The organism is Streptococcus sp. SCPM-O-B-15304 (M98), assembly GCF_058200215.1.
Genome location: NZ_JBYQGQ010000002.1, coordinates 115,344 through 173,014, shown reverse-complemented (window position 1 = coordinate 173,014; position 57,671 = coordinate 115,344). Strand labels below are relative to the sequence as shown.

Below are 57,671 nucleotides of genomic sequence, written 5' to 3'. Positions count from 1 at the left end.
CTACGCTACCTGCTATTGCACTGCTACTTGATGAGCCATCTGATTCAATCGTACCTTTAAAGACTTCATACCACTTCTGACTGTCCTTTTCCAGCTTCTCTAGTTTTGTTTGACCGTCTGATAACAATACACCTTCATAATGTTCAGACCAATACTTGGCACTTTCAAAAGGATCAGTTGCCCTTTGCATATAATCTTTGACTTTTTTATAGCCATGATTTAATTCATAGCTCATTAGTTCTAGCTCTACTGTACTATCCAAAGTACGAGAACTTGCATTTCTCCATCTATCACCATTGATAGTATTATCCCAACCTGACCATTGGAAATATCCAGCAACTCCACCTGAAGGATTCGTTAGTTTAGGATCAAATCCACTTTCTCTTTCAGCATTTGCAAGAGATCCACTAGACCCCTCTAAAGTAAATTTCTCTTTAGATAGTTGCCAGTTAAAAATCTTAATGACATCTTCTGCACGTTCCACCGAGATATTCGCTTTTTGGGCTACTTCTTGTGCTGTTAAACGTGTTCTCTTTCCAGTCGTACTATCAGATGAACTACCTGAAGCCACACCTACAAATCCAATCATCAGAATCAAGATTAGAAATAAGGGTAGAATTGTCGCAATTATAGAACCAAAAATCTTTGCGTATTTTTTAGCTATCACTTCCTCCCCCTCTTTCTTTTGATATTTATATTCGAAAGCTCTACTTTTTTATCACTTTCCTTCTTCTTTAAACTACGAATCTTACCTCCTTTCATTTTTTTACTTTTCGGAGAATCCGTCTTTGTTTTTTTAGGTGAAACCTTGTTCAGAGGATTCACTTGATTCATTCTCTTATCTGCTTTTGCTTGAAATTCTGCTTTCTTTCTGGCCAAACGTTTTTCTCTCAAACGTTTCACCTCATTACGAGAACTATTTTTTATTTTCTCATGGTAATCTGCCTTTGTTCCAAAAGATTTTCTTTTGGAATTTAAGTCTATAAACTTATTCGATTCTTGATTTCTAAACGCATTTGTACGGACTTCATAAAGGAAAGACATCGCTCTATTTCCTTTTTCTTTCAGGGCATTAACCGTACCTGTTGTTCTATGTTTGACAGTCGCATAACCATCTCTAACTCTACTATAAGTTTCATTTTCGTTAGTATCAGATACCTGTTCTTTAGCCAATCCTTGTTTTTTATCCAGGTTATTAGTTGGCGAGCTTAAATTTTTAAGACGAGCTTGTAGACTTTCTTTCCCCATCTTCAAACCACCTTTTGCAAACTGACCACTAACTACTAATCCGTCTTTACCTGTCCTATACAATTTCTCTCGAATCTTTTTAGTTCCTTTATTCAGATTAAGTCCATTCATTCGACTAACAGGCAAACGCCCAATTCGTGAGAACATAGATAAAATCATTGCTCTATTCTTAATCATTAAAACTAACAATATCGCTTTAACAAAAATAACAACCAATACATTCTCACCAACTGCATAGCCAATAAAATCTGTCAAAGAATTATAGAAGAATACAAACAATGTTGTAGCTAATAATGTTACAGATGATAAAATCAACATAGATATAGCTTTTTTATTAAATCCATGAATCAAATGTTCCATCTTTGGAAATAGACTGATCAATAAAATAAATGGCAGTATCAAAATTAAAAAGATATAAACCATTAAAAAGAAAAATCTTGATAAACCTAAAACAAGATAAACACTACCAACTACAATTACATCAACCAGTGACGCAAAAGCATAGCTAAACTTTGCACCCCACTCATTTTTCAACATCTTATTTTCAGGATCTTTGTCTTTTGCAATATCCTTGATTTTTTTCTCACCGATAAGATGATCTCCATCACCCTGCTTATATCCAGCTAAATCTTCAAATTCCTTATCAGATAATTGAAATGAGCCATCTTCCTTTATTGGAGAGTTCATATACTTATAAGCCTTGATGATAGTATCATTAAAATAAGCATCAATCTCATTGGAACTTTCTGAAGTCAGAGTTTTTGTTATCTCACCATTAAGCGTAATTGTTGTTGTTCTGAATCCATCATATAAGTGAGTCAATAAATATTTATTTTGACCGTCCACATTGAATCTTATAAAATATAAACCAATTAGAGTATAGATCAGTACCATTTTAATAAATGACTTCATCACACTACCCTTACCAGTCGCAAACAAATACAATAGATAAACTGCCATACTAGCACCAACAACATAAATAACTTCTTTACTGAATAGAGAAGAAAATACTTTACTAGAATTGTCTATCGTATTATTCAATAAAGAAGTTATATCACTCATTCCATCAACTGCACCATAAATACCAGCAATAATCCAAAAGATAAATTTTGATACCCAAAATACAGCTTGCACAATCGAATTGAAGAAATAATTCATATTTGAATCAAATCCAAAAAATTTCTTATCAAAATAAACCTTACTAGTCAAATCAGACATTTTGGACTTATAATTTTCAAAAGTCAATTTGCTTGATTCTTCTTCTTTTTTCTTTAAGGCTTCTTGTGTTTCTTTTGCCTTTTTGGCATTATCCAGTATTTTTTTTGCATTTTCAGCAGGATCGGTTAATTTGGGAGTATTTGTATTTTTATCAAACTCAATAATATTAAAATTATTATTCGGTAAAATTGGCTCAGTAGCACTAGCTACAAAAGGAAAGAAAAATATAGACAAAATAAATCCTAATAAAATATTCCTTCTCATTTTTCCCCCTTACTGTACTGATACTAAACTAGATTCAACTGTTTCAAATAATGGTAAAAACTCAGGGAAAATTGTACCATCTACTGTAATACGTTCTTTTCGTCCGAAAGTATCGTAATAGATACATTGACCCATTGTTTGATTTTCTAACCACGCTCTTGATAATTCGTCATTTTCAACTCGTAAATGTTCCAGTATTGCTTCTGTTTCTGTATGTTCAGGGAAAGCAAAGACTGTACCAAATCCAGTTGTATCATCACTTGTTTTCAAGTCTTTTACAGATTGAGTCACCAATACCAAGAAATTGTTAAAGGAACGTCCTGTACGTTTGATACGGTTAACTACTTGTCGTCCAGCAGGAGTTGACATAATCTGCCATGCTTCATCAAGGAATAACATTGTTTCCTTATCTTTCTCACGTTCACCAAAAATCGCACAGAAATAAGTTAAAGCATACATAACGGTCAAACTTCTCAACTGAGTTTCAGTCATTTCATCTTTATTTGTACCTTTAGGCATATCAAGACCTGTAATTTCAACAATAATCACTTTATCATCTGTTTTCAAAACTTCTTGACTACCATCAGAGAAGCACAAAGATAGCAGTGAATTCTTTGAAATTCTCTTCAAGAAATAGCCAGCAGTAGCAACTTCTTCTTTTGCATTATTTTCTAATTCTGCAAATACCTGCAACATACCAACCTTTTCACCAGCATTTCTACGCTCAAATACCTTATCAATCGCATCTAACAGATAGGGTTGAATCTTGATATAAGAATCTTTATCCAATACAGAAGCTACAAGTACTGTTGCTAATTCTGTCAACTCTCCTTCATCTTCTAAAAATGAGAATGGATCAAGAACCCCTCTATTTTCCTCTTTTCGCATATCCAAAGTGATAAAACGAATAGAGTGTATAAATTTTTGAAGTGGTTTATAGGTACCAGCTTTTTCTAACTTAGCTAAAACTGACAAAAACTGTTTCTTCATTTCAGCTTTGGGATCGACATATAATACTCTAGCCTTAAATAGAGCATGAAAAACAAATAATAACTTTGTCAGGAAAGATTTTCCATTCCCAGTCGCACCAGTAATAGCTGTATGAGGATTGCTTGTTTCCTTTCCATAAATACCAATTTTATTCGCTTGTAGCAAGTTCGTAAACACAATATTGGTACTTGAATCCAAAGCACGTTTAAAATCTCCAAACCATGAAGCAATTTCTTTATCAATTCGAGCAATAGGAAAGCCAATATCTGTACCTACTTTTTTCTTTGTAAAGAAAAGATTCTCACATAATCCACGCAGACTTGAATATTGTAAATAACTTTCTCTTTTATTATCAATCAACTCTGTCAAACGACACTTATAGAATAAATAAACTTGATCTGCAACAGCCTTGACAATTTCAACTTCCATATCTTTCAATCTTGAAGCTAATACATCATACTTCACATTCAATTCTTCAATACTGTCACCAGTAATCTGTAACAAGTGAAGATACGTTACCATCAATTCCTTATTATCATGCTTCTCTTGAAAATCTTCTAACAACTCATGACTTTCCAAAACTTCAATCTTTTGAACATCATCATTTTCAGCAGTTTCATTTACTGTATTCCCAAGATTTTTACGTTTATTTCTTGCTTTTGTGCTCAAAGAATAGATGCCACTTCTTGTTGAAAAACGAACTTTCAACACACTATTGACAGGAAAACCAATATTCTTAATTTCCTCTAGTAAATGTAGATAAGAAACGTTTTTGGGATAAGCATATACAGGAATCGTTGCAACATAACTTTCTTCTTCACCATTGATTAGCTTCAAAGCATTTCCAGCACCAACTTCAATAATTGTTTCGTCCACATTCTCAATCGAATTTTCAAGCGCAACAATTTCACTTTCCTTATCATAGTATTGACCATTCAAAAAATGAATTCGATTCAATAGCTCTAAATCAGTTTTTTCAACTTCCTTAATAGTTAAAGCATGTAACTTTGTTTGAATCAATTCTTTCTGTTTATCCCAATCCTTCCACCATTCAACTTTCGCTAATTCTTCAAAGCCAATCATTTTCATAACCGTTTTTCGGAAAGTCATAATCGTCTGCTTAATCGTCACCTTAAAATCAGACGACACATTGACCGACTTTAAAGGTACAACTAAATAATCTCTTGATTCTGTTAAATATGTAACTTCTTCCTCTAGCCTTTCTTCTAGTTTTGAAATCACATAATTTCCTAATGGACTTGTACCAACATCTTGCTCAATATCCTGAGATAGTAAAGCTATCTTCTTTGCTAAATCTAAATCAAAGTTAATAGTATGAATCGCAAGATCATTGTATTCAGCAATACTCGACAAATTATTGAATACCAGGTCTTTGCTGTCCTCTTTCTCACCATCTTCAATCGTATTGATGACTTGTGGCTCTACTTCAAATACAGCCAGCACACTTCCATCTTTTAAGAGAATCAAGCTATCATCTATCGCCCAAATGTTATTCGTTAATTCCACGATAAATTCTTCTCACTTTCTCATATTTTTTTCCTTTACATAGATACATTGTTGTCCGTTCTCTATCATACTCAACCCAAAACTTGAAATAGTCCACTAGAAATCGAAACAATGTTTTTCCATCAATCTTATTCTCAGATAATATGTTTCCACACCACCAACCAGCAAACAATGAAGTTACAAAACGAAAACCCCAATCCAATAGGGGTACATACCCTAGTAAGAACCATACTAAAACAAAACTTACTAGAGTATAGACTATAGTCGACATTTTTATCGCAAATGGTAAACTAAAATCCTCATTTATCTTATGTACCCAAATAGGTTGTTTAAAAGCAGTAGTATAAACATAGAGTTTTTTATCTTCCCTCCTCATAACATTTTCCTACTTGAATAATTCAAGGGCTTTAGACCAAATAGGCTTCGTAGCATTTAATACTGTCTCAGGATTTTCAAAAAAGAAAAGAATGAATCCTGCAATCAAAACAATCACAACAAGTTTTCCTAACTGCTGCTCCTTCCATGCTTTAAGAGCCTTCATACCAGCAAAAAATGCGACTGCTGGAACACCAAGTTTTGATACTAAAAATTGAAACAATGCCATTTATTCTATTCTCCTTTTTCTTCCTTTTTATTAAAATCAGATGGAATTGTGTGTTCCATCTTTTCTACAAAATAACTATCTTTATCTTGTCGTAACTCAAAACTAAAATTTTCGCTATGAGTTGTCCCAGCAACATCAAGAGTGATTTGAGCATAAGCAAGTATTTTCCCATCTTTTTCCTTGAAATAGGTATAATCCAAACTCTTGAATGTTGCTCCACCAATAGACTTAATTCCACTAGAAATCAAATCTAAGTTTGCTTGACTAGTCGTATAATTTTTAAAGAACAATTCCATGAAAGATACCAACTTTTTACGTTTTCCTTCTTCCATTTCATCATTCGCAACTAGAGATACATGATTCTCTTTTTCTACCCCATCAGCTTTAAAATCACTTACAGGAGAAAACCAAGACAATCCAGATACATAATACTTACCATTTTTTTCACCGTAAGGAATCGAAAATTCAATCCCTACTCGCTGGCTTTTATCTCCATTTTTTGTATCATAGATCACACGGTAAACAGCAATTCCATCTTTAGCACTTAACATTCGAGCACTAACAAGATTCATTTCCTGTTTTGTCTGACCTTGATTTTTTACATCAGGAACACTTCCATAATAGTCATTCAGTTTGGAGATATTTTCATCAGATGATCCAGCTTGTGAATCATAAGTAAAATATCTACTCACATAGCCATCTAAAAACTGTTCCAAAGTTCGATCTGTTTCTTTTCTTGCTTCGAAAACAGGAGATTCAGAAAGTCTTGCTTTCATTTTTGCAGTAGTCGATAAAGAAACAAACATAGAAAAAGCTCCGAATAAGACAAAAAAAGATAAGCCAGCTAAAAAAATCAAATTCGATTTTTTCTGGCTTATTTTTTTAATCTTTAATTGTTTGTCTTTTCGTGGCTTCTTTAAAAACATATTCCTCATTAAAAAGAAACCTTTCTATAAAATCCATTAGGAGTATTCAAAACTTCTCCTTGGTTAATAAATCCTTGAAATACTGTCACCCAATTCTCACACTTAAAAAAATAATCAATAACTGATTTATAATCTAACTCTTTCGTCAATTCAAAAATTGTATCAACTTCATCTTTAGAACAAAATCTATAATAAGTCGTTGCAATTTTTGTCACAGGAATATAACGCTGTAATTGAAATTTGACAATGTATTCATCACCATCATATAATTCCAACACTGCTTTCTTCAGCAAGTAAACCTCATCTAAAGACATAATCTTATCTACTTCCCAATCAGAAATCCCACAAATAAAAAAATTATCTTTTTCAATACCTCTATCTTTCATTCTTTCTAGGATTTGATCTCGACTGTACTTCATAATATCCAATTCACAAAGAAATTCAAAATTACCTTCGTTCAGAACCCTTATATTCGCTATCATCTTGATACAAAGTAACCTTTATCAACAAAGCTACCACCTTCTTCTAAACGAACATCACGACCAAATTTTTCATAGTCTAAATAAAGAAGCAACTTTTCCTTAGATAGTTCTACACCAAGTTCCTCAACAAGATATTCACCTAAATCTCTATCAGTTGCAACTTCAGGATATAAATAACAATCATCAAAATCATAACTATCTAAGTATGATGGATCAGAAGATTCTGTTTCAATAACCGATAAAACAATATCTTCATCTACATCTTCAATATTTTCAGCAATACTATTCGCTAAATCTAAAGTTAAATCTTCACAATTCAAAGTAGGCAAACCTTCAATCGAATCAATTGTAACCTCAATTTCTTGACCTTCATATCCAAAGCGTTCAGCTACTTCTTCACTAGAGCATGGAAGCAAAACTCGTCTTGCGATTCCTTTATAAATAACTAAAGCCATTAAATCCATTTTTATTTCCCTCCTTTACTTTCTACTGCAACAAAAACCAACTATCGTCCTCATGACCTAAATAGGTATATGATTCACTCAAACGATTGATGATTTCTTCTTTATGTTCTTCTACATAAGCAAATAATCGCTCTTCATTGACTAACTGCTCATATTCTTCATGGTTTATAATTTTGGCAAAATCAATCAATGCTTCCTTCGTATCAACTTCTGTAAATGAATTGATTGCTACATTATCAGGATTACAACCTTCAAATTCTTTAAACTCCACACCATCAAAACATTCATCTAACTTAGCAATAACTTTCTCAGGTAAATCCAATAAGGTTTTCCCATGCACATAGTTTTTACATACATCAGAAAAATTATCGTAAACTACTTTAACACTCATTTAACTCTCCTTCCAAAAAATAAAAAGGAAGCCATAATTGACCTCCTTCACAATTTTCATTAAATTGAAGCTGAACGCTCAAAACTACAACCAATCGCAAATGCTCTATTTGTAACTTTATTAAGTTCCTTATTCATCGCATAATAACTAGACAGGTCTTTCTTGATACATTCAATAACTTGATACGGTAGTTGCAATTCTTCTTCATTTTTAAGAAGTGCACTCAATTCACCAGCCATAGTCCATGCTTGCTTAAATTCTTGATCCTTTAGTTTTTTTGCAAGTTCATTCGACAAATCAATAATTTGTTTATCTTTTCCAGCTAAAGCCATTTTTTATACCTCTTTCTTTTCATTTTTATCTTTTACATTTTCTAATTAGACAGGCTGGAGAACGTTTCTTAACTTTCATATTCACATCCACCCCTCTAAATGAAATCGTTCAATCAATTTTAAACACTCCATTTCTATTTCTTCTTTACTCCTTCTTAACAATCCAAACCAAAGTAACTTTCTCTTAACATCTACTTGTCCTGCTAAATATGATTCATAATCTGTAATCAATCGTTTCAATTTAACCCAATCACTTCGCTTCTTTGTCAGCTTATAGGTTTGAGATTGAAACTCAATATAGGCTTGATAATCTCTTGCTACCTTACTATCTGTCAAACCATCATAAAAATTTCTTGCAGGAATCAAATATACAATTTTTTCAATGTCTTTATATTCAATCATTCTGTCCTCCCTAACTGATTTTGAAGAAACTCTAATTCTTTTCGCTGTCTAGGTGTTAGTTCTCCTGAATCCATTATCTTTTTCATATTCTCTTGCATGAACATTCGATCAATCTCAGACACAAATAATAATGAATTAGAAACCCTTTCTACCAACCATCTAATCGTCCTTTCCACTGAATAAGGTTCAGGGCTAACTGTTAGTCTGACTGCTTCATGATTTCCGAAAAGTTGTTGCCACTTGCTATCATACTTTCTAAAACCATGTTCATCAGTACCATCATAGATTTGTATCGCTCCTTGAAAAATTGACCTCGTTAATTCTGCAATTTCAGTACCAGCTAAGACTTCTGAAACAAATGCCCTAGCTTTTCCTTGCGAAAAACGAACTTCATAACGATTCCATATCCTAAACAGTCTGACACTAGCTGATACGCTAATTCCTTCTTTCTTTGCTATCTCGTATCTCTTTTCATAAAAGTTAAAATACATTTCAGATTGACGACTACCAAGATAGATTGATAAGCCTTGCCTATTTTCTGATTCAAATGGATTTTCAAAATCAAATCCTCCGCCACCGACAAATGAAAAGCTCTTCAAATAAGGTGATACAATCTCTTGTTGATAGTATCTAGTCACTAGTGTTGACAAATCAAAATTCTCCTTCGTATCCTCCATTGCCATTTCATCAACTGCAATATCTATTCGAGTTACACTAAAATCACCTCCATAACACTTCTGAAACCTTTTTATAAAGTCAGTCCACGTTAGGTTACTATTTTCAAGATACATTTCTAATTGACGACAGCCTTGACCACTTAATTGAACCGTAATCCTATTTTTATCCTCTCCATTTTCACTAAAGCAGGAATTAAAGCCGAAAAACCAAATATCACCATAACGATACAACAGTTCATATTTCATAAATGAAGTTGTTTCAGGTCGAAGCATAACATCCAATCCAAAAAATTCTTTTGCCACAAAGTATACATCTGTTTCATTGTGAAGCGTAAATCTGAAATAGTCAATCATGTATCTTGTTAGATTAGTGTCACCGTTTTTTAAACTGAACTGATTTTTTATTTCTATGAAATCTTCCTTTTTCAATGTTCTATACCCATTTTCATAGGCTTTTAGGGTAGAAACAGGGATACCAGTCTTTAATGACAACTCTTTTCTTGTCATATTTAGTTCTATTCTAAATTTTTTTAAGTTTTTTCCTTCCATTTCTCCTTCAAAACTCCATTTTTTACCAAAAGGGACACAAAAAATCACTAAAGGGACACACCTTTATCCCTTATCGCCGTAAGCGTAAAGTGCATTTTGTAACTTTTGTTACCCACCTATTAGAATAGGTGGGTTAATTAGTATAGTCCAGCCCTCTAGTGAGCGCTAGTGAGCGCAGGCGCTCGTTGCTTCGCTTCCTCGCTTCTGCTACTAGCTACTAGAGAGCTGGACTACACCAACTACATATAAACAAAGAAAAGGGGGATCTCCCCTCTTCTCATAGTTCGTATTCATCAAATGGAAAATCTTCCAAAATATCAGACCATTTTTGAGTTCTTGTCTTTTTCAACTCAAACAAATCTCTAACCAAAAGAACCTGAGCCTGATTCATCACAATTATTCCATCTTCCCTCATAATCGTAATTTTTCCTAGTTCTTCTAGCTTCTTCAGTAAATTTTGAACAGAGGAGAAACTAACTCCAATATCCATAGATACATCACTTGCTTTAGCAAGATCCTTTTCATCTTTCTTTATTTCTTTCTTACTAGCCATCAACTCTTGCACCATTTCAGAATTAGCTTTTTTAACTTGCCCTTTTCGCAATTCTTCTTTAGCTTGCATTTCTTCCTGTAATACTTGTTTTTCTTCTTCAGACAATCCAGCACTAGGATTCTCTAAAGGATTGAAAGGATTTTCTCGTCTATCTATCTTTTCATATTCATCATAAAATGATAATTTTCTTTCAAGTAACGGTGAATAAAATTCCCTCGCTACTTCTCCATAAACACAAGCATAACCACGACCATAAACACGCTTACCAGCAAGATATTTCACATACTTAAATTCCTTGTTCCTATTGACTTCCCCAAAGGCTAGGTCATAACCTACCTCGTCCAATCGACCAACAGAAATACGGAAGTTAATATTCGCTTGCAGTTTAGATCCTAAGTCTTCTCTCGAAGGTTTCTGCATCGCTATTACTCCAAAACAACCAGCTTGTCTTCCTAAAAGTAAGAATTGCCCCATAGCATTGTCTAAACGCTGTCTTGTTTGAAAATCAAGCATAGCACACAAGGCATTATATTCATCACAAACTAAGAAATAAGGCTCTAAGCCATACTCATAGAACTTCTTCAAATCCTTATCACCATGTTCTGCACGTTCCTTGCGCATATAAGAATAACGTGCAAACATAATTTCTACTGCTCTTTCTATCATAGAAACTATATCTTCTGCTTCATAAGAGATACGACCTTCAAAAGCTCTTTGTTCTGCCATAGTCACAAAGTCAGCTTGTTTTGGATCACCTATATCCACTACACCAACTTTAGCCATTGCACGAATCAATGTTCTCAATAATACTGTTTTACCACCACCAGTACCACCAACAACCAATAAATGAGGATCATCAACAGGATTCCAATAAAGATTCTTCATCAATTGAATCCCCTTATCCGAATAGTTAACATCAGTCACCTTGATCCGATTCAAAAAAGCAGAATAGGCAAGTTTATAAGTCTTAAACTTAATATCGTCCTGAACTTCCATAAAGTCCATGAAAAAGGTTGTTTCAAGTTCACTAGCAATCTTTTTAAATTTTTCCTGAAACTTATTTCCAGCCATTTTAAAGGCTACATCTAAATCATAACGATTCTGTTTCAAGTAAACAACAGGAAACACAACTTTATCAATCGTACCTGAATCTCTTTTCACCTTTTTTGTATAAGAATATCCATTTTCTTTCAAAAAGAAAGCCAGTTTAGATAGTCTTTCCAACTTTTGAAATAGGAATATTCTTTCTTGCGAAAACCATGTTAAATAGATACTTAAAACAACAAATACAATCAATAGGATCACAGATATGACAATAGATGATATGTCCAAATTCTTGATTTTTTCAAAATTTTGATACACATAGAATCCAAGTACAGGACTGAATATCAAAAAGAAAAAAGAAAAGATAAAGTATCTAAGATTTACCATATAAGGCTTAATCTTAATTCCCCTATATGCAGGAAATAAACCCATATCTTTTCTCCTTTAGCAATTATCCTTTATGTTCTTGTTTCTGTTCTTGCTTTTGATCCTGTTTAGGTTTGACAGCAGCTTTTTTTAGCTTATCAACTACAAATACGAATCGGTGCTTATTAGGCTCAACTTGATTTCGGTCAGCCTTACGCATACCATGATATGCGACCAACAACGTATCAAAGTCAATAATTTCTTGATATCCAAGATTTAAAGCATCAATTTCTTCTTCTGATTGTTCAGTTACTTTCAAGAACACAGTGTCTTCTTGTCCTTCTGAATATACTAGAACTTCAACACCATCATAGTCACCTTCTCCTGTTTCAAGATCAATATTTACGAACTGTGCCCCTTCATTTTTAATAAATTTACAATTCCCTAAAACTTCCTTAGGATTTAACAACAAGTCATTCAAAATACGATATTTTTTTGAAAAAATTTCCACACGATTTCCAAGTTCTAGTCCGTTTTTAGCCATTATTTATTACCTCCTACACGTTTAAGTCCTTTAGCCAATACATTTGTTGAAGCAGAGAAATTCGGTCCTTCAACATAATCTTCTAGGAAAATTGGATCAATAGGTTCAACTTCCTCATTTACTTGATATGTAGCCATATCTTTTGGAGTGATAATTGAGAACATACCGTGCTTCCCATTCATCACAATATGTCGTGTCCCCTCAAAAGGTTTACCTTCAATAATAGTTGGTGCTTTTTCAGAGCGTACATAGTTAGCCTTCCCAATCGCTTCAGGATTGAATTTAAAGTTTTCAATTTTCATTTCTTATTTTCCTTTTCTATTTACATTTTTAAACAAAATAAAAGGACGATAACCCTGTTCTATTATCGCCCAACAACACAATCTTCACTAATCTTTTTTACGTTTAAGACCAGCCAAACCAAGGACAGATAAAATACTAGTACCTATCAATCCAAGAGAACTTGCATCAGTACCTGTATTTGGCAACTCTTTCAATTCTACAGATTGTTCTTGTTTAACTGATTCAACTGACTGGGATGGTTCAACTGGGTTAGATGGCTCAGTCGGTTTAACTGGCTTAGGTAGTTTAGGTAATTCAGGAGAATTAGGAACTTCAGGAGTATGAGTCACTACTTTAGCTTCCATCTCTTGACCGTTGACAATATTGACAAATGTATTTTCAACTTTCCCACTTGCGATACGTTCAACTTCGATATAGAAATCAGCATCAAACGTACCTTGTACTCCTAGAGAGTTTAGGAACTCTTTGTCAATAGTGTAAGCCCACTTACTGTCTTTTTCATTCCATGTTACTTTAACAATCTTCTTGATAAAGTCAGAGTTTGTATTTTGATCAAATTCAAATTTAAAAGCATAAGCAGAACCTTTCACAATCTGATCTCCTGCCTTAACCACTTTACCGTCAGCCAAGACGACATCATAAGGAAGAACTAAGTCTTTTTCAGCAAGGTATTCTGAACCACGAATGATTCCTGACCAATTGCCAGTATAACGATCATGTCTAACATCTAACTTATCAATGCCATCATACTGATAAAGAGTATCATGTTTTGCTGGAACAGTTACACCGTCCAAAAGATAGCGTAAATATTCCCCAATTTGAATTTCTTGACCGTCCCGAACTTTAGAATTATCTTTGTGATCCAAAGCATGTTTTTCAGGTTTCAAGTTAGGAACTTGAACCGTTACCAAGTTAGAAACATAGCCATTTCCAAAGTCAATTTGGTTGAAATCGTTCTTCACAGTTTGACCTTTTTCTACCAACAAATGAGCAGGAAGATCAATCGTGATATTCTTAGCCTGTCTTACATAATTCTTATAGAATGAAGCCGAGTCTTTCGCTACAAACATATAGAACTCACCTTTTGGATTCAAGCCTGCCTCTTTCAAAATGTTTTGAATTTCCTGTGTACGTTCTTTTTCGGAAAGAACATGATACATATTAAAAAGATCCTTAACATCTTTACCAGTAGAATCCTTCATTGTGATTTTGTTATCATCTACCATGTAAGCACCATCTTGTACATCATCTACCATTGCCCAAGTCTTACCATGAGTTTTAGAATCAGCAGTAAATGTTGAATATGGTTTGTAATCCGTTGTCAAACTGAATTTCACATTTTTATCAAATGTATTTGCTCCATCAATATTGTTTCCAAAGTTATCAGTAATAGCCTTTACAGGTTTTGGAGTGGAAGGAGTTACACGTAAACGTCTATATTTAATTTTTACAGTTGGGGCATCAGGTTTATTTGGTAAATCTTTTGGTTTTCTCAAAACAAGCTTTATTTCTTTAGTATCTTTTTTCTTCAACTCAGGTTTAACTGGTGGTTTAGAAAGAATAGTCACAGGTACTGTTGAACTTGCCTTACCAAAGATACCAACAGCCCACCCATCTTGATAAAAAATATCTTCATCTTTCAGATTACTTCCTGCCGAACCAAGCTGTCTTTTAACTTCTGCTCGTTTTGATTCAATTTCTTCTTCACCATGAACACCTACTCCATTGTGATAAGCAAAATTCAACTTAGAACCATATCCAACAGAAAGAAGCGAACCTAGAGGAATATCTGATTCATCCCCTACGTTAGCATATCCAAGATCACCTGCTTTTACTCCCAATTCAGGGACATCATGAGTCCATGGGGTTTTATATTCGCCTTTATAATATTCCTTATTATCACGGTTTACTTTCTTAACTTCTGAACCATTTGGATTTAAAACAATTCCTTCTGAACCATCTTGATAGGTAAAGCGTAATTCTTGTCCATAATCAATATCATTAAAAGTAGCAGCGATAGCCATCCCAACTTCTTTTCCTGACTTTTCATCAAAAAAGTCAATTTTGGTGTCAAATTGAACTAGATTCCCAAACAAGAAATTGATTGAACCACTACCATTGTCTTTTCTAATAAAGATCTTTGTAGCACTTAATGGCTTGCCATCCTTAACCCACTCAGCTTCCACACTATTGAAAGTAAATCGAGCAGATATTTTCTGACCTTCTTTACTTTCAGCAACATTATGGAGCGTGAATGAATCACCTACTTTTGGATTCACAATTTCAGCAAAAACAGCATCATTTTTTGAGAGCAAGTCTGTACGACTTCCACTAATAGTCGTATCTGAATGTAGTCCAATATAATCTTTAACAGCAGTTAAACCTTCTACTCCTTCAAATGAAACAGTTAGGCTTCTGTAATAGCCCACACTGCCACGTTTGCTTTCATCATAATTGCCATAAACTTTAATATGAGTATTTTCAGCCTTCAATCCTTTCTTAGTAAGTTCTTCTTTTTGATTGTTGTAAGCAGCCAGTTCCTTATTGTAGTTTTCTAGCTTCTTGTCATACTGCTCTTTTAGTTCCGTATTTTCCTTGTCAACATTCTTATTATAATCTTCTTGAGCTTTCAGGCTTTCTTTGTAGTCATCTTTTTTCTTTGCATTATCACGTTCGATACTCTCGTTTTCAGCTAAAACTGCTCGACGTTCAGCTTCGTTATTTGTTTTAGCTTTCTTATATTCATCCGTTTTCTGTTTGACTTCTGATTCATGTTTTGCATAGTCAGCTTCAATTTCTTTCTGCTTACTTACGACTGTTTCGCTTGTTGCAACTCCTTCATCCTGAACATCATCAATTTCAACATTTACCCCAGCTTCTTTAGCTTCACTCATAGCTTTGTCAAGCAATTCATGAGAAATTACAACTTCAAATTCTGCTTTCTTTTCTACAGCTACAGGGGTATTCACATTTACCTCATCAGCAGTTACAGTTGAAGAGAAAGCCATTCCCAACATTGCAAGTGCAAGGATAACTCCACAAGCACCACCAGATTTCATCTTACGAATAGAACCGTAAGCCTTAAATTCTTGATTTTTCAACATTTATTATTAATTCTCCTTTTATTGATATTTTTATTTTTTAATCTCGTCACTTTCAAGAAGGGGAACGAGATCGCTTAGTTACTACAATCATTTTTCTCCTTTTCTACAAATAAAAAAGCCAGTTCCCCAACTGACTTTAAAAATAATAATTCATTTTTGTATGCTATAGTTTGAAATATCTATTCATTGATTGTTCAAAACTATAGAATCTTGCACATAAATTTTGAATAACTCTTTATCACCTCATTTCCTGTTGTTAATTCACATAAAAGAATATAAGTATATTCTCTTGTGAAAACTAACAATAAAGCTTATTGTTAATTTTCTAATCAGTAAAGACTTTTCTCTAATGTCTTTACTGATTCCTGATTATTTATATGCTCATATCTTCGCATATTTTCAGCTTCTAAGCCTACTATCTTCGCCAAAGTCACGAATTTAAGAATAACTCAATATCCCCTCTTTCTTACCTAAAGGCATTAGCAAAAGTTAATTACTCAACTCTCACATACCGACCATACGACATATAGACTTCACTATCTCTCTCTAGCTACCTTCTACGAAGTATCATTGACTATCCCCAGCCGTCAGTTCCCTTTACTTATCTACTAAGGCGAAAGGACGAAATACCCAACGTGATCTTAATAAAAGCTTAGTAGATATTAAAACTAGAACTACTAACAGACTTGACTTTTAACCATAAATCACTTATAATAAAGTTGCAACATCAATTATTCGTGTTTGGTCAGTGTAAATCATTGCCTGACACGTTTTTTTATTAAATTTTCAAAGGTCAATCATCACAGAAAAAATGTAATCATTTGATTACATCGACTATTATATAATCAAATGATTACTTTGTCAAGACTTTTATAAAATTATTTTATTATTTCTTATTACGGTACTTATTATGGAATTTAAAGATAGATTAAAAGCAGTTCGACTGAACAATAAACTCACTCAAAAAGAGGTCGCAAACTACTTCCAAACTTCACCTCAAAGTTATGCCCAGTGGGAGAAAGGGCTAAGAAAACCATCAGCAGAAAATCTTCAAAAACTTGCAGATTTTTTCAACGTTTCAACTGACTACCTTTTAGGGAAAACTGATTTTCCTGAACCTGATTCGGATATTGATTTAGATACTGCTATTGATAATTCAGTCGCTTTCGATGGTACGCCTATCACAGATGACGACCGAGAAATCATCAAAAATTATCTGAAAGATTACTTCGCAAATAAAAAATAAGTATGAATCTAAATAAAGTTATAAAAGAGATTGAGCAATTAAACTGCCAAGTTGTCATTCTTGACAACTTATCCTGTAAGGGGAGATATGTACTTGCAAATAACAAACACTTTATTTTCCTTAGTTCCGATACAACAGATATTGAAAAAATAAATATACTTCTTCACGAAAAACACCATCTCATTAATGATGATTGTAACAACTCTTTATCTCAGATCGAGACTTTTAAAAATCATATTGAGTCTGATACTGAAAAAAGAAGAATCCTTGATTTTATGAGTCTAGTAAATAGTGAATACCCAATTGATGAAAGTTTTAATTATCAAAACTATATTTCAAATGCAGAAATTCCAGCAAAATATGAAAATTATGTTAAAGAAATAGCTAGACAATTTTACAATGATAACAAAAAAAATAACATTATCTGATGATAGTGTTATTTTTTGACTCTATAAAATTTGTAGAAATTTAATCCATCACATACTTTTCAAACACATATAAAAACGTCGTTGAATTTATTTGAAATTACAAAAGAAAGAATCACTGATTCTCTCTCGTTCTTAGCAATATATATACATTATAGTCTACTACGAATAATATTTTTTCTCACTTTATTATTCTAAAATTACAGTTGCAGATAGTTCATTATTGCAATAAATATCTAATTCATTTTCAGAATTACCACTAAACACACTACCATCTTTTTTTCTAAAGATAAACTTAACGAAATAAACTTCTAAATTGCCTTCATACTCTACATCAACTTCAAAATTAGAACCTGCTTCTATGTCTTCTATCTGAGCAGAATAATCATTTAGAAAATCTCTTGCAAAATAATTTAATTTAGGTTTTAAAAATTGTGGTACAGAATTGTAATAAATTACTTTTTTTAACTCCATTTGAGTTCTCCTTGATACAATAAACTTGCTTATTTAGATATTTTACTCAATTTTTTATTGGTTCTAAATTCAACCATATAATAATTTATCTCTTAAGTACTTAATTAGCTAAATAATTTTTTTACAATATAATGAGCTAATCTAAAGAGGAAATAAATAAAAAGGAGGATATAAAATAGATAATTTCCAATAATAAATATACCAACGATAATTACTAAAATAAACAAAAGAATAAATACTCCTATAAAAGCTATGCGTTTTAAAACTTTGAACACTTTACTTCCCAATGTAGGATTAGCCGTGAATTTAAGAAGCACTTTTTCGAAAAAAGTAATTTTATTATACTCAATTTCAGCACCTAAAAATAAGATTTCAAATATTGTTATTAACTTTTTTATTTTCTCCGTGGATATACTTATACCATTTGGAGTTTTAACGTCAATTAGACATGGAGTAGAATTTTTTGACCGTCTCTTAAAAACAAATGTATACTTCTGATTATTAAAAATAATTCCAGGAATTTCAATTCTATTTGTATTATTTTCTATATTATACACAAGTTTTTTCCCTATACTCGTAAAATTTTTAGGAAAAGTGATTTTAAACATCTCTTCTATCTTTATGATTCCAATATTTAATAAACAGATATTCTCATCAGTGAAAACGAAATCATTAGAGTTTAAATCTCCTATATTTTTGTTGTTTTTAGAGTAAGTTATCACATCTTCTATTATATGCTTCCCTTGCTTTTTTAAACTATATTTTTTTATAAAATGTCTATTATCAAGGAATAGAATAATAAAAAAGAATAAAATAGAAAATAAAATCAAAATAACCGATGCTAAAAAAAGAAATATTTGATTTAGTTTTTCCGGCTCACTTAAAATCTGACTTGGTTGTTTTAATAAATTATTAAAATTTTCTTTGCTAAAATATTCATGAATATTTTTAAAATTAGAAAGGAGTTTATCTAATTCTTGACCACCAAAAAAAGCAATAACGACTGCTATAGAATTCTTTAGATAAGATGTTTTATTTTCTGTTTTAATGTATTCTGCTAGAGTTTCTATATAAATTCCTTCTTGGTCAAATTCATATAATAGATTTCTATAAATTATTTTTAATTTTGGGTAGTATTCTAGGTCTTGAAACTTAAAAAAATATCCAGAATAATACTTGTTCATAATTTTTTCTATACTTCTAAAATTAGGATTTTTTAATTTTTCTCTATTTCTATTCCTTACATAGAAGAATAAAATTATTGTTACCATTATAGAGTTCATCAATAAAATGATTATATTTAAAGTATTATTAATGCTATCCATAATTTTACTCCTCCACTTCAAATTTAAGTAAACTATTGATTAAATTAACCGTTTGGATAGATACATTGATGATTCTCAATAGCAAATTAAAAATGTACTTTTCATCATCACTATAATCATTTGTATCATCTGTAATTCCAGATTTTTTATCAATTTTAACTTGATATTGATCCATTATCCATTCAATAGTGGATCTCCCATTTACAACATATTCATACGCTTTTTCAGGAATATTTCTAATCGTGATATCGCTGTTAAATATGATTGTTGATAGATCTCTTATCGTTTTTCCTTTTTTATCCTGCTTTTGGATGAATCTCATCTTGGTTACTTTTTAAAATAAAAACTTGTATGTAATCATAGCAGAGAAAAAATTAGAATAACTGTTATTTCGTTACTATTATACCATACTTAAAAGGTGAATTTATAATAATCAAATAAAAAATATAGAATAAAATAGACCAGTCCTGATCTACTTTATTCTATATTCATTAACTAAAAAAGAAAATCTACCTTCTCAGTAGATTTTCTCTTTTTAAAATTTATTTCCAAGCGCCACTACCATCTACATAATAGCCATCTGGTGTGCGTGTATTGCGAAGCATATTACCAGATGATGCGAGATAGTACCACTTACCACTATCTTTTACCCAACCTGTTGCCATTGAACCTGAATTCTTTAGATAATACCAAGAGCCACTATCTTTTACCCATCCTGTCGCCATTGAACCTGAATTGTCTAGGTAATACCAAGTTCCACTATCTTTAAGCCAACCTGTTGCCATTGAACCTGAATTGTCTAGGTAATACCAAGAGCCTCCATTTTTAAGCCATCCTGTTGCCATTGAACCTGAGTTCTTTAGGTAATACCAAGAACCATTATCGTACAACCAATCAGCTGAAATCATAGCTCCTGATGACTTAAAGGCATACCAGCTACCACCTTGGTATAGCCATGTTTGATTAAACATAACCCCTTCATCATCCATAAAGTACCAGCTTCCCTGATCCTTGATCCAAGAATTTTGAACTAATTCACCTTGTTTTTGATAGTACCAGTTTTGGTTTGATTTTAGCCAGCTAGCAGTTTCAAAGATTGGAGAAAGTTCTACATATGATCCACTGCTATTATATTGTCGAGCAATTTTTCCTGGTTTAATTAAATTAAGAGTTCCTTCTTCACGCCAAGCAACAACAGATTTTCCTGATGTTACAGTTGGGAGAGTTGTAACATAAGACTCATTCACAGAATCCCATGAGCTTTCTAAAATTTGGTCACCATCTAAAACAAAGTAGCCACTCTTAGCAGTATCTGAATCAACATCGTCAACTACCTTAGTAGACCAAGTCTTCACTTCAGTACCACTCTTAGCCTCAACTACAATATCCCCACGATATCCATAAGGGATATAAAAGTGTAAAAAACGTCCCTTATCTTCAGTTTTAGATACCGTTCTTTCCTCAGCTAAAAAGTTAGTATTTTGCTTTACTCCATTTAAACTAACTGTCCATTCGATTTCGCTAGTACTAGGTAAATCTAACACTTTAATATTTACTTCATATCCATTATTAATCTTGCTGACTTTTCCATTCTCGTATCGAATACCACCTTTAAATGCCCAGTCTTCTTTAAGTTCAAATGCCTTTCCTGCTTGAGGTAGAGTCAATAAAACTAAACCTGCCAAAGACAAACTAAATAGTGTAATTTTTTTTGATACTTTCATTTTATTGCCTCCTTATTTCTTAAATAACACAAATTGACTGTTGTCTGGATAAACTTCAATATGCTGGTTAGAATTTTGTTTCAAAACTTGTTCACGAGAGTATGTATACAATTCATTTAATGTGATTCTGCGATTATAATTTTGGTCTGCTGCTAAAGATACTTGTGAATTCTGTAGAGGATTCCATCCTGAACCTAAAGACCAATATTTAGTCGCTAAACTTAATGATCCACCACTAGAGTATTCTGCACCTCTTGATGAGCATAATACTAAAAATTTAGAGTCAATCATCTCACCTGATTTTTCGTTACCATTCATATTAGAAAATCCTGATACAAACTCGTCCAAATCAAAATATTCCGTAGAGGCTGCTTCATTGGATTCACCTGTATTATCTTTAGAGATAATTGTTCCAGCATGACAACAATCCAGCATAACAACAAACTTACCATTGTATTGTTTCAAAATGGACGCCAATTCCCAACCAGAAAATGCTTGACCATCACTACCAATATAGATTCTTCCGTCTCTTCCTCCATGACAAGTAAAGTAAAGATAGTTCACATCACTTTCGCTAGAAGATTCAAAAAGTTCTTGCATTTTTGCAATAATCTCGGACTTAGTTCTATCTGGGAAACGAACAACTTCACTAAAGTTTTGGTTACTAAATACCTTTTCCATTGCATTAACATCTGCTATAGGTACTGCTGGAGTAGATGTTTCACCAAGAACTAAAGCCCGACGATTGATATTTTGATTTTCCCCACTATTAGCAAAGAAATAGGTATCATCTCCGATATTATGCCAACCAACTTGCATATCACCACTACTAGATAAATAATATTGTTTACCTTCGATATTCTGTAGTCCCGTTTGCATTACACCGCTACCATTTAAATAATACCAGCTACCAGAAACCCAACACCATCCAGTTTTCATAGCACCACTATCATCTAGATAATACCAGTTTCCAGATTCTTTAATCCAGCCTGTCTTCATCCAACCTTCACTATCAAAATAGTACCAGGTACCACCTATTTTTTCCCATCCATTTGTAGTATATGAACCATCAGAATGCTTATACCACCAACGGCTATCAGATTTTAGCCAAGTTCCACTTGACTGACTATAAGTCGTTTGAGAGGAGGATTCTTGAGCAGAAACTTGATTATCTGCTGGCAAGGAGGCTACTAAGCTTAGTAAAGCAACTGTTGACAATAAAATTTTTTTCATAATATTATTGTCCTTTCTTTTTTATTTTTGTATAATAATATCAAAAATGAAAAAAAGTGTTTTATTTTTTGCAAAAATGGAAGAGGATGAAAATGGAAAATTTTGGAGCAGTTTTAAAGGATATTCGTATTTCAAAAAACTTTCGTCTTAAAGATTTATCATGTAATGAAATTAGTGAATCAACTATTTCTCGTTTCGAAAATGGCATTACAAAATTATCTATTAATCATTTTTATATTCTGTTAAATCGTCTTGGAATATCATTTTCAGAATTTGAAGAATTAGTTCATTGTTATTATTCCAAAAAAGAATGTCTTTTTGAAGAATTAGAACATGCTGTAAATTCTTCAGATATATTTTTACTTCAAGAATTAGTGGATAAAATAGAGTTAAAACAAAAGCAAGAAAAAATTTTATGCAATTATCACATAAAATTGATTGCTGAACAACAGATTAATCGTCTTGCAAACCTTCCTTATAATTCATCTAAATGTAATGAATTAATAAAATATCTGCTTTCTGTAGATACTTGGATGGAGTATGAACTAAAACTTTTCTATAATTCAGTGTTTTTTATGAATACTAAAACCATTAGCTTACTATATAGAATAGTAATCAAGAAAACACGACATTTTTTAAAAACGGATACCGGAACACATAAAGTAATTCCTCTATATTTATTTAACCTAGAAATGTTATTAAAAAATAATTTGTTAGATAGCGCTCAATTTTTTATAGATGATTTAGAAAATTTACTTACTAGACAAGGATATTATTTTGAAAAGAATTATTTGCTCTTTCTAAGAGGTATTTATCTTATAAAAACTAATCAAATAGAGCTAGGTAAAAAAGAATGTTCTAAAGCTATGAGAATATTTAAGGAATATAATGATAGTGACACAATAAATAAATTAAACCAGAGATTTAAGCTCGATCTAACAATTTAATTGTTAAATGATATCGTTTAGAGATATAATTCCTAAAAAATAGACAAATAATTTATCTATAAGATTTGGTTCTGCATTACACTGAACTAAATCTTTTTATTTTTAATACATTTGTTATTATATAGGCTTTTGTTGATTTATTTCTTGTTTTAATTCAGTGGAATAGTAACGATTCTTCCCTTTTTTAACGCTCTCTGTTCAATAACTATCAATTCACCTTGTCACATACCATAGCCAGAAATATCCATACCAAATCTTTTTGAAAGCTGATTAAAGCTTTGTACTTTCTTTCTGAGTTCATAGAACTGAATCTTAACCTCATTTGTCATTTCCATAATAAAAATAAGGACATTCCAATAAAGGAAGTCCTTTTTAACACTACTATAAATCAAAGACATTTTCATGATCCATTTTATTCTATAATCATTGACCAAAATATAATTTTTGGTCAAAATTTGGTCAAAATTTGGTCAAAAAAACAAAAAATACTAATTTATTTTTAAAAATGAATTTGTGATGATTGCCTTTAAATAAACACTTTGCATATTCTTTGTCTTTCTTTACATTACTAAAAATGCCGATTGCAGGGATCGAACCTGTGACCTACGCGTTACGAGTGCGGTGCTCTACCAACTGAGCTAAATCGGCGAATCCACTTATAGTATAGCACTATAAGGAAGGATGTCAAGGGATTCTTAATCTATCTTTTTAATTAAAATCTGACAAGGATTTTGGGGTCCCCATAGTTGCGGAAAAATCTCTAATTTTTTAAAACCAAGACTGCGATAAAAGACATTTGTTCGGTCATAATCTTTATTAGAGCCTTCTGCTACTGTTTTCACTTGTAAATAATCAACGTTTTTACGTGCTTCACTTTCTAAAGTAGCAAGTAACTGACTACCAATTCCTCTACCTTGATAAGCTTTTTTTACTCCGAGACAGTCAATCTCTGCACAATCTTCACTAGAATATGATAAGCTTACAAATCCAGCCAAATCACTCTCCTGATAGGCAGCCCACACTTGCAAGTCCTTGGCTCCTTCGATATAGGCTTGCGTACTTTCTGGTATTCCAAACCATTCTGGCAAATTCTTTAAAACTTCAGCGACAACTGCCATTTTTTGATTGGCATCTTTCACTTCTTCAATTACAAACATCATAAAATCCTTTCATGATTTGGTCCAATTTTTGCTATTAAGAACCTGCACTTTCGTAAGCGTCTAATCCCCTATCCCAGAGTTTCAGAGAGATGCAAAAGAAGATGAGAGAAATCAGAATCAAACCACCAATATTAAAGAGTCCATCCTTGCCCTGCAAGAAATAGCTGGCAGGATAGTAGGCCGTAAAGGCAAAAGGCACAATAAAGCTAATTAACCAACGAAGGAGCGAATTGTAAATGGAAATCGGGTACTTGGCAAAATCATTAAACATATAGAAAATGTAAATCATGGCACCTGACTGCTTGGTCCAAAAAGCGATGCTGGCTGTTGCAATTTTCAAGGAAGTATAAATCAAGGTCGCAAAAGGAATACAAACTAGAAAAATCAGGAATTTGGGAAGAGTCCAAGCAATGCTAGTCGCCGTTGTCGCTAGTAAAATTCCACCGACCAAAAGTTCACCCAAGGCATCAATCTGAAAGGTCTCAACGAGGATGTGAAAGAGAGGATTGATAGGACGAGTCAGATACTTGTCAAACTCCCCTTTTCGAACTAGTCGTTGACCTAAAGCCCAGAGATTGTCAAAAAAGAGATGATCTAATCCCTTTGGAATTGAGGAAAATCCATAGATAAAGGCAATCTCTTGAAAGGTCCAACCTTCTAGCGAGGGGATGTGTTGAAAGATGACATTGAGAAACAAGAGGTTCAGGCCTTGAGTCAGAAAGACTCCCAACACACCAACCACAAAATCTACCTTGTATTCCATGATTTGCTTGATGTACTGTCTGATAAAAATCAGATGCATGCGTTGATATTTTTTCATACTAACCTCCCTGAATGGTGATAAATGACTGGACTCGCTTCCAAATCAACTGAGACAAGCCCACCATCACTATAAGCCAGAAAAGCTGAAGCAAAAGTGCCTGAAGAATCTGACTGGTATCGTATTTCCCAAGAATGATCATGACCGGAGTGTAAATCAAGGATGAGAAAGGTAAGAAGGAGAGAATATCTGAAACCACCTTTGGAAAAAAAGCCAAAGGAATCAAACTTCCTGACATAAAGGATACTAGTGAAGCCTTAAATACTTGAGAACCCCATAAATTTTTAAACACAAATGCTGAAAAACCAAAACAGATATTAAAGAAAAAGTTAATCAGATAAGCCAGCGTTAAGCTAAAGAGATAAAGAATGGTTAATCCCAGCACTTCCATAACCCCTTGCCCAGATAAAATTTTCATCAAGACAATAACACTTAAAAACGGCAGGCCAACAGAGATGAAAATCAACCACTTTGACCCAAGCTCAGTGAAAAGATAAGAGGCCGCAAAATGGACTGGTCTTAATAAGCGCATGATAATAGAGCCATCTTTTACCTCATCACCGATCATAAAGGAGCTATCTGACTCAGTTAATAAATTAGTCACAAAACTCATGATGATATAGAGGGTGATATCCGCCATACTGAAGCCCTGAATCAAAGGCTCTTGCGAGGAATCAAAGACAGCCTTCCAGAGATAAAATTCCACAAAAGCCCCCATGACATCGCCAATCCGATAAAGAAGAAAGTTTACTCGATAGGTAATCAACTCCTGAATCCCCGCATTGATAAAGGGTTTATAACGTCTCCACAATTTGACCATCTTAGAGCTCCTTTCGATAGAAGCGACGGATAATATCTTCAATATCCGTATCTACCATCTTCAAATCACGGACTTCAAAATCAGATAAGGTTTGCTTGATAATATCAGCTGATTGGTAGCGGGAACTATCAAATTCAATAGTCAGGTTATTTCCTTGTCTATCAATGGATATATCAGGTAAGCCTTCATAATGAGAGACGAGATGACTTTGACCTGGCGTCAGATCGAAGGAGAGAGTCTTCATCTTGCCAAATGTCTCCTTGAGCTGGCTCACCGTCCCATCAAAAATCTCCTGCCCCTTGTCAATCATAAAAATCCGATCACAGAGTTGCTCAATATCGCTCAAGTCGTGAGTGGTCAAGAGAATAGTTGTCTCTTCCTCCTGATTAATCTGGGTGATAGCACGTCGAATGTTATCCTTGACCGACACATCCAAACCAATAGTCGGCTCATCTAAAAAGAGAACTTTGGGATTGTGAAGCAAGGAAGCCGCAATGTCCGCCCGCATCCGTTGACCCAATGAAAGAGTCCGCACAGGATCCTTGATAAATTCCTTCAAATCCAAAACTTCATTCAAAAAGTCCATACGCTTATGGAAAAGCGAGTCTGGCACATCGTAAATCTCCTTCAAAACCGTGTAGGTCTCTTGCAGTGCCAAATCCCACCATAGCTGGGTACGTTGTCCGAAAACGACTCCAATATCCTTGACATAATCTTGGCGATTATCCTGGGGAATCTTGCCGTTAATCCGACAAAAACCAGATGTTGGTTTCAAAATCCCTGTTAGCATTTTGATGGTTGTCGACTTCCCAGCACCATTAGCTCCGATAAAGCCTAGAATCTGCCCTTTTGGAACTTCAAAGGTTAAATCCTTGACCGCTTCAAAGGTCTGCTTTTCAGGATGAATAAAGGAGCGCAAGGCTCCCTTCAAGCCCGGTTCCTTAACAGTCTTCACAAAATTTTTCTGAAGATGTTCCACTTCTATCATTGCCATATCTATCTCCCTTTAGTAAGAAATCGTTAAATCAAGCTCCTGAACATTCAAACACGACTTCTTATCTCCAAAAATCTGCCTTCTTTTTCAACATAAGGAAAGAAAGCCCTAATAACACCCTATTATAGTGCAAATGTCTAAGGAAAACAAGTGTTAATTCATATCGAAAATTTTTATCCCTAAGAAAAGATAAAAAGGTGATGCTACATCACCTCCCTCTACCAAGTTAAGTCTTCAATCATGCTTCTTACTTGTGAATCAAGAGTCTTATCCTTCTTAAGTTCTCCAACCAAAGCCTGAATCTGCCAGACTAGATTTGGATCATTGTCATTACAACATCGATGAAGCATCCAAATATTATGCAAGGTTGGCTTTTTACCAACTACTTCCATCAATAAATCCTCATAGCCTTGATGATAAAATCTCTCCACAAAGTGAACCAAGTAACCTGGAGAACCAAAATCTACTTCTGGATGCTCGGAAATAAATTCTAAAATGGGGGCAACCAAATCAAAGGGTTGATCATAAAGCTCCATAACATCCATAATCTCATCTGCCAACTCAAATTCTTGGTATTCAGTAATTGCATCTTGCAAAGCAACTAAAATCTCATCTCTAGTAAGCATCTGATTCTCCTTTTTCACTTTTCCATATCATATTTGTCTTTGAACTTTTTCTTCACTCATCAAACCTTGTTCGTAAGTAGTTTTCCAACTCTTTTTGGGATAAAACACTAGGAAGCTCCAACACATACTCATATCCTTCATCACAAAAGAAAACCTTCTCTTCAGCTGGAAACCATTTCCGAAGCCAGATGATGTAGGAGGCATAATCTTGTAATCTGTTCGTTGAATCAAAGTAATCAATCACAAAAACATTTTTATTGCTACTCAGTGAACTTTCCAAGGTAAGCTGAGGACTTTGATAATCCCAAGAAAGCGAGTAAGCTTTTTCGGGATTAGTTCTTTCTCTAACCATAATACCTGGGAATCTTTCTCTCAAAGCACGACAAAAGGCTTGTAAATCAAGGAATACGGGTTCTTTAGTCTCTACAAAGACAAAATCAGCAGTACTCATCAGTCTCTCCCCTTCTTTTTAAAACTGAAAACAGACCTTAACCATCAATGGCAAAATTCTTTAGAATTTCAAAGTCTTGCCCCTGATAATCAAAAGAAAAGATATGAATATCATCAAAAGTTTGATCACAGAAAGTAACGGTTTGTCTTTCTGGCTCGATGATGGGTTTACCCAATTTTTCAGTAGCTTCTTCATCTGTGAAATGACCATAAAATTCTTGTAAATGAGGCAGTATAAATGCAAGAATACGGGAAAGATTTTTATGGTAATTGGCTGCAAGCAACTGAGCTTCCATCTCAAAATTTCCACTTGGTTTTTCTTCCCAAGCTACAAGAACATCATCTACTTCATGTATGTAAGCTTGCAAGGACTGATCGAATATCATGGCTATTTTTCCTTTCAAAGGTTGATTTAAAAACTAGTTTTACCAAAAAATCCACTAAATGATTCGTTCCATCTTCATTATATCACTTTTTAAATAAGATTGAGAAGAGTTGGAAAATGAAAAACCCACCCTTACGGGCAGGTTTCTGTTATGTTTTGTTCAGCTAGATTAAGCTTTACCTTCTGAACCGAATACGTCGATACGTTCTTCAACTGATGCTTGGATAGCTTTTACACCGTCAGCCAAGAATTTACGTGGGTCGAAGAGTTTTTTCTTGTCGTATTCTGCTTCGTTTGCTTCGTAGTCACGAGCAAATTTACGAGTTGCGTTAGCGAATGCGATTTGGCATTCAGTGTTAACGTTAACTTTAGCAACACCAAGTTTGATAGCTGCTTGGATTTGGTCATCAGGAATACCTGAACCACCGTGCAATACGATTGGGAATCCTGGTACAGCTTCAGTCAATTTTTGCAAGTGGTCAAGGTGAAGACCTTTCCAGTTTGCTGGGTAAGGACCGTGGATGTTACCGATACCAGCTGCCAAGAAGTCAATACCAGTTGCAACCATTGCTTTAGCGTCTTCAATTGGAGCCAATTCACCGTCACCGATGATTCCGTCTTCTTCACCACCGATAGTTCCAACTTCAGCTTCTACTGATACACCATTTGCGTGAGCAAATTCTACAACTTTACGAGCTTTTTCAAGGTTTTCTTCAACTGGAAGGTGTGAACCGTCAAACATAACTGAAGTATAACCAACTTGAATACACTCAAGTGCATCTTCGTAGTGACCGTGGTCAAGGTGGATAGCTACTGGTACAGTGATACCCATTGATTCAACAAGGTTAGCGATCAAGTTGCGAGCAACTTTGTAACCACCCATGTATTTAGCAGCACCCATTGAAGTTTGGATCAAAACTGGAGCTTTTTTAGCTTCTGCTGCGCGCAAGATAGCTTGAGTCCACTCAAGGTTGTTTGTGTTAAATCCACCAACTGCATAACCGTTGTCACGAGCTGCTTGGACAAATTTTTCTGCTGAAACGATTGCCATTTTATCAGGCCTCCTGTATATTTTTATGGGACATCCCATTTACATTGTTCATTTTATCACTTTTTAGCAAAAAAAGCTAGTTTTTCCCATACTTTAGATTGAATTTCTTCCAATTAGATAGATGTAAACCCTTTCTTAATCACTTTCCAACTCGGTCTGAGGTAGCTTCATGAAAAATACTAGGTGATCTTCAGCTCTTTCAAAATGATAGTTAATTTCTTCATTTTCTAATAAACTTTTGACCACGAAAAGTCCCAAGCCAGCTCCCTTACTTTGTCGACTAGAAGCCGTAAAGGATTGTTCAAACTTATCTTGCTCCTCAGGTGTACAGGCGTTCTCAATGAAAACCCAACCATCTTTTGCTCCAATTTTTAGATAGCCTCCTTGAACAGAGTGTTTCACAGCATTACTGATAAGATTGGAAAGAATAAGCTTGAGTACAGAAGGATTTAGATAAGTTTGTTGGTTAGTCAGTTGATTGTCTACAGTGATTTCTCTCTCTTTGGCTAATAAGTCATAGTCCTTCAATAGAAGATTGGTCATATCCAAAAGATTGATTTCTTCCTTCTTATCTCGCAATTCCTGTACCGAAGAAAGGGATAGAATTTGCTGGACATGGTGACTTAAATCATCCACAATTCCTAGAGAAACTCCAAGGTAATGGTCTCTATCTTTATAACGTCCGATATTGGCTTGCATATTTTCCAGAAGAATCTTCAGACTAGCAAGAGGTGTCTTGAGCTCATGGGAAGCACCTCTCAAAAACTCTACCTTCATTTTTTCTAGTTGGAGGATTGCCTCATTTTTCTCATGCAAGTCTGCAATAACGGTCAAGAGATGCTGATAGAGACTATTAATCTGGTCTTTGAGATCACCAATCTCATCCTTGGAATCCACGCGCAAGCGTACTTGAGCATCCAAGTCCATCATCCGTCGAGTCACTCGTTTGATTTCCAAAATCGGAGCTACAATGGTTTTCGCATAGATAAAGGCGATGAGGAGCGAAATGATGAAAGACGCTAATAAAGTATAAGGCAGAAATTGAAGACTGATGTCTTCTGCTTCTTTCTGCAAATCCATAGAGGCTAAAAACTGCAAGGTCATAGTCTGACCATCCTTGGTTTGAACTTCTCTTTCCTCAATGACCAAGGAGGCTGTTTGTCGTTCTTTATCAATGGGAAGATTGTCCTTGACCTCCAACTTATCTTGGGTCATCTCTCCCTTGATAGATCCCTTAATATCACTACTTTGAGAATAGAGTTCAAGGACTTCCTGGATAGTTTGACTGTCCTTTCCTTGGAGGGATTGTGCAATTTCGGTAGCCTTGAGGCCTATGCTCTCCTGACGGTGACTGAGATAGGTCGATGGAAAGAGGAAATAGATGGCCAAATGCAAACAAATGACCAAGGTAGAAAATACCGAGAAGGTATAGATAAAAATTTTTTTAAATAAACCTGAACGTCTCATTTTCTCTCCAATTTATAACCAACGTTGCGCACGGTAAGAATACAGTCTAAATCCAATTTTTTCCGTAGTTCCTTGATATAGACATCGATCACTCTGTCAAAAGGGATCTCATCTGTCATCTTCCATACAGCATCGATAATCTGCGACCGTGTTAAGGCTCGACCTTCATTTTTAACCAGATAGTCTAAAATTTCCAGTTCTTTTGCATTCACTGCAACCTCTTGGCCAGCCACTTTGGCGCTATAACTGTCAAAGTCTACCTCGGTGTCTCTATAGGTAAAAATACGACCAGTATCATAATAACGTTTAAAGATGGCATCCACTCGTACTTTTAACAAAGATAGAGAAAAAGGCTTTTCCAAATAACCATCTGCTAATGCAGCAAAGGCACTCATCTTATACTCCTCGTCTTGAAAAGCTGTCAACATCAAAACAGGAACTTGACTGGTCTTGCGGATTTCTGATAAGACCTCTAAACCATTGAGTTTAGGCATTTGAATATCTAGGAGAACCAAGGCAACCTGATGATGAGAAAATTGTTCTAAGGCCTCAAGGCCATCTGCTGCCTGAAGGGTTTCATAGCCACAATCCGCCAAGTAATCACTAATTCCCTCACGGATCATGTCTTCATCTTCTACAATTAGAATTTTCATATAAATCCTTTTCTAACAAAAATGCTACCTATATTATATCTCATTTGAGTGAGAATAGGTAGCAGATTTTTTTATTCACTATCCAACAAGAGTTCTTTTGGTTGTTTAAAGAGGAGATTGCTGGAAGCAAGTGCCATAACTAGTACTACTAGAACCAAGCCAAGTACAAAGATGATGGCAAAGTCTGAAGGTTGAATAGAAATATCCAAACTTGAAAGAGTCTTGCTAAAGCCGTCAACTTCTGCACCACCACCGAGATTGGAAGCTTGGGCTGCCTTACTTGCCTGCTTAGCCACATCTGATGTGACATTGGCTAGTACTGTATTTCCAATAGCACGAGCTGTATAATTAGCTAGGAAGTAGGCTGAAATGAGAGCTGGAATAGCAATCATAACTGCTTCTGTGATAAATTGACCTAGAATACTTGCTTGTTTAAGACCAATTGAAAGGAGAATTCCAACCTCTTTACGACGGGCGTTAATCCAAAGTGTGAGTAAGAGAGCAAGTAGTAGAACAGAAAAGCTCAAGCTACCCCAGAAAAGCAGATTAGCCATCTTGTACATGCCGGAGATGGATTGTTCAAGGGCAGGATAGTTAGATGAACTCTTAATCAAGCTATACATTTTCCAGTTGATGCCGTTTATTGACCCTAGTTCTTGCATGACACTATCTAGGTTCTTATCTCCAGCTACAAAGAAGGTAGCATCGCCATAGATAGCTGTATCTTCAGTATAACCATAGAGCTGGGCAGCTGTGTGAATATCTGTGATAGCTGTATTCTCATAAAGTTCTTGTGAGTAGGTCACAGCAGATTTGTTATGTCCATCAAAGAGTCCTTTGATCGTTACTTCTACTGTTTCCTTGGCTCCTTTTTCATTATCGGCATCGTAAATATTGGAGTTCAGTTTGACCTTATCTCCTACCTTCCAGCCATGTTTAGCAGCCAAGTCTTTGTGCATGAGAATCTGGTATTTGTCATCGTTTGTTAAATGCTCACCTTCAACTAGTTTGTAAGAGCCTGATACAAACTTGTCTTCTTTAGAAGAGTCATTAACACCTGTTATCATCAAACTACTTCCAAAACGTTGAGCTCGATCTGGCGTTAGATTTTTCTTGGTTTCAGGTGTCTCAATCAATTCGTAGCCTGTTAAATCACCGATAGCATTGATACGTTTGATGTAAGATTCGATGGCCTTATTTTCAGTAATTTTTTTAATATCTTCACCCTTGATATTCCCTGCACCACGTGGAGTTCCTTGGTTAACTCTACGATTGATTTGCATAGAAAAACTATTGGTGATATTCTTAAAGGTTTCTTGAGAAGCCTTGGCTGTCGCACCCTTGATAGACAAGCCGATCAAACTCAAACTAGCCATCAAGAGAATGATGAGAAAGATCACAAGCGACTTAAAAAATTTTCTTGTGACATAGGCAAATGCGTTGTGTAACATAAGATTCCTTTCTAGATTTACTTCGCTTATATATTTAAAAGTTTTAGTTACTATTTCTTCTTGTTTCTGTCAGCTTTTTATCCTTCAATTCCAGTGTAATATCTGACGCCTGTGCTACTTCCTTACTGTGGGTCACAACGATCACACACTTGCCTGTTTTCTCAGCAAGAGATTTGAGCAGGTCAATGATATCCCCAGCTGTCTTAGGATCTAGGTTTCCTGTTGGTTCATCCGCTAAAATCACTGGTGCTTCCGATACAAGGCTACGAGCAATGGCCACCCGTTGTTGCTGCCCTCCTGATAATTGGAGAACATTCCGCTTGATTTGACTTTCATCTAAACCAAGTTCAAGAAGGATATCCTTGCTAGCTTTTTTATTAACCAAGCGGATATTTTCCAATGGAGAAAGATAATCAATCAAGTTATAGTTTTGGAAAACCAAAGAGATATGGTGCATGCGATGATAAGAATAACCTTGTTCACGAATATCCTTGCCTTCGAATAAGATAGCTCCTTCGACTGGGCTATCAAGTCCTGCTAATAGAGATAAGAGTGTTGACTTCCCAGCTCCTGAGTCTCCGATAATACTATAAAACTTGCCTGGTTCAAAATCGTAATTGATTTTATATAATACTGCTTCTGCAGTGTTCTTGTAACGATAAGTAAGATCTTGTAATTGTAGTAAAGTCATGATTTCTCCTTTATTAACTGATGGATGATAAAATTTCTTTCGGTGATTTTCTAAATAAAAAGATAAAACAAAGTGCAACTGACAAGGAGCTAATCACAAGGAGAAAGACATAAGATTCTCCAAATGAAAGAAGACTTGTTGAAAGATTAGTCGCTTTGGCCAGTGTATCTTGTAATGCGACTTGATCGCCACTTGCTAGTACAGTTTTTAAAAGATAGGAAGTAATGGCATTTCCTGCAAGAAATGCTGGTAAAATTGCTGCCAATGAAACCAGGATAACTTCCAGGCAGAATTGACTAAAGATTGCTATTTTTCCTTTTCCTAGCGCCAATAAAATACCAACCTCGTAGACTCGCTCTCGTAACCAAAGTGACAAGACCAAGACCAGAGCTCCTACACCAGCAATCATAATACCATAGAGGAAAATTTGTAGGAAGGTTTGGAAGGTCGAAACTGAATCCTTGATTTGTTCAAAGGCCTTATTTTCCTTTTCCACTTGAAAGCCTTGATTTTCAAGAGATAACTTTTCAACCTCTTGAATGATGTCATCCATATCTTTGGGATTTTCAAGATAGAAACGGGCTGCAGTGATTTGATCTTCCTTATTTCCAAGAAGAGTTTGGCTACTTTCGAAGTCTGTATAGACCGTGTTTTCACTAAAATCTGAGCTAAGACCAGTGAATTTTTCTTGCTTCTTACCTGAGAAAATACCTACGATTTCATAGTCTAGCCTTTGTCCACTATTTCCTTCCACTTGAGCAGGATTTAAGCTAATCTTATCCCCAAGTTTTAAGTTATTCTTCTTAGCTAATTCTTCATGGACTAAGATTTTTTTACTGTCCCCTTTTTCGAGATGTCTTCCTTCTTTAAGGGTAAAGGCAGAGCTTGTAAAGGAGACATCCTTAGAAGAATCTTCTAAAGCAATCAAAGTGATAAGATTTTTTTCAGCCTCTGTCAAATCATCCCTTTGGATACTTTGTTCTCCAGTAATGACTTCTTTGTCAGTTAACTTGGCTATTGTTTCAAGCTCAGGTGAAATCTTCTCAAGGCCCTTTATCTTTTTAAGGTCATCTAGTTGAGACAGTTGAAAAGTCTGATCTGCTTCTATTCTTTTAATAGAAAAAGATGTATTCAATGAACGATAGAGATTATTTTCTACTGTTTGGTTGGACTTCATAAGCGTCAAACAAGCCGATATTCCTGCCAATAAAACAAATAGAATCAAGAATAATATGAGACTTCTCAGTCGTTTTCTGCTGATGTAAGCCCAAGCTCTTTGAGTGGGATTCATATAGCACCTCCATGTTTCTAAGTCTATTATAATATCCAAATATGAAATGTTTATGAAATCACAAAAAAAGAGCAAAATCTTTGCCCTTGTTTATATAAAAATAAAGAGCTAGCTGAAGCTAACTCTTTTCCTATGCGGAAAGAGGGACTTGAACCCTCACGACCTAAAGCGGTCACAGGATCCTTAGTCCTGCGCGTCTGCCAATTCCGCCATCCCCGCGTCGATTACTTTACTAGTATATCAACTTTCACAAACTTTGTCAACACTTTTTTCAGATTTTTTTCATTTTTTTTGAATACATTATTCTTTGATTTCAACTAGGTTTTCATCAAGGAGTTTCGCTCCTAATGTATTCTTAAAATGTCCAAGTGCAAACTGGTGGTTTTCAGGCCAAATAGATGCGACTGCTGGCTTAACAACTTCTATCTGATAACCCAGATTATAGGCATCGATAGCCGTATGCAATACACAGATATCTGTCAGAACACCTGTTAAAATGACTGTATCCACGCGACGCTCTCTCAGACGGATATCCAAATCTGTGCCAGAAAAAGCCGAATAGTGACGTTTGTCCATCCAGAAAACACGACTATCGCCAGCATATTCCTGATAGAACTCGGCTAACTTACCATATAGATTACGCCCGCTAGTCCCAATCAGATTATGAGGGGGAAATAGTTTACTTTCTGGATGAAAGACATCATTTTCCTCATGAGCATCAATGGTAAAGAAAATATAATCTCCACGGTCAAATGCTAATCTAGTCACCTGATTGATCGCTTCTGATATAGCTTGAGCAGGAGCTCCAGCTGTCAATTTTCCATGATCCGCTACAAAATCTTCTGTATAGTCAATCGAAATTAAAGCCTTAGTCATTAATAATCCCTCTTTTTCACTTCTTCAAAGATATCTGGGATCAAGACCTTAAGATAAGTTCCCTTCATCCCCAGTGAACGACTTTCAATAATTCCTGCAGATTCGAGTTTTCGAAGGGCATTGACAATCACAGAACGCGTAATACCGATACGGTCTGCAATGACTGACGCAGTTAATTGTCCTTCATTGCCATTCAATTCACCCAAAATAGCTGACACTGCTCGTAACTCAGAGTAAGAAAGAGTGTTGACTGCCATAGTTACGGCTGTACGACGACGGATATTTTTCTCGTCTTCTTCACGTTGGAAGTTCAAAAGCTGAATACCAACCACCGTACTAGCTATCTCAACAAGAATCAAATCCTCATCTTCGAATTTCTTATCATTACGCCAGATAATCAAAGATCCCAAACGAATCCCAGAAACATGGATTGGAGCAATTGTTGTCAAACCTTCTGAGAAATCTGCACGACTCTCAACTGGAAAGATGCTTAATTCGTGATCTACAGTCAGATTTGCTTCTGTATCGTAAATCATGTTTGCACCTTGAATATAGTCCTCAGGAAAAATTTTTGATTGGAAAAATTGCTCTACACGATCATTATTAGTCTTGTAACGCATGAAGTATCCCAAAAGACGTCCCTTACTATTTAGGATACAAGCGTTGCAATCAATAATATCCGCTAATTGGCGTGTGATGGCATTATATGGAAGATCATCTTGTAATTTCTCCTCCGCACGCTTCAGGATAGACGTAATTTTTCTCGTTTTTTCTAATAAATGTGCCATTTTTCACCTCGTATTTAATCGCTTCCATTATATCATAAATTGATCATTATTTCAATAATTATCTGAAAATTGTTTATTGAATTGCAATTCATGACTGTTCGAAAATTTTTACTAGTTTTTTCTAATTTTCTTGTTGACAGGTTCCTAAATTTTTGATAATATAATATTACAAGATAGCAAATATATAAATCTATTTTCTCGTATTAAACTTTTATTAACTCTCGGTCTCCTTATATATAAAAGCGATCCACCTCAGTGAACCGCTTTTTTTATTATTTATCACCCTTGTTACGGATTACAAAACCAGTTTTCTTCTCACTTGAAGTATTACGTGGTTTTTTATTATCCTTACGGTAACGTTTTTCCTTCTCAAAGCGGTCGTTTTTGCGACTGCCTTTTTTGAAATCATCTCGACGTTCACCACGACGATTGTCGCGACGGCGATCACGATCTCGACGATCCTCACCACGACGTCCTCCCTTGCCTTTACCACCGAAGCCATTACCTGATGGTTTAAATGGCAGTGGTTTCTCACGCGCAATTTCAACTTCTGGAAGACTATCTGGATCCTGAACTGTCAAACTTAGGATGTACATTGCCAATTCTTCTGGGCTGAATTCAGCTGCAAGTTTACGGGCATCTTTTGCGAATTTGTCAAAGTTTCCACGAACAGTCTCTTCAGCAAAGTCACGTTCAATTTTCTTCAACGCAACATGCTTTTTAGCTTGGAAGGCTTCTTCTGCTGTCGCTGGTTTCAACCCCTTCATGCGTTTCTTGGTCAAGTTTTCGATGATTTGAAGATAGCCCATCTCATTTGGTGCTACGAAAGTAATCGATTGACCTGACTTACCAGCACGACCTGTACGACCAATACGGTGAACATAGCTTTCAGGATCTTGTGGGATGTCATAGTTGTAGACATGTGTTACACCAGAGATATCCAAACCACGAGCTGCTACGTCAGTTGCTACGAGGACATCCAGGTTACCATTTTTGAAATCACGAAGGACACGAAGACGTTTGTTTTGGTCAAGGTCTCCATGAATCCCTTCAGCACGGAAGCCACGGATTTTCAGACCACGAGTCAACTCATCCACACGGCGTTTTGTCCGTCCAAATACGATTGCCAGTTCTGGTTGCTCTACGTCCATGAGACGAGTCATAGTGTCGAATTTTTCTTGTTCCTTAACACGGATATAGTACTGGTCAACTAGTTCTGTGGTCAACTCTTTAGCCGCAATCTTCACATGCTCAGGTTCTTTCATGAACTGAACCCCGATACGTTTGATAGCTTCTGGCATAGTTGCTGAAAAGAGTAAAGTTTGACGATTTTCTGGGACACGTGAGATGATGGCTTCAATATCCTCAAGGAAGCCCATGTTGAGCATTTCGTCTGCTTCATCAAGGATTAGAGTTTCAATATCTTGCAATTTCAATGCCTTGCGTTTGATCAAATCTAGGAGACGACCTGGTGTTCCCACCACGATATGGGCACCAGATTTAAGAGCCTTAATTTGTTTTTCAATGCTTGAACCACCATAAACAGAACGGACTTTTACACCCTTGCTTCGACCAAAACGGAAGAGTTCTTCCTGACTTTGCACAGCTAGTTCACGTGTTGGTGCAATGACCAAAGCTTGAATGGTTGCTTCTTCTGTACGAATCTTTTCAAGGGTTGGCAAGCCAAAGGCTGCGGTTTTTCCTGTACCTGTTTGAGCTTGTCCGATAACATCTTTTCCTTCAAGAGCCAGAGGAATGGTTTGCTCTTGGATAGGACTTGCTTCTACAAATCCTGCTTTTTCAATTTCTGCTAATAAATCAGCAGAAAGGTTAAATTCATTAAATTTCACGTTATTCTTCTTTCTAAAGATGGTGCGAAGCCATCCTATAGCGCTTAGTTTATACTTTTCTTGTCATGACGTACTTTCATATCTTTTATGAAAGACCGTGTTGCTTCTTTTCCACTAAAGAAAAGTACTGCTTTTTTGCAACCTATCTAGTATAACACAAGAGAGGGTCAAAAGATAGTCTAACCTCCTGATTAAATCATGTAAACGATTTTTCTATCGATTTTCTTCACTCAAAAAGTATTTGTTAGAGCATTCGGTTCCTGAAACTATTTTCCGTAGCAGATTTGTGCAAAAGTTTTTTTCTTGTGCTAGAATGAAAATCGAACAGGAGGAATAAAAATGTTAACATACGATTTAATTGTAATAGGATTTGGTAAGGCAGGTAAAACGCTTGCTGGAAAACTAGCTTCAGCTGGTAAAAAGGTTGCCCTTATCGAACGTAGTAAGGCGATGTACGGTGGAACTTGTATCAATATCGGTTGCATCCCAACTAAAACCTTGCTAGTTGCTGCTGAGAAAGACTTGTCTTTTGAGGAAGTCATGGCTACTAAAAATACGGTTACTACACGCCTCAATGGAAAAAATTATGCTACTGTAGCTGGTACAGGTGTAGATATCTTTGATGCTGAAGCACACTTTGTCTCAAACAAGGTTATTGAAATTCAAGCTGGTGATGAAAAACAAGAACTAACAGCTGAAACTATCGTCATCAACACTGGTGCTGTTTCAAATGTATTACCAATCCCAGGTCTTGCTACAAGTAAGAACGTCTTTGACTCAACAGGAATCCAAAACTTGGAACAATTGCCTGAAAAACTTGGAATTCTTGGTGGTGGAAACATTGGTCTTGAATTTGCTGGTCTTTACAACAAACTCGGAAGCAAGGTAACAGTCTTAGATGCAATGGACACTTTCTTACCTCGTGCAGAACCTTCCATCGCAGCTCTTGCTAAACAATACATGGAAGAAGACGGCATCGAATTGTTTCAAAACATCCATACTACTGAAATCAAAAACGATGGTGACCAAGTTCTTGTTGTGACTGAAAATGAAACCTATCGTTTCGATGCCCTTCTCTATGCAACAGGACGTAAACCAAATGTTGAACCTCTACAACTTGAAAATACAGATATTGAACTAACTGAACGTGGTGCTATCAAGGTGGACAAACATTGTCAAACAAACGTTCCTGGTGTCTTTGCAGTTGGAGATGTCAACGGCGGCCTTCAATTCACTTACATTTCACTTGATGACTTCCGTGTTGTATACAGCTACCTTGCTGGTGATGGCAGCTACACCCTTGAAGACCGTCTCAATGTACCAAATACTATGTTCATCACACCTGCACTTTCACAAGTTGGTTTGACTGAAAGCCAAGCTGCTGAATTGAAGCTTCCATACGCTGTTAAGGAAATCCCTGTTGCAGCTATGCCTCGTGGACATGTAAATGGTGACCTTCGTGGTGCCTTCAAAGCTGTTGTCAATACTGAAACAAAAGAAATTCTTGGCGCAACTATCTTCTCTGAAGGTTCACAAGAAATCATCAACATCATCACTGTTGCAATGGACAACAAGATTCCATACACTTACTTCACAAAACAAATCTTCACTCACCCAACCTTGGCTGAGAACTTGAATGACTTGTTTGCGATTTAATAGATTTAATAATAGAAAGCAGCCCTCCTTGGGCTGTTTTTCTTTTTCTAAAATCTCAAATCTGTCTTTTTCAGCATTTATGATATAATAGAAACATGAAATTAAAAACTACTTTGGGCCTTCTTGCTGGGCGTTCTTCTCACTTTATTTTGAGTCGTCTTGGACGTGGAAGTACGCTGCCTGGAAAACTTGCCCTTCAATTTGATAAAGATATTTTACAACATTTAGCGAAGAACTATGAGATTGTTGTGGTAACTGGTACCAATGGAAAAACCTTGACAACCGCTCTCACTGTCGGTATCCTTAAGGAAATTTATGGTCAAGTTTTAACTAATCCAAGTGGTGCCAACATGATCACAGGGATTACAACGACTTTCTTGACTGCAAAATCTTCAAAAACTGGAAAAAATATTGCGGTTCTTGAAATCGATGAAGCTAGTCTCTCACACATCTGTGACTATATCCAGCCTAGTCTTTTCGTCATTACCAATATCTTCCGTGACCAAATGGACCGCTACGGTGAGATTTATACGACCTACAACATGATTTTGGATGCTATTCGAAAAGTTCCTACTGCTACTGTTCTGCTGAATGGTGACAGTCCTCTTTTCTACAAGCCTGCTATTCCAAATCCTGTTCAGTATTTTGGCTTTGATATGGAAAAAGGTCCAGCAAAGCTTGCTCACTACAATACTGAAGGTATTCTCTGCCCAGACTGTCAAAGTATTTTGAAATATGAGCTTAATACTTATGCCAACTTAGGAGCTTATATCTGCGAAAACTGTGGATGTAAACGCCCTGACTTGGATTACCGTCTGACAGAATTGGTTGAGTTAACCAACAATCGCTCTCGCTTTGTTATTGACGGACAGGAATACGGTATTCAAATCGGTGGACTCTACAATATCTACAATGCTCTGGCTGCGGTTGCTATTGCGCGTTACCTTGGTGCTGATTCTCAACTGATTAAGCAAGGATTTGATAAGAGTCGAGCTGTTTTTGGACGCCAAGAAACCTTCCAAATCGGTGACAAGGAATGCACACTGGTTCTCATCAAGAATCCTGTTGGTGCTACCCAAGCTATTGAAATGATAAAACTCGCTCCTTATCCATTTAGTCTATCTGTTCTCCTCAATGCGAATTATGCAGACGGGATTGATACCAGTTGGATTTGGGATGCTGATTTTGAACAAATTACTGAGATGGATATCCCAGAAATCAACGCCGGTGGCGTTCGTCATTCTGAAATCGCTCGTCGTCTTCGAGTAACTGGTTATCCAGCTGATAAAATCACTGAAACAAGTAGTCTGGAACAAGTTCTTAAAACGATTGAAGTCCAAGACTGCAAACATGCTTATATCCTTGCGACTTATACTGCTATGCTGGAATTCCGAGAATTACTGGCCAATCGTCAGCTTGTTAGAAAGGAGATGAACTAATGGTTTATACTTCACTTTCCTCAAAAGACGGCAACTATCCTTACCAGCTAAATATCGCCCACCTCTATGGCAATCTCATGAATACCTACGGGGATAATGGGAATATCCTCATGCTCAAGTATGTGGCTGAAAAGCTAGGTGCTCACGTAACAGTTGACATCGTTTCTCTCCACGATGACTTTGACGAAAATCACTATGATATCGCCTTTTTCGGTGGTGGTCAAGACTTTGAACAAAGTATCATTGCTGGTGATTTGCCTGCTAAAAAAGTAAGCATCGATAACTTTATCCAAAATGATGGTGTTGTTCTAGCTATCTGTGGTGGCTTCCAACTATTGGGTCAATACTATATCGAAGCTTCTGGAAGACGTATCGAAGGTCTCGGTGTTATGGGACACTATACACTCAACCAAACCAACAACCGCTTCATCGGTGATATTAAAATTCATAACGAAGAATTCGATGAAACCTACTTTGGCTTTGAGAACCACCAAGGCCGTACCTTCCTCTCAGATGACCAAAAACCACTCGGTCAGGTCGTATACGGAAACGGAAATAATGAAGAGAAAATTGGCGAAGGCGTTCACTATAAAAATGTCTTTGGTTCTTATTTCCACGGACCTATTTTATCCCGTAATGCAAACTTAGCCTATCGCTTGGTCACTACTGCCCTCAAGAAAAAGTATGGTCAGGACATCGTCCTTCCAGCTTATGAGGACATTCTCAGTCAAGAAGTTGCTGAAGAATACAGCGATGTGAAAAGCAAGGCAGATTTTAACTAAACTTCCTATTTCCAGCATGCCATAGGCTGTTGGAATTTTTTTAAGCTCTTTTCCCCTTCTCTCTTGCATTTTCTACTATTTTTTGCAAAAATAGAGGGGTAGAAAGAAGGTAACATATGTCTAAATTACAACAAATTGTAACATATCTTGAATCAGAAAAGCTAGACGTCGCTGTCGTATCTGACCCCGTCACTATCAATTACCTCACTGGTTTTTACAGTGATCCACACGAACGCCAAATGTTCCTCTTTGTCCTTAGAGATCAGGAACCACTTCTCTTTGTTCCAGCTCTTGAAGTTGAGCGCGCAACAAGCACTGTCTCTTTCCCAGTTGTTGGTTATGTAGACTCTGAAAACCCTTGGAAAAAAATCCAAAATGCCTTGCCACAACTTGATTTCAAACGTGTCGCAGTTGAGTTTGATAACCTCATCTTGACTAAATACCACGGTTTAAAATCTGTCTTTGAAACTGCTGAATTTGAAAACTTAACTCCACTAATCCAGCGTATGCGCTTAATTAAGTCAGCTGACGAAGTACAAAAGATGATGGTAGCAGGTGTCTATGCAGACAAGTCTGTCAAAGTTGGTTTTGACAATATCTCTCTTGACAATACTGAAACTGATATTATCGCACAGATTGATTTTGCCATGAAACGCGAAGGCTATGAAATGAGCTTTGATACTATGGTCTTGACAGGTGATAACGCTGCAAATCCACACGGTATTCCTGGAGCCAACAAGGTTGAAAACAATGCCCTTCTCCTTTTTGACCTCGGTGTAATGGTCAATGGTTATGCATCAGATATGACTCGTACAGTCGCTGTTGGTAAACCTGACCAATTCAAGAAAGACATTTACAACTTGACTCTTGAAGCCCAACAAGCTGCCCTTGACTTTATCAAACCTGGTGTCACTGCGCATGAAGTAGACCGTGCTGCCCGTGAAGTTATCGAAAAAGCAGGTTATGGTGAGTACTTCAACCACCGTCTCGGTCATGGTATCGGTATGGATGTCCACGAATTCCCTTCAATTATGGAAGGAAACGATATGGTTATCGAAGAAGGCATGTGCTTCTCTGTTGAACCTGGTATCTACATCCCTGGTAAAGTCGGTGTCCGCATCGAAGACTGTGGTGTTGTGACAAAAGACGGCTTTGACCTCTTTACAAGTACCAGCAAAGATTTGCTTTATTTTGATTAAAAAGTATATTATAAAAAAAAAATAAGATGGAAAAGCTTAACTTTCCATCTTATTTTTTGATTTGATAATAAATTTTATCAGCTCTATAACCTTTTCGTTCAACTGCATTTGGAATCGTCTTCCAAAAAGTCATACCCGCCTTTTCCATAACACGACCAGATGCTGGGTTTAGACTTACATAGCAAGCATCAACCTCTTCAAATCCAATCTCATCTAGACAGTATGATAAAACTGCCTTCAAGGCTTCTGTCATGAGTCCTCGTCCCCAGTAGTCCATCCCTAAGATATATCCAATCTCACAGCTAGAGTTTTCTTCATCCACACTAACAAGACTGATATCTCCAATGGTATGGTCTGAATTTTCTTTAAGACAAATGGCCCATTTGTAGTAATTTGGATCGTCATAGGATTTTACCCAATTGCCAATAGAATTTTGAGTCTGTTCAACATTCAGGTGTGGATTCCAAGTCACATAAGTCAGATTTTCTGAGCGTGAAGCCCAATTATCAAACATGGCTTGAGCATCACCTTCCACAAATCTCCTCAGTATCAAACGTTCTGTCTTAATAGTTTGTGTCCCTAGTGCTTTCATAATGGTAACTCTCTTTCTATTTGAATGTTCAAGCTAAAAAGGTCCACTGGACCTTCTTAGCTTTCTTATTTCTAGGCTCGGGGTAAAAACACTACACTCATAAACATTGAGAAAACAACAGTTTCCTCTAATTTCATGACGCAGTCGCTGTCTGGCTTGAAATGCACTTTAGCAAGTTTTTTCAAGCCTAGTCAGCCTTGCGGGGGTGAGACAAGGAAAATCGAACTCTTCGAGTTACCGACCTGCCTCGTTTCCCTATTCCTAGATTCGGGGTAAAAACCTCCACTGGAGGTTATTCTTGCTTTCTAATTTCTAGGCTCAAGGTAAAAAGGTCCCCCGGACTTACTCTCACTTTCTTATTTCTAGGTGAGAGGGTAAAAACCTCCACTGGAGGTTTTTACTCCCAAAACTTATCAAATACGGTGATTGGTAAGTGGCGTTTGTGTTGGCCTTTGTACCACCATTTTTCAATGGTGGCTTGGGCTTCTGGGCTGACTTGCTTTCCTTCGAGGTAATCATCAATTTCATTGTAAGTGACTCCCAAGGCTACTTCATCTGCAATGCCTGGTTTTTCTTCTTCCAAATCTGCTGTTGGGATTTTTTCATAGAGGGCTGGATCAGCTCCAAGTTCCTTCAAAAGCTGTTTTCCTTGGCGTTTATTGAGGCGATAGAGTGGGAGAATATCTGCACCACCGTCACCAAACTTGGTAAAGAAACCTGTGATATTTTCCGCAGCATGGTCTGTCCCGATAACAGCTCCGCTATGAGCACCTGCAAGGGCATATTGGGCAATCATTCGGCTACGAGCCTTGATATTTCCTTTGTTAAAATCGGAAACAGGACTGCCTGTTGCTTCCACTGCTGTTGTCATAGCATCAGCAGAGTCCTTGATATTCACTACCAGGCTCACATCTGGCTGGATAAAAGCTAGGGCTTTTTGGGCATCTGCTTCATCAGCTTGCACTCCATAAGGCAAACGAACAGCGATAAATTTATAGCTGTCGTCACCTGTTTCTGATCGCATTTCTTCCATGGCTAATTGAGCCAAGCGTCCTGCCAAGGTCGAGTCCTGTCCCCCAGAAATTCCTAAGACAAATGTCTTTAAAAAAGGATGTTTTTTCAAGTATCTTTTCAAAAAGTCAATCGAACGACGGATTTCTTCCTGGGCATCAATCACTGGTTTAACCCCCAGTTCTTGGATAATGGTCTCTTGCAAACTCATTCTTCTTCTCCTTCACCTAGAGCTTCCTTACGCATTTTATCAATCAAGTCCATCTTGTCCTGCCATACATCACGAGCCAAGTCGACAGGGTAATGTTGTGGGTTAAGAACGCGTTTGTATTCGTCCCAGAGCTTGTCAAATTCCTTACGAGCATAGGCTTGAATTTCAGGTAAACTTGGTAAATCATAGACTAGCTTACCTTCCTTGAAAATGTCTACCAAGAGAGGAACAGCATCAAAATTACGAACAGTTTTCTTGATATAAGTATAGGTTGGATGGAACATTTTGATTTCAGTCATGCTAGCAACATCGACACCATCATAGGTAATGTAATCACCTTCTGACTTGCCTTTTTCACGACTGGTGATGCGCCAAACTTGTTTCTTACCTGGTGTTGAAACTTTCTCTGCATTGTTTGAAAGTTTAATGGTATTGCGCATATGACCGTTCTCATCTTCGATGGCAACAACCTTGTAGACTGCTCCAAGTGCCGGTTGGTCATAAGCAGTGATGAGCTTAGTTCCTACACCCCAAACATCAATCTTAGCTTTTTGCATTTTGAGGTTGAGGATAGTATTTTCATCAAGATCATTGGATGCATAGATTTTGGCATCCGTAAATCCTGCCTCGTCTAGTTGCTGACGAACTTTTTTAGAAATATAGGCAATATCTCCAGAGTCAATGCGGACACCAAGGAAATTAATCTTATCACCAAGTTCACGCGCAACCTGAATTGCTGCTGGAACACCGATCCGAAGAGTATCGTAGGTATCCACTAGGAAAACACAGTTTTTGTGCGTTGTGGCATAAGCCTTGAAAGCCTGATAATCATTGCCATAGACTTGTACCAAGGCGTGAGCATGAGTCCCTAGAACAGGAATACCGAAGAGCTTACCTGCACGTACATTACTAGTTCCATTGGCACCACCAATAACAGCCGCACGAGTCCCCCAGATAGCTGCATCCATTTCTTGAGCACGACGTGTACCGAACTCCATCAAAGGCTCATCATCAATGACTGAACGAATACGAGCTGCCTTGGTCGCAATCAATGTTTGAAAGTTGACGATATTCAAGAGAGCTGTTTCAACCAATTGACACTGAGCCAAAGGACCTTCCACTTGAACAATCGGTTCATTGGCAAATACCAAGTCCCCTTCTTGAGCAGAACGTACAGTCAATTCCAACTTGAGATTACGGAGATATTCTAAGAAAGCACCATGATAACCAAGTGATTCCAAATAAGCAATATCGCTATCTGAGAAACGCAAATTTTCAAGATATTTCACAATTCGTTCCAAACCTGCAAATACAGCATAACCGTTTTTGAAAGGTTGTTGGCGGAAATAAACTTCAAAAACTGCTTTCTTGTTATGAATGTCTTGGTCAAAGTAAACTTGCATCATGTTAATCTGATACAAATCTGTGTGCAAAGTTAAACTGTCATCTGGGTACATATACTATCCTTCTTCCCTATTTGTAAAAAGATGAAAACGTTTCTTCTTTTCTCATAATTTAGTACTATTATAACACAATTTATCGATATTGATAAAAAGCTAACAAGCTATTCCATGCTCTCGAGCTCATCCATATCTTTTTCATACTTTTTCTGAGCCCATTCACCATAACTTTTTAATCCTAAGTTTCCAATAAAGACCCAAGGAAGATAAAGGAGATATGTAATGACCCATGCATAAATATACTTAATATGTAGAGGGTTGTGCTGATAAATTTCGATATTGAACTGGTAGTTCTGTAGCATCAAGGTAGCTGTAATCACTAGAGTTAATAATAGGCAACCTAAAATTGTAAAATGAAAACGACTATAGTAGGTCACACCGAGATTGCGAGCACGGGTGAAAAAGTAAAATGTCCCTATGATGATAATTACGAGAAGCATGCTTGGATTAAAAAGGCTTGGTGCTAACACTGCTATGAAATAAGCTAGAAACAACAATCCGATAGAGATATGAAAACTCTCTGCACCAGCTTTATGAAGTTGTTGCTCTTCTCTTTCATCTAATAATTGATAATAATAAAATCTATTTTTCATCTTCTTCCTCCCAAAATAATTGATCTAACGTTTTGCCTAAGCATCTGCAAATAGACTGGCAAAGGGAGAGACTAGGATTATATTTCCCAGCTTCTATCAAGCCGATAGTCTGTCTAGTCACACCTACAGCTTCTGCCAAGTCACCTTGTGTCATATCAAGCTCTACTCGAGCAAGTTTTAATTTTAAATTCTTAGCCACTTCTTACCTCCTTTATAATTTTAAAAAGTTGCGCTTCTTTCTAAGTTCATTATATCATATATTTTACATTATGCAATGTATATCTGTCATTTTGTGCGATTTTTTTAACAAAAACTCTCTACCAGCTAAATGATAGAGAGTTTTCTGCTTATTCAAATTTTTTCAAAATATCTACAACGTCACTTCTCTGTTTGACTTGATAGGCTTTGATGCCTAAACTTTCAGCCATGTTAGTGTTGTCTGCTATATCATCAAGAAAGACACAATTTGCTGGATTCAACTCGTATTTACGGAGGATTTCTTCAAACATTTTTCGATCAGGTTTGATGACCTTAATATCACAGGAAAGAACAAACCCATCTAAAATCTTTTCTAGAGGTGCTAATTGATCTTTCAATAATTCATAAAAAACTGGTGAGGTATTAGATAGAACAAAAATACGATGGCCATTTTCCTTTAAACGTGCAAGAAGCGGAAAGACTTCCGTGTAAATATCGATATAGGCAGGCCAGTTCCAAATGACTTCTTCAACCTTTTTCTGATAGCAATCTCCTAATAGGGAAAGAACCTTATCAACCAATTCTTCTCGAGTCAAGGTCCCCAGGTCCAATCTTTCCCAGAGTCCCGACTGGAAAATCGCCTTGTCTAAAATTAGATAATCTTTTTGTGTTTTAGCTACAGCATTCAAAATCTTATCCTTGTTCCATTCCAATAGAACATTTCCCATATCTAGTATGATATCCATTAACTCTCCTCCATTATGAAGTGCCACTCTCTTCAATCGTTCATTTTCCGTTTACAACTCTTTTTGATAATAGTGCCTTTGTCCAGTATAGGGATAGTCTTTCATAGTAAAAACTTCCTTGTAACCATACTTCTGATAAAAGGCTGGCGCTTGAAATTGATAAGTATTTACAAAAGCAAAGCGACAGTTTCTCTTTTTTGCTTCACTCTCTGCTTGCTGCAATAGTTGGGAGCCGATTCCTTGTCCTCGCAACTCCTCTTTCACAAATAAATACTCGATTTCTAGCCAATTTCCAAAGGTCTCTGCTACTAAGCCAGCCAGGAGTCGGCCATGTTCATCTTCGATATACAGATTAAGTGGCTCACTTTCAGCAGTTTCTCTTTTGGAACGATTATAGGAGCGAATCAAATCCCCTATCTCCTGCGCTTTCTGAGACTCTGTATTCTCCAATCTAATGTGCATCAAAACCTCCTCAAAGACACTTACGCCTTGATTATATTCCTATTTTGAAGAACTGTCAAACTTAAAAAAACTCACCAACCTGAGTTGATGAGAATATAACTTATTTTCTAAATTTCCATTGGCTGTAAATACCAAATGCAACAATCCAGATAGCTGAACCTCTAGCTCCCATTACAGTTGACTCTTGTAAAAAGAGTGTTCCAAATACAAAGATAAAGAAGAGCATTGTTAAAGGATTTAGCAAGCGATATTGAGGCATGAGATAGCCATCTGACATAAAGTCTTTAGACTTACGATATTTGAGATGGGCTACCATGATCAAGATGTAGATGGCGATATAAACACCTGATGAAGAAGCTGTAATCAAAGCAAAGGCATCTGATACTCCTGGAAGGACATTGATGAAAGCTGCAAAACCAATCAATACCGCAGAAGCAATGATAGCATTCTGAGGAACGTTGTGACGTGAGAGTGTATCTGCCTTAATAGCTTTCAAGAAACGATTTGGTGAATCATGGGCAATTTGGTACAAATGACGACCTGTTGAGTAAAGGGTTGAATTCAAGGCTGATGCAGCTGAAGTCAAAACTACAAAGTTAATTAAAGCTGCCGCCCACTTAAGACCAACAAGTTCAAACACCGTTACAAATGGTGAATCTGCTGCAGAAAGCTCACGCCAAGGAATAATAGACATGATGGCTAAAAGAGCTCCACCATAGAAAAAGATAATTCGCAAGGGAATTTCCTTAACAGCCTTAGGCAAGACTTTTCTTGGATCCTTAGTTTCAGATGTAGTAACACCGATAAATTCAATCATCAAGTAAGCAAAGAAAACCATCTGGAAGGCCATGACAAAGTTCATCCCACCATTTGGGAAAAGTGAGAAGTGTTCACTAATATTAGCAAGACTTGCTGAACCATAAGGCGTTTCAAAGCCGGTCAAAACCATAAAAATACCTGTCGCAATCATAGCAAGAATAGCCACAATTTTAATCATGGCAAACCAAAATTCTACTTCACCAAAGATTTTAACGGCAATCAAGTTCACTAAGCCGAGTATTGTCAGAAATACAACCTGAATCAACCAAGATGGCCAGGATGGAAACCAAAACTGAACATAGTGAGAGATAGCCGTAATCTCGGCCATTCCGATAAAGACTACTGAGAGCCAGTAAGACCAGACTGAGAAGTAACCCCAACCCTGACCTAGATAACGGGTAATAAAATTGATAAAGGTATGTTGCTCCGGATCCTGGTACAACATTTCCCCGATAGCACGCATCATAAGATACATAAAGCCACCCGTAATCATATAGACCAAGACGATTGACGGACCTGTCAAACTAATGGAACGTCCAGCTCCTAGAAAAAGTCCTGTTCCAATTGTTCCTGCAATGGCCATAACCTGAACATGGCGATTTGTTAACCCACGTTCCATTTTATTTTTCTTTTTGTGCTTATTTTCTGAATTCATATAGTCTCCTCTAGTTTTTAGAATTAAGAAAAGGAGTAATGGGAAGCGCTTTCCCTGCATCTACTCCTTCTTTTCATTCCTATTAAACTGTTTTTTCTACTTTTAAGATTTTAACATCATAGCTTCCTACAGGTGTTTCGATCGTAGCAGTATCACCTGTTTTCTTACCAATCAAGGCTTGCCCAATTGGGCTTTCATTTGATACTTTACCTGCAAAGGCATCTGCACCCGCTGATCCCACGATGATATATACTTCTTCGTCGTCTTCACCAATTTCTTGGATAGTGACTGTTTTCCCGATAGCAACTTCATCTTGAGCAACTGCATCGCTATTGACAATCTCAGCATAACGGATTTTTATTTCCAAGCTAGAGATTTGTCCTTCAACGAAGGCTTGCTCGTCCTTAGCTGCTTCATACTCACTATTTTCTGACAAGTCACCGTATGAACGCGCAATCTTGATGCGTTCTACAACTTCTGGACGACGAACTAGTTTCAACTCTTCTAATTCTTTTTCGAGTTTTTCTTTTTCTTCAAGGGTCATTGGATATGTTTTTTCTGCCATTTTTCTCAACTTTCTTTTGATTAAATTTAAATTTCTTTAGGTAGTAAAGCAAAATTATGTGGTAAACCACATAATTTTACAATGAAGACAAAGTCTTTTTAAAGCTTTCCTTAAATGATTTTGGTTAGTAGCGACCTTTTAAAATCTGTGCCTAAACCTAATGATTCTATCACTTCTAGACTCAGGTTCAAATAAGAGGTAAGTTTTTACTTTCGTAATTTCCGAACGCCTAAAACTTGTGAATTTCAGGCGTTTCTAATCATAGCGGAAAGACTTGTGTGACTTGCTATTCCCGTAAAAATTAGAGATTCTTTTCTACATTCACGGATGTAATAGCAAATCTTGTTCTAAGAGTTAGTTTGAACTACTTGATTGTGTCAATTTACTGTTAACATGCTCTGCAACGTTTCGATCATGTTCCTCTCGTGTCGTTGCAAAGTAAACCTTACCATCTTGTACATTGGCTACAAAGTAGAGATAGTCGCTCTTAGTTTGATTGATACTTGCTTCAATTGCATCCAGACTTGGACTGTCTACTGGACCAGGCATTAAGCCAAGGTTTGTATAAACATTATATGGTGAATTGATTGTTGTATCAATTGCTGCATCATCTGCCAAGCTAATATTTTGTCCTAGTTTACCTTCTGCATAGAGAATAGCAATATTACTTTGGAGCGGCATGCCAAGGTTCAAACGATTATAGAAAACTCCAGCGATCAGTTTGCGATCGTCAGTTTTCAAACCTTCTTTTTCCACAAGTGATGCGATGGTGAGGAGTTCATTCACTGTCAAGTTCTTTTCTTTGATTGCAGTATAATGTGCTGACAAGTTTTTGTCCATAGCTGCCACCATTTCATCAATCAAGCTTTCAATAGTTGTGCTTTCTTTGATAGCATAAGTTGCTGGGAATAGGTATCCTTCTAGACGATAACGAACACCACTTTCTTTAGTTGGTAGGCTTTCGAGAAGGGTTGGGTACTTAGCAACTAATTGAGAGATGAAGGTTTCATCTTGCACTTTTGCCAAGAAGGCATCAGCAGTCAAAGGTTCTTTAAAGTCTCCTTGAAGCTGACCAACTGTTTGTGCGATTTGATCAAGGGTATAACCTTCCGGGATTGTAAGATTTGCAAGTGCAACTTCTTGAGGTTGAGGCGTTCCACCCTTTTGCAATTCTTTGATGATATCATCTGTACTCATGCTCTTTTGCAAATTATAGTAACCAGATTTCAAATCATTGTAGTCTTTATACTTAGCATAAAGGCTAAAGATAAAACCGTGTTTTACCAATCCAGAGTTTTCTAAGGTATCACCAATTTGCTGAAGATTGGCCCCTTCTGGAATCTGAACTGTGACATACTGTTTTGAATTTGCATCAACCGGTTGGAGTGCAGATTCGACATAACGGTAACCAAAGAATCCACCCACACCTAGTAAAATCAATAAAACAAATACTGTTACGAAAAATCCTTTCAAGCGTGATTTTTTCTTTTTCTTGATTGGTTTCACTGATTCTTTACGACTTCTTCTAGGAAGTTCAGTTCTAGTTTCAACTGGAGCAACTGGCTCTTGACTTGGAGTTTCTTTTGCAAGAACTGTTGGTTTCGGTTGAGGTTTAATATTCTTTCTAGCAGGACTTGGTTTAGCCTGATTCGTACGATAAGAAACTGGAATCCTTGTCGAAATAGCATTGAACTCTTTCTCTTCTTCCGCTGGTTGAGCAGGTTCAAGAGGCTTGACGGGTTCAACAGCTTCCGTTGATGGTAGAGGATCTGGAGCTACAGCTGGCTCTGAAGCTACAGTTGGCTCTGAAGCTACAACTGGTTCTGAAGCTACAGAAGTTTCAACTGAATCATCTTGTAAAACTGGACGTGGTGGAACTGCTGGAGCATTAGCAAGTAATTCATCCACTAGAGAAACAGAATTGGCCATCAAGTCTTCTACCGAAGGTTCTTCCGCTGCTTTTTCCGCTTCTGAACTTTTACTTAAATTTGAAAACAAATCATCGTTGCTACTTTTCGTATTCGCGATGCCGTCTTCTCTTTTTAATCTTTCTAAATCTCTTAAAATTTGTTCTTTAAAGCTTAACTTTTCTTCTTCTCGAGAATTTTCGCTCAAAGGTGTTACCTCCTTGTTGATAATCCATAATATTATATCTTAAAAACTAAAGAAAAGCAACCATAGATGCCTTTCTGATGCCTAATTCGTGTTTTCCCAGACCATGTCATACCATTCTTCACCAGCAAAAGTCGACTTTGATTTTCCTTCATTCACAAAACCATGTTTCTCATAATAGCCAATGAGATAGTCATGGCAGGTTAGATTGATTCCCTCACGCTCATGCTCAAGAGCGAGATCTTTTAAAGCGGTCAATAATTTTCGTCCGACACCTAAAGCTTGAGCTTTCTTAGCAATGGATAGACAAGTCACAGAGATATAGCCACCTTTTTGATGGCTATCATCTTTAATGTCTTCTGTAAAGGACTGGTCTTGCAAATGTCGATGAGGGACTACTGGTCCCTCAATATAGCCTAGTATTTCCCCCTCTTTTTCAGCCACTAAAAAACTGGTCTTAATTTCCTTCAGATGAGCTTCAAAAACAGGACGAGGAATGGCTTCTTCAATTGAAAAATTTTCTAGTTCAATTTCAAAGATACGATCTAAATCTGTCAATCTAGCTTGTCTAATAATCATATTTTCTCCTGATAATAGGGATTCTGCCAACGCATGAGAAAGGCAACTCCACTGCTCCTTTCTCCATCTACGATCCTTTGTTCCACAAATCCATTCATTTCAAAGTAGGCCAGCAACTCATCCTCACAAAGCAGATAAATACCTGGTCTATTTTGCTGACGGGTAACTTCCTTCAAAGCTGCTAGCAACAAGGTTCCAAAGCCTTGCCCCTGAAAATCGGGATCAACAGCTAAATCTTCAAGGATGATTGCGTTCTCACTAATGAATTCCTCATCTCCGATCTCAAGCATCCATTTTCTTAAAGAGGGAATAGGAGGTGTCGTCGCAGTGATATAGGCAATTCCTTGATCATCCAGTCTAGCTAAGAGAAACGTACCCGCATGGTTGCGGATACGTTCTTCTATCATTTCTCTATTCAATACTTCTAGGGAGTTTGAAATACTTTCTTGTATCAAGCAAATCTGATTTATATCTGATTGCTGTGCTTCCCTGATATTAATTGGAAATTCCATGATCTTCCTTACTGAACATTGCTTGTCAAATTAGACAAGAGACGTTCGAATGAATATTCATAAGTTTGGATATCACCAGCTCCCATGAAAACATAGACAGCATTGTCATGGTCTAGGAGTGGAGAAACATTTTCAACTGTGATAACTTGATGTTTCTTGTTGATTTTATTGGCAAGGTCTTCTACTTTGACATCACCATGGTCCACCTCACGAGCAGATCCATAGATTTGTGCGAGGTAAACTGCATCAGCCTGATTCAAGGCCTGAGCAAAATCATCCAACAAGGCAATTGTACGAGTAAAGGTATGTGGTTGGAAAATTGCCACGATTTCCTTGCTTGGGTATTTTTGACGTGCAGCATCAAGAGTCGCAATGATCTCTGTTGGATGGTGGGCAAAATCATCAATGATAACCGTATTATTAACAACCTTTTCTGTAAAGCGCCGTTTCACTCCACCAAAAGTCTTCAAGTGTTCACGCACTAAATTCAAATCAAAGCCAGCAGTATAAAGCAAACCAATCACTGCTGTTGCATTCATGATATTGTGGCGACCGAAAGTTGGAATGTGGAATTGACCCAACTCTTGACCACGGAAGTGAACGGTAAAGGTTGAACCTGTTGTAGAACGAAGCAAGTCACTTGCTACGAAGTCATTACCTTCTGCTTCAAAACCATAGTAGTAAATCGGAGCATTAGCCGTAATCTTACGCAACTCAGCATCTTCACCGTAAACGAACAAGCCTTTAGTAATTTGTTTGGCATAATCGTTGAAGGCGTTAAAGACGTCCTCTAAGCTTGTGAAATAGTCAGGGTGGTCAAAATCGATGTTAGTGATGATAGAGTACTCTGGGTGATATGGCATGAAATGGCGCTCATACTCGTCTGATTCAAAGACAAAATACTTGGCATTTTCAGAACCACGACCTGTACCATCTCCAATCAAGTAGCTAGTGTCAGTAATGTGTGACAAGACGTGAGAAAGCATCCCAGTCGTTGAAGTCTTACCGTGTGCACCAGCAACTCCCATGCTGATAAAGTCACGCATAAAGCTACCAAGAAACTCATGATAACGTTTATAGCTGATACCATTTTGGTCCGCGTAAGCAATTTCAACATTGTTATCTGGACGGAAGGCATTACCAGCGATAATTTCTAAATCTCCTTGAAGATTTTTTTCATCAAAAGGTAAAATTGTAATTCCTGCTTGTTCTAGTCCACGTTGTGTAAAGTAGTACTTTTCAACGTCAGAACCTTGCACCTTGTGCCCCATTTGATGCAACATCAAAGCCAAGGCACTCATACCTGATCCTTTGATTCCGATAAAATGATAGGTTTTTGCCATTTTCTTCCCCTCTATTCGCTCATTCTAGTCAAGTTGAGCTCTTGGGCCACTTGACGTTCTTGTTCTTTTTGTTTACTTTTTTTGTTATAAATTTGGCTTTTCTTTAAAAAGTCATAATTGTTTTTCTTGGAATGACTTGTTTCACCATCTGAAATTGGATGTTCCACTTGAGAAACTGTTTCTGCCAAAATATAGTGAGATTGACCTAACTTCTGACTATATTTCGCAAATTCTCCTGGATTTTCCTTTTGAAAAGGTGCTGTCGGTTGATTTGATGGACGCACATGGCTTGGTTTCGTTTGACGTCTCGTATGACTCACATCCTGAGTCAAATATCGAGCCGAGCGCTTCTTTTTCAAATCCGCGCGCGCTTCTTCACGCGCTAATTCAGCATAGGATTTTTCTTTTTTCTCAATCGGTTTTACAAGAGGCTTGGCTTCCTCTTGTTTTTTGTCTTCAGTGATTGGAGACCATTCTAAGTAGTTTTTGTCTTGGTAATCACCTTTTATATTACTGATGAAATCAGACTCATCGTAGAGATTCATAACTGGCATTTCTGTCAACATGACTTCATCATCTGCCACTATTGGAAATCGTTTTTGTGTCATATTTATTTCCTTTCAATACTCCATTATAGCGTAATGTCTTGATTTTTCAAGTATAGTCTCATGAAATCCCTAAAATTTCTCGTATTTCAGCTAGACTCAGACTGCCACGAAACTCTGTTCCATCCAAGATTTCAGAAACAAGATTTTTCTTTTTCTCTTGTAATTCTTGAATCTTTTCTTCAATTGTACCTCGAGTTACTAGTCGATAAACTTCAACAGCTTGCTCTTGCCCCATACGATGGGCGCGACCGATAGCCTGCGATTCAACTGCAGGATTCCACCATAAGTCTACTAAAATGACTGTATCGGCACCAGTGAGATTGAGACCGACCCCGCCAGCCTTTAGGGAAATTAAAAATACATCGCGCTCTCCTTGGTTAAAGGCCTTGGTCATTTCCTGACGTTCTTGCGCAGGTGTTGAACCCGTAATTTTAAAGGAAGTCAAGCCTAAGTCAGGCAGCTCTTGTTCAATCCGATCCAGCATACCTCTAAATTGTGAGAAAATAAGTACACGATGCCCACCTTCAGCAATCTGAACTAGCAAATCTCGTAAACTATCCAGCTTGCCGCTCTCTCCTTGGTAGTCCTCCATAAAGAGCGCAGGCGTATCACAAATCTGACGCAGACGCATGAGTCCAGTCAAAATTTCGACGCGATTTCGTTGAAATTCCGAATCGCTTACCTGTCCCAAACGTTCCTGCATCTGTTGCAGTTGAGCAAGATAGATAGCTTTTTGTTGATCCTCCAGTTCATTCTTATAGACAACTTCAATCAAGTCAGGCAACTCTGTCAAAACCTCTTCTTTCTTACGTCTCATGACAAAGGGTTTGATAAATTGAGCCACTCTCTCAGTTGATAGTTTCATAAAATCCTTCTTAGCAGGTAAGAGACCTGGTAAGACAATCTGAAAAATCGACCAGAGTTCTCCCAGATGATTTTCAATCGGTGTTCCTGATAGTGCAAAGACAGATGGAACCACAAATCGTCGCAAACTTTGAGCAATCTTCGTTTGTGCATTTTTCATGACTTGAGCTTCATCTAGAAAAAGAAAATCAAAAGATAAGTCTCGATAAATTTCACTATCTTGACGGAAAGTAGCATAGCTTGTCACATAAATCTGATGATTTTCTGCCAAAATTGACTCTCGATGAGATTTTAAGCCATGCACGACCACGACATCCAAATCTGGAGCAAACTTTTGAAATTCATCAGTCCAGTTATAGATTAAGCCAGACGGAGCAAGGATTAGGACACTAGTATCTGCTTGAACATGACTACTTAAAAAGGCGATGGTTTGCAAGGTCTTCCCAAGTCCCATATCATCTGCTAAAATCCCACCAAAGCCATAATGGTGAAGCATCTGAAGCCACTGAATTCCCTTTTTCTGATAGTCT

Annotated in this window: 58 protein-coding genes, 2 tRNA genes and 1 pseudogene (2 of these 61 cut by a window edge); 7 read left to right on the top strand and 54 right to left on the bottom strand. The window is 36.5% G+C overall.

Annotation, left to right across the window (positions count from 1 at the left end):
- The 16 genes from AC3E7H_RS02010 to AC3E7H_RS01935 all read right to left on the bottom strand — a co-directional run.
- Nucleotides 1-664: the 5' portion of a phage tail tip lysozyme gene (locus tag AC3E7H_RS02010; protein ID WP_490676031.1), read on the bottom strand. It extends 431 nt beyond the left edge of the window; 664 of the gene's 1,095 nt are visible here — the first part of the coding sequence; the start codon lies at nucleotides 662-664; its stop codon lies beyond the left edge, outside the window.
- A complete protein-coding gene (locus tag AC3E7H_RS02005) occupies nucleotides 664-2,730 on the bottom strand; it encodes a hypothetical protein (RefSeq protein WP_490676006.1) in 2,067 nt (688 codons plus the stop codon). Before AC3E7H_RS02005 ends, AC3E7H_RS02010 begins: the two co-directional genes overlap by 1 nt.
- Before the next feature lie 9 nt (nucleotides 2,731-2,739).
- Nucleotides 2,740-5,247: an ATP-binding protein gene (locus tag AC3E7H_RS02000; protein WP_490676005.1), complete on the bottom strand. Its 2,508-nt coding sequence runs from the start codon at nucleotides 5,245-5,247 to the stop codon at nucleotides 2,740-2,742.
- Nucleotides 5,231-5,623, bottom strand: coding sequence for a TcpE family conjugal transfer membrane protein (locus AC3E7H_RS01995; RefSeq protein ID WP_049504189.1), 393 nt, complete (start codon nucleotides 5,621-5,623; stop codon nucleotides 5,231-5,233). Before AC3E7H_RS01995 ends, AC3E7H_RS02000 begins: the two co-directional genes overlap by 17 nt.
- A 9-nt stretch (nucleotides 5,624-5,632) precedes the next feature.
- A complete protein-coding gene (locus tag AC3E7H_RS01990) occupies nucleotides 5,633-5,851 on the bottom strand; it encodes a TcpD family membrane protein (RefSeq protein WP_490676004.1) in 219 nt (72 codons plus the stop codon).
- A 5-nt stretch (nucleotides 5,852-5,856) separates the two neighbouring features.
- Nucleotides 5,857-6,777, bottom strand: a complete 921-nt coding sequence (locus AC3E7H_RS01985) for a conjugal transfer protein (protein ID WP_414267200.1) — start codon at nucleotides 6,775-6,777, stop codon at nucleotides 5,857-5,859.
- Nucleotides 6,778-6,785: 8 nt separating this feature from the next.
- Nucleotides 6,786-7,259 (bottom strand): hypothetical protein, encoded by a 474-nt coding sequence (locus AC3E7H_RS01980; RefSeq protein WP_414267199.1) that lies wholly within the window; start codon nucleotides 7,257-7,259, stop codon nucleotides 6,786-6,788.
- Nucleotides 7,256-7,723, bottom strand: coding sequence for an antirestriction protein ArdA (locus tag AC3E7H_RS01975; RefSeq protein ID WP_490676003.1), 468 nt, complete (start codon nucleotides 7,721-7,723; stop codon nucleotides 7,256-7,258). Before AC3E7H_RS01975 ends, AC3E7H_RS01980 begins: the two co-directional genes overlap by 4 nt.
- Nucleotides 7,724-7,745: 22 nt before the next feature.
- A complete protein-coding gene (locus AC3E7H_RS01970; protein WP_373114286.1) occupies nucleotides 7,746-8,114 on the bottom strand; it encodes a hypothetical protein in 369 nt (122 codons plus the stop codon).
- Nucleotides 8,115-8,173: 59 nt separating this feature from the next.
- Nucleotides 8,174-8,446, bottom strand: a complete 273-nt coding sequence (locus tag AC3E7H_RS01965) for a hypothetical protein (protein WP_001152051.1) — start codon at nucleotides 8,444-8,446, stop codon at nucleotides 8,174-8,176.
- An 81-nt stretch (nucleotides 8,447-8,527) separates the two neighbouring features.
- Complete coding sequence (locus AC3E7H_RS01960; protein WP_490676002.1) at nucleotides 8,528-8,848, bottom strand: hypothetical protein; 321 nt, start codon at nucleotides 8,846-8,848, stop codon at nucleotides 8,528-8,530.
- Entirely contained in the window at nucleotides 8,845-10,074 is a 1,230-nt protein-coding gene (locus tag AC3E7H_RS01955) for a replication initiation factor domain-containing protein (protein ID WP_414267195.1), read from the bottom strand. Before AC3E7H_RS01955 ends, AC3E7H_RS01960 begins: the two co-directional genes overlap by 4 nt.
- Before the next feature lie 277 nt (nucleotides 10,075-10,351).
- Nucleotides 10,352-12,103, bottom strand: coding sequence for an FtsK/SpoIIIE domain-containing protein (locus AC3E7H_RS01950; RefSeq protein WP_490676001.1), 1,752 nt, complete (start codon nucleotides 12,101-12,103; stop codon nucleotides 10,352-10,354).
- A gap of 19 nt (nucleotides 12,104-12,122) precedes the next feature.
- Complete coding sequence (locus AC3E7H_RS01945; RefSeq protein WP_490676000.1) at nucleotides 12,123-12,581, bottom strand: hypothetical protein; 459 nt, start codon at nucleotides 12,579-12,581, stop codon at nucleotides 12,123-12,125.
- Complete coding sequence (locus AC3E7H_RS01940) at nucleotides 12,581-12,883, bottom strand: hypothetical protein (protein ID WP_373114293.1); 303 nt, start codon at nucleotides 12,881-12,883, stop codon at nucleotides 12,581-12,583. Before AC3E7H_RS01940 ends, AC3E7H_RS01945 begins: the two co-directional genes overlap by 1 nt.
- Nucleotides 12,884-12,970: 87 nt before the next feature.
- Nucleotides 12,971-15,988: an SspB-related isopeptide-forming adhesin gene (locus AC3E7H_RS01935; protein ID WP_490675999.1), complete on the bottom strand. Its 3,018-nt coding sequence runs from the start codon at nucleotides 15,986-15,988 to the stop codon at nucleotides 12,971-12,973.
- A 910-nt stretch (nucleotides 15,989-16,898) separates the two neighbouring features.
- Here AC3E7H_RS01935 and AC3E7H_RS01930 point away from each other — a divergent pair.
- Nucleotides 16,899-17,234, top strand: coding sequence for a helix-turn-helix domain-containing protein (locus AC3E7H_RS01930; RefSeq protein WP_490675998.1), 336 nt, complete (start codon nucleotides 16,899-16,901; stop codon nucleotides 17,232-17,234).
- Between the two features lie 2 nt (nucleotides 17,235-17,236).
- Nucleotides 17,237-17,662 carry an ImmA/IrrE family metallo-endopeptidase gene (locus AC3E7H_RS01925; protein ID WP_049504169.1) on the top strand — a complete coding sequence of 142 codons (426 nt, stop codon included), beginning with the start codon at nucleotides 17,237-17,239 and terminating at the stop codon, nucleotides 17,660-17,662.
- A 186-nt stretch (nucleotides 17,663-17,848) separates the two neighbouring features.
- Here the strand turns inward: AC3E7H_RS01925 and AC3E7H_RS01920 are convergent, their stop codons facing one another.
- The 5 genes and pseudogenes from AC3E7H_RS01920 to AC3E7H_RS01900 form a co-directional block, all read right to left on the bottom strand.
- Nucleotides 17,849-18,133: a hypothetical protein gene (locus tag AC3E7H_RS01920; protein ID WP_490675997.1), complete on the bottom strand. Its 285-nt coding sequence runs from the start codon at nucleotides 18,131-18,133 to the stop codon at nucleotides 17,849-17,851.
- A gap of 104 nt (nucleotides 18,134-18,237) precedes the next feature.
- Complete coding sequence (locus tag AC3E7H_RS01915) at nucleotides 18,238-19,458, bottom strand: hypothetical protein (RefSeq protein ID WP_049504165.1); 1,221 nt, start codon at nucleotides 19,456-19,458, stop codon at nucleotides 18,238-18,240.
- A gap of 4 nt (nucleotides 19,459-19,462) precedes the next feature.
- Nucleotides 19,463-19,792 (bottom strand): annotated as a pseudogene (locus tag AC3E7H_RS01910) (type ISP restriction/modification enzyme); the annotation flags it as partial.
- A gap of 208 nt (nucleotides 19,793-20,000) precedes the next feature.
- A complete protein-coding gene (locus AC3E7H_RS01905) occupies nucleotides 20,001-21,182 on the bottom strand; it encodes an N-acetylmuramoyl-L-alanine amidase family protein (RefSeq protein WP_490675996.1) in 1,182 nt (393 codons plus the stop codon).
- A 12-nt stretch (nucleotides 21,183-21,194) separates the two neighbouring features.
- A complete protein-coding gene (locus AC3E7H_RS01900) occupies nucleotides 21,195-22,415 on the bottom strand; it encodes a caspase family protein (protein WP_490675995.1) in 1,221 nt (406 codons plus the stop codon).
- 92 nt (nucleotides 22,416-22,507) lie between these two features.
- Between AC3E7H_RS01900 and AC3E7H_RS01895 the strand changes: the two genes are divergently transcribed.
- Entirely contained in the window at nucleotides 22,508-23,362 is an 855-nt protein-coding gene (locus tag AC3E7H_RS01895; protein WP_490675994.1) for a helix-turn-helix domain-containing protein, read from the top strand.
- Nucleotides 23,363-23,937: 575 nt separating this feature from the next.
- Here the strand turns inward: AC3E7H_RS01895 and AC3E7H_RS01890 are convergent.
- The 18 genes from AC3E7H_RS01890 to cshA all read right to left on the bottom strand — a co-directional run bounded on the left by AC3E7H_RS01890 (nucleotide 23,938) and on the right by cshA (nucleotide 38,735).
- A tRNA-Thr gene (locus tag AC3E7H_RS01890) sits at nucleotides 23,938-24,010 on the bottom strand.
- Between the two features lie 47 nt (nucleotides 24,011-24,057).
- On the bottom strand, nucleotides 24,058-24,519 hold the full coding sequence (locus tag AC3E7H_RS01885) for a GNAT family N-acetyltransferase (protein ID WP_007554548.1): 462 nt from the start codon (nucleotides 24,517-24,519) through the stop codon (nucleotides 24,058-24,060).
- 37 nt (nucleotides 24,520-24,556) lie between these two features.
- On the bottom strand, nucleotides 24,557-25,342 hold the full coding sequence (locus AC3E7H_RS01880) for an ABC transporter permease (protein ID WP_000760746.1): 786 nt from the start codon (nucleotides 25,340-25,342) through the stop codon (nucleotides 24,557-24,559).
- A 1-nt stretch (nucleotide 25,343) separates the two neighbouring features.
- On the bottom strand, nucleotides 25,344-26,162 hold the full coding sequence (locus AC3E7H_RS01875) for an ABC transporter permease (protein ID WP_000240155.1): 819 nt from the start codon (nucleotides 26,160-26,162) through the stop codon (nucleotides 25,344-25,346).
- A gap of 1 nt (nucleotide 26,163) precedes the next feature.
- Nucleotides 26,164-27,156 (bottom strand): ABC transporter ATP-binding protein, encoded by a 993-nt coding sequence (locus AC3E7H_RS01870; RefSeq protein WP_001240803.1) that lies wholly within the window; start codon nucleotides 27,154-27,156, stop codon nucleotides 26,164-26,166.
- Between the two features lie 218 nt (nucleotides 27,157-27,374).
- Complete coding sequence (locus tag AC3E7H_RS01865; RefSeq protein ID WP_000957736.1) at nucleotides 27,375-27,782, bottom strand: hypothetical protein; 408 nt, start codon at nucleotides 27,780-27,782, stop codon at nucleotides 27,375-27,377.
- A gap of 52 nt (nucleotides 27,783-27,834) precedes the next feature.
- Nucleotides 27,835-28,233, bottom strand: a complete 399-nt coding sequence (locus AC3E7H_RS01860; protein WP_000100681.1) for a hypothetical protein — start codon at nucleotides 28,231-28,233, stop codon at nucleotides 27,835-27,837.
- A gap of 37 nt (nucleotides 28,234-28,270) precedes the next feature.
- The gene (locus AC3E7H_RS01855; protein WP_000575572.1) at nucleotides 28,271-28,618 is read right to left on the bottom strand and encodes a hypothetical protein; all 348 of its coding nucleotides are present in this window, start codon (nucleotides 28,616-28,618) and stop codon (nucleotides 28,271-28,273) included.
- A gap of 168 nt (nucleotides 28,619-28,786) precedes the next feature.
- Nucleotides 28,787-29,668 (bottom strand): class II fructose-bisphosphate aldolase, encoded by an 882-nt coding sequence (locus AC3E7H_RS01850; protein ID WP_001019005.1) that lies wholly within the window; start codon nucleotides 29,666-29,668, stop codon nucleotides 28,787-28,789.
- A 135-nt stretch (nucleotides 29,669-29,803) separates the two neighbouring features.
- Nucleotides 29,804-31,135 (bottom strand): sensor histidine kinase VncS, encoded by a 1,332-nt coding sequence (vncS, locus tag AC3E7H_RS01845; protein ID WP_001254600.1) that lies wholly within the window; start codon nucleotides 31,133-31,135, stop codon nucleotides 29,804-29,806.
- Entirely contained in the window at nucleotides 31,132-31,788 is a 657-nt protein-coding gene (gene vncR, locus AC3E7H_RS01840; protein ID WP_000697930.1) for a response regulator transcription factor VncR, read from the bottom strand. Before vncR ends, vncS begins: the two co-directional genes overlap by 4 nt.
- Nucleotides 31,789-31,859: 71 nt before the next feature.
- Nucleotides 31,860-33,239, bottom strand: a complete 1,380-nt coding sequence (gene vex3 / locus AC3E7H_RS01835; protein WP_000903010.1) for an ABC transporter permease subunit Vex3 — start codon at nucleotides 33,237-33,239, stop codon at nucleotides 31,860-31,862.
- Between the two features lie 43 nt (nucleotides 33,240-33,282).
- Nucleotides 33,283-33,930, bottom strand: a complete 648-nt coding sequence (gene vex2, locus AC3E7H_RS01830) for an ABC transporter ATP-binding subunit Vex2 (protein WP_000173721.1) — start codon at nucleotides 33,928-33,930, stop codon at nucleotides 33,283-33,285.
- 13 nt (nucleotides 33,931-33,943) lie between these two features.
- The gene (locus AC3E7H_RS01825; RefSeq protein ID WP_007554556.1) at nucleotides 33,944-35,221 is read right to left on the bottom strand and encodes an ABC transporter permease; all 1,278 of its coding nucleotides are present in this window, start codon (nucleotides 35,219-35,221) and stop codon (nucleotides 33,944-33,946) included.
- A gap of 133 nt (nucleotides 35,222-35,354) precedes the next feature.
- A tRNA-Leu gene (locus AC3E7H_RS01820) sits at nucleotides 35,355-35,440 on the bottom strand.
- Nucleotides 35,441-35,521: 81 nt separating this feature from the next.
- A complete protein-coding gene (locus tag AC3E7H_RS01815; RefSeq protein ID WP_000158714.1) occupies nucleotides 35,522-36,097 on the bottom strand; it encodes a cysteine hydrolase family protein in 576 nt (191 codons plus the stop codon).
- Nucleotides 36,097-36,885: a GTP-sensing pleiotropic transcriptional regulator CodY gene (gene codY / locus AC3E7H_RS01810; protein ID WP_000940720.1), complete on the bottom strand. Its 789-nt coding sequence runs from the start codon at nucleotides 36,883-36,885 to the stop codon at nucleotides 36,097-36,099. The genes AC3E7H_RS01815 and codY overlap by 1 nt, the downstream gene beginning before the upstream one ends.
- Before the next feature lie 272 nt (nucleotides 36,886-37,157).
- Nucleotides 37,158-38,735, bottom strand: coding sequence for a degradosome RNA helicase CshA (gene cshA / locus AC3E7H_RS01805; protein ID WP_000671070.1), 1,578 nt, complete (start codon nucleotides 38,733-38,735; stop codon nucleotides 37,158-37,160).
- Nucleotides 38,736-39,074: 339 nt separating this feature from the next.
- Here cshA and AC3E7H_RS01800 point away from each other — a divergent pair, with 339 nt between their 5' ends.
- From AC3E7H_RS01800 to AC3E7H_RS01785, 4 genes are all read left to right on the top strand, one after another.
- Entirely contained in the window at nucleotides 39,075-40,391 is a 1,317-nt protein-coding gene (locus tag AC3E7H_RS01800; protein ID WP_000958915.1) for an FAD-containing oxidoreductase, read from the top strand.
- 95 nt (nucleotides 40,392-40,486) lie between these two features.
- A complete protein-coding gene (gene murT / locus AC3E7H_RS01795; RefSeq protein WP_000770010.1) occupies nucleotides 40,487-41,830 on the top strand; it encodes a lipid II isoglutaminyl synthase subunit MurT in 1,344 nt (447 codons plus the stop codon).
- The gene (gene gatD, locus AC3E7H_RS01790) at nucleotides 41,830-42,612 is read left to right on the top strand and encodes a lipid II isoglutaminyl synthase subunit GatD (RefSeq protein WP_000263198.1); all 783 of its coding nucleotides are present in this window, start codon (nucleotides 41,830-41,832) and stop codon (nucleotides 42,610-42,612) included. The genes murT and gatD overlap by 1 nt, the downstream gene beginning before the upstream one ends.
- Nucleotides 42,613-42,728: 116 nt before the next feature.
- On the top strand, nucleotides 42,729-43,811 hold the full coding sequence (locus AC3E7H_RS01785) for a M24 family metallopeptidase (protein WP_000040944.1): 1,083 nt from the start codon (nucleotides 42,729-42,731) through the stop codon (nucleotides 43,809-43,811).
- A 49-nt stretch (nucleotides 43,812-43,860) separates the two neighbouring features.
- On the opposite strand, the gene AC3E7H_RS01780 is transcribed toward AC3E7H_RS01785, so the two are convergent.
- From AC3E7H_RS01780 to AC3E7H_RS01710, 15 genes are all read right to left on the bottom strand, one after another.
- Entirely contained in the window at nucleotides 43,861-44,403 is a 543-nt protein-coding gene (locus AC3E7H_RS01780; protein ID WP_000645370.1) for a GNAT family N-acetyltransferase, read from the bottom strand.
- Between the two features lie 397 nt (nucleotides 44,404-44,800).
- Entirely contained in the window at nucleotides 44,801-45,625 is an 825-nt protein-coding gene (nadE, locus tag AC3E7H_RS01775) for an NAD(+) synthase (RefSeq protein ID WP_490675993.1), read from the bottom strand.
- Nucleotides 45,622-47,082, bottom strand: coding sequence for a nicotinate phosphoribosyltransferase (locus AC3E7H_RS01770; protein WP_000283106.1), 1,461 nt, complete (start codon nucleotides 47,080-47,082; stop codon nucleotides 45,622-45,624). Before AC3E7H_RS01770 ends, nadE begins: the two co-directional genes overlap by 4 nt.
- A gap of 107 nt (nucleotides 47,083-47,189) precedes the next feature.
- On the bottom strand, nucleotides 47,190-47,678 hold the full coding sequence (locus AC3E7H_RS01765; protein ID WP_000797190.1) for a DUF6773 family protein: 489 nt from the start codon (nucleotides 47,676-47,678) through the stop codon (nucleotides 47,190-47,192).
- Complete coding sequence (locus AC3E7H_RS01760) at nucleotides 47,668-47,877, bottom strand: helix-turn-helix transcriptional regulator (protein WP_001107501.1); 210 nt, start codon at nucleotides 47,875-47,877, stop codon at nucleotides 47,668-47,670. Before AC3E7H_RS01760 ends, AC3E7H_RS01765 begins: the two co-directional genes overlap by 11 nt.
- A 148-nt stretch (nucleotides 47,878-48,025) precedes the next feature.
- On the bottom strand, nucleotides 48,026-48,622 hold the full coding sequence (locus AC3E7H_RS01755; RefSeq protein ID WP_000351387.1) for an HAD family hydrolase: 597 nt from the start codon (nucleotides 48,620-48,622) through the stop codon (nucleotides 48,026-48,028).
- Nucleotides 48,623-48,673: 51 nt separating this feature from the next.
- The gene (locus AC3E7H_RS01750; RefSeq protein WP_000548101.1) at nucleotides 48,674-49,084 is read right to left on the bottom strand and encodes a GNAT family N-acetyltransferase; all 411 of its coding nucleotides are present in this window, start codon (nucleotides 49,082-49,084) and stop codon (nucleotides 48,674-48,676) included.
- A 100-nt stretch (nucleotides 49,085-49,184) separates the two neighbouring features.
- Nucleotides 49,185-50,558 carry an amino acid permease gene (locus AC3E7H_RS01745; protein WP_001083660.1) on the bottom strand — a complete coding sequence of 458 codons (1,374 nt, stop codon included), beginning with the start codon at nucleotides 50,556-50,558 and terminating at the stop codon, nucleotides 49,185-49,187.
- An 82-nt stretch (nucleotides 50,559-50,640) separates the two neighbouring features.
- On the bottom strand, nucleotides 50,641-51,123 hold the full coding sequence (gene greA / locus AC3E7H_RS01740) for a transcription elongation factor GreA (RefSeq protein WP_000818751.1): 483 nt from the start codon (nucleotides 51,121-51,123) through the stop codon (nucleotides 50,641-50,643).
- A 354-nt stretch (nucleotides 51,124-51,477) separates the two neighbouring features.
- Nucleotides 51,478-53,238: an endolytic transglycosylase MltG gene (gene mltG, locus AC3E7H_RS01735; RefSeq protein ID WP_490675992.1), complete on the bottom strand. Its 1,761-nt coding sequence runs from the start codon at nucleotides 53,236-53,238 to the stop codon at nucleotides 51,478-51,480.
- An 81-nt stretch (nucleotides 53,239-53,319) separates the two neighbouring features.
- Nucleotides 53,320-53,814: a GNAT family N-acetyltransferase gene (locus AC3E7H_RS01730; protein ID WP_316108234.1), complete on the bottom strand. Its 495-nt coding sequence runs from the start codon at nucleotides 53,812-53,814 to the stop codon at nucleotides 53,320-53,322.
- Nucleotides 53,811-54,326 carry a GNAT family N-acetyltransferase gene (locus AC3E7H_RS01725; protein ID WP_373114507.1) on the bottom strand — a complete coding sequence of 172 codons (516 nt, stop codon included), beginning with the start codon at nucleotides 54,324-54,326 and terminating at the stop codon, nucleotides 53,811-53,813. Before AC3E7H_RS01725 ends, AC3E7H_RS01730 begins: the two co-directional genes overlap by 4 nt.
- 8 nt (nucleotides 54,327-54,334) lie before the next feature.
- Nucleotides 54,335-55,669, bottom strand: coding sequence for a UDP-N-acetylmuramate--L-alanine ligase (gene murC, locus AC3E7H_RS01720; protein WP_049528576.1), 1,335 nt, complete (start codon nucleotides 55,667-55,669; stop codon nucleotides 54,335-54,337).
- 11 nt (nucleotides 55,670-55,680) lie between these two features.
- Entirely contained in the window at nucleotides 55,681-56,277 is a 597-nt protein-coding gene (gene zapJ, locus AC3E7H_RS01715; RefSeq protein ID WP_373114509.1) for a divisome accessory protein ZapJ, read from the bottom strand.
- A 58-nt stretch (nucleotides 56,278-56,335) separates the two neighbouring features.
- Nucleotides 56,336-57,671: the 3' end of a pilus expression-regulating Snf2 family helicase gene (locus tag AC3E7H_RS01710; RefSeq protein WP_490675991.1), read on the bottom strand. Its footprint extends 1,751 nt past the window's final position; only the last 1,336 of its 3,087 coding nucleotides appear in the window; its start codon lies beyond the right edge, outside the window — the gene reads right to left on this strand; the stop codon is at nucleotides 56,336-56,338.

Bases quoted from the DNA above. Each gene is read 5' to 3' on its own strand.
- AC3E7H_RS01985 (WP_414267200.1), bottom strand. From the start codon at position 6,777: ATGTTTTTAAAGAAGCCACGAAAAGACAAACAATTAAAGATTAAAAAA.
- AC3E7H_RS01995 (WP_049504189.1), bottom strand. From the start codon at position 5,623: ATGAGGAGGGAAGATAAAAAACTCTATGTTTATACTACTGCTTTTAAA.
- greA (WP_000818751.1), bottom strand. From the start codon at position 51,123: ATGGCAGAAAAAACATATCCAATGACCCTTGAAGAAAAAGAAAAACTC.
- AC3E7H_RS01800 (WP_000958915.1), top strand. From the start codon at position 39,075: ATGTTAACATACGATTTAATTGTAATAGGATTTGGTAAGGCAGGTAAA.
- AC3E7H_RS01785 (WP_000040944.1), top strand. From the start codon at position 42,729: ATGTCTAAATTACAACAAATTGTAACATATCTTGAATCAGAAAAGCTA.
- AC3E7H_RS01730 (WP_316108234.1), bottom strand. From the start codon at position 53,814: ATGATTATTAGACAAGCTAGATTGACAGATTTAGATCGTATCTTTGAA.
- AC3E7H_RS01915 (WP_049504165.1), bottom strand. From the start codon at position 19,458: ATGGATAGCATTAATAATACTTTAAATATAATCATTTTATTGATGAAC.
- AC3E7H_RS01935 (WP_490675999.1), bottom strand. From the start codon at position 15,988: ATGTTGAAAAATCAAGAATTTAAGGCTTACGGTTCTATTCGTAAGATG.
- AC3E7H_RS01955 (WP_414267195.1), bottom strand. From the start codon at position 10,074: ATGGAAGGAAAAAACTTAAAAAAATTTAGAATAGAACTAAATATGACA.
- AC3E7H_RS01875 (WP_000240155.1), bottom strand. From the start codon at position 26,162: ATGGTCAAATTGTGGAGACGTTATAAACCCTTTATCAATGCGGGGATT.
- AC3E7H_RS01880 (WP_000760746.1), bottom strand. From the start codon at position 25,342: ATGAAAAAATATCAACGCATGCATCTGATTTTTATCAGACAGTACATC.
- AC3E7H_RS01860 (WP_000100681.1), bottom strand. From the start codon at position 28,233: ATGAGTACTGCTGATTTTGTCTTTGTAGAGACTAAAGAACCCGTATTC.
- AC3E7H_RS01855 (WP_000575572.1), bottom strand. From the start codon at position 28,618: ATGATATTCGATCAGTCCTTGCAAGCTTACATACATGAAGTAGATGAT.
- AC3E7H_RS01930 (WP_490675998.1), top strand. From the start codon at position 16,899: ATGGAATTTAAAGATAGATTAAAAGCAGTTCGACTGAACAATAAACTC.
- AC3E7H_RS01765 (WP_000797190.1), bottom strand. From the start codon at position 47,678: ATGAAAAATAGATTTTATTATTATCAATTATTAGATGAAAGAGAAGAG.
- murT (WP_000770010.1), top strand. From the start codon at position 40,487: ATGAAATTAAAAACTACTTTGGGCCTTCTTGCTGGGCGTTCTTCTCAC.
- AC3E7H_RS01745 (WP_001083660.1), bottom strand. From the start codon at position 50,558: ATGAATTCAGAAAATAAGCACAAAAAGAAAAATAAAATGGAACGTGGG.
- AC3E7H_RS01895 (WP_490675994.1), top strand. From the start codon at position 22,508: ATGGAAAATTTTGGAGCAGTTTTAAAGGATATTCGTATTTCAAAAAAC.
- AC3E7H_RS01750 (WP_000548101.1), bottom strand. From the start codon at position 49,084: ATGCACATTAGATTGGAGAATACAGAGTCTCAGAAAGCGCAGGAGATA.
- AC3E7H_RS01945 (WP_490676000.1), bottom strand. From the start codon at position 12,581: ATGGCTAAAAACGGACTAGAACTTGGAAATCGTGTGGAAATTTTTTCA.
- AC3E7H_RS01920 (WP_490675997.1), bottom strand. From the start codon at position 18,133: ATGGAGTTAAAAAAAGTAATTTATTACAATTCTGTACCACAATTTTTA.
- zapJ (WP_373114509.1), bottom strand. From the start codon at position 56,277: ATGACACAAAAACGATTTCCAATAGTGGCAGATGATGAAGTCATGTTG.
- AC3E7H_RS01960 (WP_490676002.1), bottom strand. From the start codon at position 8,848: ATGATTGAATATAAAGACATTGAAAAAATTGTATATTTGATTCCTGCA.
- AC3E7H_RS02005 (WP_490676006.1), bottom strand. From the start codon at position 2,730: ATGAGAAGGAATATTTTATTAGGATTTATTTTGTCTATATTTTTCTTT.
- AC3E7H_RS01975 (WP_490676003.1), bottom strand. From the start codon at position 7,723: ATGGATTTAATGGCTTTAGTTATTTATAAAGGAATCGCAAGACGAGTT.
- AC3E7H_RS01815 (WP_000158714.1), bottom strand. From the start codon at position 36,097: ATGACTAAGGCTTTAATTTCGATTGACTATACAGAAGATTTTGTAGCG.
- AC3E7H_RS01725 (WP_373114507.1), bottom strand. From the start codon at position 54,326: ATGGAATTTCCAATTAATATCAGGGAAGCACAGCAATCAGATATAAAT.
- AC3E7H_RS01780 (WP_000645370.1), bottom strand. From the start codon at position 44,403: ATGAAAGCACTAGGGACACAAACTATTAAGACAGAACGTTTGATACTG.
- AC3E7H_RS01980 (WP_414267199.1), bottom strand. From the start codon at position 7,259: ATGATAGCGAATATAAGGGTTCTGAACGAAGGTAATTTTGAATTTCTT.
- gatD (WP_000263198.1), top strand. From the start codon at position 41,830: ATGGTTTATACTTCACTTTCCTCAAAAGACGGCAACTATCCTTACCAG.
- AC3E7H_RS01970 (WP_373114286.1), bottom strand. From the start codon at position 8,114: ATGAGTGTTAAAGTAGTTTACGATAATTTTTCTGATGTATGTAAAAAC.
- AC3E7H_RS01905 (WP_490675996.1), bottom strand. From the start codon at position 21,182: ATGAAAGTATCAAAAAAAATTACACTATTTAGTTTGTCTTTGGCAGGT.
- AC3E7H_RS01965 (WP_001152051.1), bottom strand. From the start codon at position 8,446: ATGGCTTTAGCTGGAAAAGATAAACAAATTATTGATTTGTCGAATGAA.
- vex3 (WP_000903010.1), bottom strand. From the start codon at position 33,239: ATGTTACACAACGCATTTGCCTATGTCACAAGAAAATTTTTTAAGTCG.
- codY (WP_000940720.1), bottom strand. From the start codon at position 36,885: ATGGCACATTTATTAGAAAAAACGAGAAAAATTACGTCTATCCTGAAG.
- AC3E7H_RS01885 (WP_007554548.1), bottom strand. From the start codon at position 24,519: ATGTTTGTAATTGAAGAAGTGAAAGATGCCAATCAAAAAATGGCAGTT.
- AC3E7H_RS01770 (WP_000283106.1), bottom strand. From the start codon at position 47,082: ATGTACCCAGATGACAGTTTAACTTTGCACACAGATTTGTATCAGATT.
- AC3E7H_RS01865 (WP_000957736.1), bottom strand. From the start codon at position 27,782: ATGCTTACTAGAGATGAGATTTTAGTTGCTTTGCAAGATGCAATTACT.
- AC3E7H_RS01825 (WP_007554556.1), bottom strand. From the start codon at position 35,221: ATGAATCCCACTCAAAGAGCTTGGGCTTACATCAGCAGAAAACGACTG.
- nadE (WP_490675993.1), bottom strand. From the start codon at position 45,625: ATGAGTTTGCAAGAGACCATTATCCAAGAACTGGGGGTTAAACCAGTG.
- AC3E7H_RS01990 (WP_490676004.1), bottom strand. From the start codon at position 5,851: ATGGCATTGTTTCAATTTTTAGTATCAAAACTTGGTGTTCCAGCAGTC.
- AC3E7H_RS01940 (WP_373114293.1), bottom strand. From the start codon at position 12,883: ATGAAAATTGAAAACTTTAAATTCAATCCTGAAGCGATTGGGAAGGCT.
- AC3E7H_RS01925 (WP_049504169.1), top strand. From the start codon at position 17,237: ATGAATCTAAATAAAGTTATAAAAGAGATTGAGCAATTAAACTGCCAA.
- AC3E7H_RS01850 (WP_001019005.1), bottom strand. From the start codon at position 29,668: ATGGCAATCGTTTCAGCAGAAAAATTTGTCCAAGCAGCTCGTGACAAC.
- AC3E7H_RS01755 (WP_000351387.1), bottom strand. From the start codon at position 48,622: ATGGATATCATACTAGATATGGGAAATGTTCTATTGGAATGGAACAAG.
- vncS (WP_001254600.1), bottom strand. From the start codon at position 31,135: ATGAGACGTTCAGGTTTATTTAAAAAAATTTTTATCTATACCTTCTCG.
- AC3E7H_RS01900 (WP_490675995.1), bottom strand. From the start codon at position 22,415: ATGAAAAAAATTTTATTGTCAACAGTTGCTTTACTAAGCTTAGTAGCC.
- AC3E7H_RS01950 (WP_490676001.1), bottom strand. From the start codon at position 12,103: ATGGGTTTATTTCCTGCATATAGGGGAATTAAGATTAAGCCTTATATG.
- vncR (WP_000697930.1), bottom strand. From the start codon at position 31,788: ATGAAAATTCTAATTGTAGAAGATGAAGACATGATCCGTGAGGGAATT.
- murC (WP_049528576.1), bottom strand. From the start codon at position 55,669: ATGGCAAAAACCTATCATTTTATCGGAATCAAAGGATCAGGTATGAGT.
- AC3E7H_RS01870 (WP_001240803.1), bottom strand. From the start codon at position 27,156: ATGGCAATGATAGAAGTGGAACATCTTCAGAAAAATTTTGTGAAGACT.
- vex2 (WP_000173721.1), bottom strand. From the start codon at position 33,930: ATGACTTTACTACAATTACAAGATCTTACTTATCGTTACAAGAACACT.